Raw genomic sequence first — 57,671 nt, forward strand, 5'->3', positions numbered from 1 at the left:
TGGTGGTCGTGAGACCGGGGACGATCCGGCCGCACCCCAAAGTGGCTGAAACGAAGTGGAAGACGGCGGCGCGAGGCTTTCTTGGACCGTGAGGAATGGACGCAAACCGGGGTCCCCGCCACGCCTGCGTGGTGGGGTGGTACGGCCAGGGGAAGAAAACGAAGCGCCGTCGTTGCGGGAAGACGATCGAGACTGAGCGAAGCGAAGGCGGGTCCTCGGTCACACCCAATCCATTCGAGGACGCCTTGGGCCTAGGATGAACAGACAGGAGTGAACGCGGGGACGGCGATCAGTCACGCGCTTGCCCATCCGTGTCATGAGCGCTTTGCGGGCAATACAGGTAAGCTACACCTCAACCATGACCGCGATGATCGCCCCTGCACGTACCAACGCCCGATGGCCGGTGACCGGAGCTGGGCTGCGTCGTGAAGCTGGTGGACCGGATCCTTCGCGGCCAGCGATTGCCAAAGCGGTTTTCATAGGCGGCTCGGTATGCTTCGTCAGTGATCCGAAATCCGCGTCGTCAACAGCCTCTGGCGGTCAGATCGGCGATCGGCCGGCATTGTGAATGCCTGGAAGGGGCCGGAACCGGACTGTCAGCTTTCAAGATGACTGGACAAGATAGCCGGCCCTTGCGTCCAGCCTCGTCTGACCGCTGTGCGCCAGAAGCGACCTTTCGGACCACCGGGGCTAATGGACGACCTCCTGGCTTTGGCCGGGCGGGCTCGTCAGGGCGCCGCGATAGGTGTACAATTTTAGCCATGTTGGGTCCGGGGCCGGATGATGATCGTCCCTCCATTGAACCGGAAACTGCTGGCGATCCTTGCAGCGGATATGGTCGGCTATTCAACGGCGATCGAAATTGACGAAGCTGGCACCATCGGACGCCTGAGAGCTATCCGGGCCGACGTAACCGATACGGCGATCGCTCTGCATCAGGGTCGAATTGTCAAACTATTAGGAGATGGCGCACTTGTCGTCTTCGACAGCGTGGTCGATGCGGTAATCTGCGCAGCCGAAATTCAAAAAGCTGTGGCCGTTCGCAATGGTGGACTGCCGGAGCATGAGCGGATTGTGTTCCGCATCGGGATAAATCTTGGCGATGTGGCGCTCGTGGATGGCGATGTGTATGGCGACGGCGTCAATATCGCCGCTCGGTTGCAGCAACTCGCTGACCCGGGCGGCGTGATCGTATCGGGCACGGCCTTTGACCATCTGCAGGGCAAGCTTGATTGGCCCCTCGATTTCGCTGGCGAGCAGCAAGTCAAGAATATCAATCGCCCCGTGCGGATGTACCGGCTGAGGCTCGATGGCAAGCCGGTGCGCCGCCCGCTTCTCGGAATGATGCCGCGCTGGGCCAGGACGGCTGCGGCGGCCATCGTGGTGCTGGCTCTGGCGGGTGGAGGGACATGGTGGGTCTTTCAGCCTGCGCCACTGGGGGCCAAGCCGTCGATCGCGGTGCTGCCCTTCAATAATTATGGCGGCGACGAGGCCACCGGGCGTTTGGCCGATGGCCTCACCGAAGACATCATCACCGATCTCGCGCAGTTTCCCGAACTCGACGTCGTGGCACGCAATTCGACGCAAGCGTACAAAGGCAAGTCGCTGGATGTCCGCCAGGTCGCGAGTGCGCTCGACGTCGGCTATGTGCTGGAAGGCTCGATCAAGCGCCTGGGCGGTCGGCTGCGGATCACCGCGCAGCTGATCGATGCAAAAACCGGCAACCATCTGTGGTCGGAGCGATGGGACCGGCCTGCTGAAGACGTATTCGCCGTTCAAACCGAGATCGCCGAGCAGGTCACCAACCGCCTCGGCAACGGCGTGGGGCTGATTCAAGGCGCGGGGCGGGCTGCAGCGAAGCGTAAACGGCCGGACAACTTGACTGTCTATGATTACTATCTGCTCGGAACCGAAAGGATTGAAAAGATTACTGTAGCGGATGAGGAGGAGGCCATCAGGCTGCTCAACCTCGCTGTCGAGCTGGACCCGGGGTTCGCCCGCGCCTGGGTGGAACTTTATCATGCTCATAACATATTGGCTGGCTTCGGTATCAATCCCGAGAGCGAGATCAAGGCGGCTGCCGATGTAGCCGAACGCGCGGTGCGGCTCGATCCGAGCGACGCCGAGGCGCACGCCGTTTTTGGCATGAGCCTCAAAGACAAGGGCGACAACGCCCGCGCCAAGGTCGAGCTGGACACGGCCCTCCGCCTCGCTCCGGGTTCGGCCGAAATCCTGACATTCTATTCCGGCTTTGCGGCAGGCTTCGACGAACCCGAACGCGGCGCTCAGTTGGTCGACCAAGTTATACGGCTCGACCCGAATTACCCGATGTGGGCAACTGCTTTCTACTCCACTGCCTATTTTATGGCTGGTCGCTATGAGGACGCCTTGAAGATGCTGGAGCGCAAGACGCCCGATAACTACGGCAAAGGGGGTTGGGTGGTGCGTAGCAGCTCCTTTGCGGCTCTGGGTCGAATCGATGAGGCGAATGCTTCGGTCCGGGAAACCCTCAAACGGTATCCGGACCTGACCGTCGAGGGCATGGTCAATGAATTCAGCTTGAGCAAGACGGAGCGCGGTCGTTTCATCGAGACAATGCCGCTAGCCGGCTTCCCGGCGTGCGCCAAGACCGGGTCGCTGGCAAAACTCGCCAAACCTGTGCGGCTGCCGGAATGCGAGGCGGGGGAGGCGCAGCCTCTCGGGCAGCCATAGAACAAGCTCGGCGCAAAAGGGAGACGTGAGCCGCGAATCGCCCCGGCACTGGCGGGCGCTGTCGCCGAAGGTTGGAGGCGATGACGCGTATGGTTGTGACGCCGCGCGAGGCTCCCGCTAGCGAACGAAGAACTCAGGGTCAAACGCTCAAGTGAGTATCCCTACGGTGGAAGCCGGCTGAGCAAGTGATTTTCTGAGCAGTGGCGACTATGTCAGGAATTGGGCCGCAAGCGGAATGTCGGCTTCGGGCCTCGGATATTCAATAGCGGACCTTCACGCCGGCGCGAGGATCGTCGTGAGCCGACCCAAACGAGCCATTCCGGCAGGCAAGCTCGAATGTCTCGAATGTAGTGAATACGACATTGACAAAACCTCGCCATATCAGCCGTCGATGAAAGCGCGGAAAGAAGGGATTTGCTGAGCGCCGGTGAGGTCGGTTTCCTTTCAGAACAACTGATACTATGATCCTGCGGGGCCAGGCCAACAATGGACCGCAAGCTTGCCGCGATTCTCGCCGCCGATGTCGTGGGCTATTCGGCTCTGATGGAGCGCGATGAGGCCGGCACGTTCGAGCGCCTTCGCGCCGGACGCAAGGAACTGTTTGAACCCGAAATTGCACGCCACCACGGCCATATCTTCAAGCTGATGGGCGACGGGATGTTGGCCGAATTCGGCAGCGTCATCGATGCCGTCGAATGTGCGGCGTCGCTGCAGCGCGGGCTTGGCGAGCGCAACGCTTCGCTTCCCGAAACCGAGCAGATTCACGTGCGGATCGGCATCAACCTCGGCGAGGTGATCGTCGAGGGCGAGGACCGGTATGGTGACGGGGTCAACATCGCAGCCAGGCTTCAGCAACTGGCGGAGCCCGGCGGCATCTGCCTGTCGGGAAAAGTGGCCAAGGAGGTGGAGAGGAAACTGGCTTTCGCCTTCGAGCCGATGGGCGAGCAGAGGGTCAAAAACATTGCCCGACCAGTTCAGACCTATCGCGTGGTGCTTGATCCAGCGGCAGCGGGCACGACCCTCAAAGCTCGCCGCCGGCCGCGCGCCTGGCGCCTTCCGGTAGCGGCGGCTGTTCTCATCCTGGCCCTCGGCCTTGCCGCGGCATGGTGGCAGCCGTGGGAGAGGCCTGCGCAACCTGCTGCGCCCGCGGCCAGCGAGGCGGTACATGCCCGGCCGTCGCTCGTAGTCCTGCCCTTCGACAATCTCAGCGACGACAAGGAACAGGAATATCTCGCCAACGGCTTCACCGAGGACCTGACGACCGAACTGGCGCGCGTGCCCGGCCTTTTCGTCGTCTCCCGCAACGCGGCCTTTGCCTACAAGCACAAGGACACGAAGCCGGCGGAGATTGCTGCGGCATTGGGCGTCCGCTATCTGCTGGAAGGCTCGATTCGCCGCGTCGGCGACAACATGCGCATCAATGCGCAACTGATCGACAGCTCGACATCCGGACATCTCTGGGCGGAGCGCTTCGACGGCCGGTGGGCGGACGTGTTCGCGCTGCAGGACAAGGTCGTCGGCAGCATTGCCGGCGCGCTCCAGCTCCGCCTGGTGAGCGTCGCGCCGGCCGCCCGCGTGGGAGGCACAAACAATCCCGAGGCCTATGATGTCTATCTCAAAGGGATGGACATCTATAACCGCATCAACACCCCCGAGGAGTTTGCGCAGGCTGTGAAGCATTTCCAGCACGCGGTGCAACTCGACCCCGATTTCGGCGCGGCTCATGCCCAACTCGCCTGGGCCTATTGGGACGCGGACATCACCCGGGCCGTGGTGATGGGGCTCACGCGAGCCGAGGCCTATGACAAAGTCCACGAAACCCTGAAGCTCGCCGCCCGACATCCCTCGCCGGGTTATTATCAACTGGTCGCCGAGTTGATGGTCAGGGAGCACAACTCGGACGAAGCAGTCACCGTTCTTCTGAAATCGGTGGCGCTCGATCCTAGCGATTCCTGGAATTATCTCTCGCTGGCCAATGCCCTGAATTTCAACGGCCGGCCGAAGGAAGCGCTGAGCTATCTCGATGCGGCTGCGCGCGTCGACCCGATCTCGTGGATGGACTACAGGCGCTACCAGGCCGGACTGGCCGAGTTCGGTCAAGGGAAATTCGAGGGCGCGGTTCGCTCCATCGAGAAGATGGACCTTGCTTCGCCCGATCCACCGGCCAACTTCTATGCCCTGCAAGTCCTTGTTTCGGCCTATGGGCATCTTGGGCGCACCGACCAGGCCGCGGCCGCCTTGGAAATGTTTAGGAAGGCTGTTGCGCGCAGAATGGAATACGACACGAGCCAGTTGATCACCCAGGACTACATGGTGTTCAAGAATACGGCCGATATCGAACGCCTTTTGGCCGGCCTGACCAAGGCAGGTGTGCCCGATCTGCCGGCATTGGCAAGGGCAGGCATGAATCCGAAGGACCGGCTCACAGGCGCGGAAATAAGGTCTCTCATGTTCGGCCACGAAACGCGCGGAAAATTGGCGTTTGACAAGTTCCTGCCGATGCAGCGCACGACCTCCGTCGACGGCGCCGTCAGCGAGACCATTGGCCAGAGGACCCACTCAGGAACCTCGTGGGTGCAAGGCAATTTCTTGTGCAATGCCTTTCCGGTAGAGCTGACAAGCTGTGGAGCAATTTATCGCAATGTGTTCAGGACGCCGGGGGCCGACGACGAATACAAGGCCGTTTACCGCTGGGACCAGTTCGAGTTTTCGGTCGTCAAGTGAACTCCCAAATGCCGCAAAGGCCGAAAGTCTGCTTGCAGGATATACATGCGACCTTGTTCGCCATAACGGCAAACGACCGGAATGGGCGCATCCGCGACGTTCCGCGCGGTTGCGGGTAATGTTCGCTTGAGGCAGTAGCACAGCTAACTTCAATGACCGACATGAGGCACAGAGCGGTCTGCCTCCTCGCCCGTGGCAAGGGAGCCCGGTGACGCACCCCGAGTTGGCGGATTATATCTACCAACTGCCGTTCCCACCTCCGTGATCGCGAAAGCGAACCGTTCCTTATGGGGCTTCGTAGAGTTCCAACGGCAATCCATCTGGGTCGCTGAAAAAGGTAAACCGTTGGTCTGTATATGGGTCGATCCGGATTGGCTCAACGGCAACGCCGGCGGCTTCCAGGCGCATAATTACGGGATCAAGATTCGTCACGGCAAATGCCAGATGTCTCAGGCCTGTCGCCTCTGGATGGGACGGCCGCATCGCTGGTGCAGGGAAGGAGAACAATTCCAGCTGGACGGACCCGATCCGCAGATCCGCCTTCCATGACTGCCGCTCTTCCCGATAGACCTCCCGGATCAGATCGAGACCGAGAAGTTCGACGTAGAACCGTCGCGACCGCTCGTAGTCGGTGCAGATGAGCGCGACGTGGTGAATGGCGTTCAGCATGCCACGAACTCTAGCCAAGCTGGGATTTGAGGCCAAGGTCACCATCGGGGACGCGGCATGATATTGCCGCCAGAGCGCGAACAAATCCGTATTTCGGCTGGCCTCGCGATAGGCAGCTATCAACGCCGATCTTGCCAAAAGCTGTCGGGCAGAAATGTCCATGTTAACCGCCGGCCGAAGGTGAACGTACGGCAGCCTCCAGGATTGGCGGACGGCGGCTATGCGGCGCACTGCTCAAACCCAGCCCCATAACTGGGGCGGTAGCTTTTCAAAAATGGTGGCCTCTCGGCGAACAAGAGAGGCCACCCATTCTCAGTTCCCTCGGCTAGCGTGAGCGCGTTCTCGACTTCCACACCGAGATATCGAACCGTATTCTCGATCTTGGTGTGCCCAAGCAGGATCTGGACCGCCCGGAGGTTGCCTGTTGCCTTGTAGATGATTGATGCCTTGGTTCGTCTGAGCGAATGTGTGCCGTATTCTTCACGCCGCAGACCAATCGCCGAAACCCATTCGTCAACCAGTCGGGCGTACTGCCTCGTACTCATTGGGACCGAACGATCGATCCTGCTTGGGAAGGCATAGTCGTCGATAGTTCCACCACGCCGCTCAAGCCATGCGAGCAAGCTAGCACGGGCGTCAGTCATAAGCTCAAACTGAACAGGCCGACCTGTCTTTTGCTGCACAACCATTGCACGCGTGCGGATTTCGGGACCGACGGCCAACGTGCCGATCTTAATCTTCACGAGATCGCAACCACGCAGTTTGCTGTCGATTGCGAGATCGAAGAGGGCGCGATCACGTAGCCGAGCTTCGCGATCCAAGAAAAAGCGGATCGCCCATACCTGTCTCGGTTTCAGTGCTCGTTTCGCTCCGACCTTCCTTCCTGCATTCCAAGCGCATCGCTCATGCGCTCCGGGATCATACTGTGAAAGTCCCATGACGTTTCTCCTTCGGCCACCACGGCCGGAAGGAAAAACAGATTCATTGCGGGTTTGCTGGCGTTTTGTGAGCGCAAAGCGACGGTGGTCTCCATGTCCGATAAGAGGCGCACTGCCGCCCGGCAGCCTGGGGGCCGTTAACGGCCTGGCAGCTTTCAGGATGACTGGCAAGAAAGCCGACCGTTGCGTCCAGCGTAGTGCGGACCGCTTTGCGCCAAAAGCGGTCATTGATGTTGGTTCCGCGCCAAAGGCGGACGAGCTCGTAACCGATTGAAGCAACCGGAGTCAGTTATTTGCACGAGTAAGCGCAGTGACTCCGGAGGGCTTGGGCGCCCGCCACGGATCGCCGTAGTCATCGAACGGGCTACCGCGGTAGCTTTCACTGCGGAGCGACAACTGACGTTCGGCGTCATCAGAAAAAGGCGGACTCTGGCACGGTTCTGGTCTATGCCGACGCTGGTTGCCGGTCCGCCGGCCTTCTGCAACTGGTCCATTAATGAAGCGCCAGCCCACGACGTCGAGCCTGTTACGCCGACTCAATCGTTCGGCCGTGGTGGATTTGATCCGCACCGAAGGAGTGGCATCCCCTTCGAGCCTCGCCGAGCGACTGAACATCAGCATCCCGACGGTGATGCGGGTGATCGAGGATCTGATTGCCGAGGATTTGGTGGCGTATGACGGGTTTGACGAGGCCAATGTCCGGGGCCGTCCCCGGGCACGCATCAAGTTCCGGGGCGCGGCGCATGCCATCATCGGCATCGAGGCCGGCAAGGGCGAGTTCTATGGCGCCGTGGCCAATCTCGAGGGCGTCGTGCAGACCGAAATGCACGAGACCGCCGACGATGATGGCGAGCGAAATTTCGAGAAGCTGGTCGGCCTGATCCGCCGGCTGATGGCGGCCCCCCGTCCGCGCGGCCAGACCATTCGCGGCATCGGCATTGGCCTGCCCTCGATCGTCAGGCAGCCGGAGGGCGAAGTGGTGCTGACGCTCGGGCTCGGCTGGCGCGACATGCCGTTGCGGGCGCGGCTCAGCGAGCATTTTCAGATGCCCATCGTCGTCGAAAACGGGCGCAACCTCGCCGCCGTGGGCGAATGGGGATTCGGGGCCGGGCGTGGTGCCGGCAGCGTCGTGAGCATCTCGATCGGGCCCGGCGCCGGCGCGGGCGTCGTGATCGACGGCAAGCTCTATGGCGGGCACTCGCATGCGGCGGGCGAGATCGGCTGGTATCTCGACGACCCCCTCCTCACCGGGCGGCCGTTCGAACATCTGGGCGACAAGCAATCGCTGCGCTTTTTCGGCATCCCCGAACAGGCCACCAAGATGCTCGAAGAGGCCAACACCCAGTATGCGGCGGGAAAGCTCACCCTGGCCGCCGTCACCGACCGGCAGGCGGACAAAATCGCGCCGGTTGTCACCGAGTTGCTCGACTATGCGACGATGGCGGTGGGCAGTGTTGCTGCCTTCATGAACCCGGAAATCATCGTACTGGCGGGCCGGGTCGTCGGCGGCGGTGATCTGGTGCTCGATGTGCTGCGGCATCGCCTCAAGGGCAATGTGTACGACCCGCCGCGCCTCGTGGTCGGCGCGCTGGGGCACCGCGATATCGTCCTTGGAGCGGTGCGCCTGGTGCTCGATGCGACCACCCTCAACCCTGCCGACAGCCTCGTGATGGCCGACTAAGATCAATCGATCGCGATTGACAGCGACTGAATCTCGGCATTAAGTTTCTAACTGAAAGAAAAACCGCGCCCTGCGTCGTGTGGGAGCGTATCTTTCGTGGGAGGACTTCAATGACGAAGATTTTCAATCCGCTTGGGCGGACGATGCAGCGTCGTGACTTCTTGAAAGTTGCGGGTGCGAGCGTTGCGGTAGCGGCCCTGCCGGCGGCAGCTCGCGGTGCCGATCCCGTCAAGCTGCTCGTGTGGTCGTGGCTGCCGGATTTCCAGACGCAGATCGACATGTTCAACGCCGCGCACCCGGGCATCCAGGTCAAACTCGTGAATGCCGGCCAGGGGGCCCCCGAATATCAGGCGGTCCGTGCGGGCCTGAAGGCGGGCAGCGGCCTGCCCGACGTCGTCCATATCGAATTCCAGTTCCTCGAGAGCTTCCGCCAGATCGACGCGTTCGCCGATATCGGCCAGTGGGCAAACCCGCACAAGGCGGAGTTCCCCGAAGGCACGTGGACCCAGGTCGCCAAGGGTGATGTTGTCGGCGGCATGCCATGGGATTCCGGTCCGATGGCGATGCTCTACCGCAAGGACATCTTCGACAAGCATGGCATCACGCCGCCCGCGACCTGGGCGGAATTTGCCGATGCCGCCAAGAAGCTGCATGCGGCCGACCCCAATGTCTTCCTGACGGACGCGTTGCTCAGCAATGGCGGCTGGGTCAATGGTCTTCTGTGGCCGATGGGTTGGAAGCCGATCAGGCGCGATGGCGACAAGCTCGCGATCAACATCAACGACAAGATTTCCAAGGACTTCGCCGCCTATTGGCAGGACCTTATTACCGCGGGTGTCATCGAGACCAAGCCGGGGTTCAACAATGAGTGGTACACCGGCCTCGACTCGGGCCGCTATGCCACCTGGCTCACCGCCGGCTGGGGTCCGGTGTTCCTGACCTCGGTCGCCAAGACCAGCGTGGGCCAGTGGCGTGCCGCCGATCTGCCGCAGTGGGACGCGAGCAAGTTCGCGACCGGCAATTGGGGTGGCTCAGCGCTGGCCGTGATGAAAGCGACCCAGCATCTGCCCGAGGCCGCCGAACTCGCGATCTGGCTGACTACGAATCCCGAAGCCACAAAGCTCTACACCACCAAGCAGTTCCTGTTCCCATGCACCACCGCTCTGCTGACCAGCGCCGAGTTCGCCGGCCAGAAGATGGACTTCTACGGTGGCCAGGCGGTCAATAAAGTGTTCGCCAAATCGGCGGCCGCAGTCAGTAACTTTGAGTGGAGCCCGTTCCAGGACTTCTTGTACCAGTCGATGGAAGATGAATTCGGCGCCTCGATCGGCGGCAAGGGCACGCTGTCGGATGCGTTCGACCGCATCCAAGACGCCGTCGTCACCTACGCGCGGGAACAAGGCTTCACTGTAGACTGAGTTCTCCCGGGCAACGGCCGGGCGCGCTTGATCGGCGCGCCCGATCTCTTCATCTTGCCGGACGGGGGACCATGGCAATGTCGAATTCGCCAGCCGCAGCGACGCGCCCAGCGCGATCGGGCGGTTTTACGTCACGAAAGCTCGCGCCCTATCTGTTCCTGGCGCCCTTCGTGCTGCTATTTATCGCCTTCATCGTCGCGCCGCTTGTCTATGCGTTCTATATGAGCCTCTACCGCGACACGCTGGTGGGCGGACGGCAATTCGCGGGTGCAGCCAGCTACATCAAGGTTATGGGCGACACCAAATTCTGGGGCGGCGTGTGGAACCTCGTTCTGTTCGGCATCGTGCAGATGCCGATTATGCTGAGCCTGGCGCTGTTGTTCGCCATCGTGCTCGATCGTGGCCAGGTCTATGCCAAGGGCGTCTTCCGGCTCGGCTTCTTCCTCCCCTACGCCGTGCCGAGCGTGATCGCGACGATCATCTGGGGTTATCTCTACGGCCCCACCTTCGGCCCGTTCACGCAGATGGCCAAGGCGTTCAACCTGCCGCCGCCGGACTTCCTGTCGCCGGGCGCGATGATCTTCTCATTGGCCAATATCGTGACGTGGGAATATGTCGGCTACAATATGGTGATCTACTACGCCGCGCTGAAGGCGATCCCGTCGGACCTCGCCGAGGCCGCGCGGGTCGATGGCGCCTCGGCCTGGCAATTTGCGCGGCTGATCCAGCTGCCGCTGCTGTGGCCGGCGATCCTGATCACCATCATCTTTTCGATCAACGGCACCCTGCAGCTGTTCAATGAGCCGTATTTGATGCGCGCGCTCGCCAGAAACACCATCAATTCGAGCTACACGCCGAACCTCTATGCCTATTCGCTGGCGACTTCGAACCAGCAGTATGGCTATGCGGCCGCCGTCTCGTTCGTGCTTGGCATCGTGATCGCCGGCGCCTCCTACATCTTCACCCTGATCACCAACCGCCGTCGGCCGGAGCAATGATGACTGCGACGACCGACATCGCCACTTTCGAAGCTGCCAAGCGCCGGCCCGGCGAACGGCGGCGCTCGCGGATCATCCTCACGCTGCTGCTGTCACTGTTCCTCATCTACAGCTTCGTGCCGCTGGTCTATCTGGTCCTATCGGCAACGAAGACGAATGGCGACCTGTTCACCACGTTCGGCTTCGGCTTCGGCACCGAGTTCAACCTCTGGCAGAATCTGAGCGATCTGCTGGCGCGCGACAACGGCATCTTCATGCGCTGGATGTTCAACAGCGTGCTCTATTCGACCGTCGCCGGGCTCGGTGCCGCGATCTTTGCTACCGCGGCAGGCTATGCGTTCGCCAAGTTCAAATTCGTCGGCCGCAATCTGCTGTTTGCGCTGGTCTTGGGCGCTGTGATGATCCCGCAGACGGCCCTTGTCGTGCCGATCTTCCTGCTGCTGGCGCTTTCGGGTCTCAGCGACAATCCGCTGGGCGTGATCCTGCCCTCGATGATCTCGCCGATCGGCGTCTATCTGATGTGCGTCTATATCGAGCAGGGCGTCGACGACGAACTGCTCGACGCGGCGCGTATTGATGGCGCCGGCGAGTTCGTGATCTTCCGCGCCATCGTGCTGCGGCTGGTGGCGCCGGGCATGGTGACCGTGGCGCTGCTCTCGTTCGTCGGGACCTGGAACAATTACTTCCTGCCGCTCATCGTGCTGCGCTCGCAGGAGTACCAGCCGATCACAGTGGGCCTTGCGACCTGGTATCAGCTCGCGCAGCAGGGCGGTGGCGGCGGAGAGGTGCTGTTCTCGATCATCATCACCGGCGCGCTGGTCGGCATCATCCCGGTCATCGTGGTGTTCCTGCTGCTGCAGCGGTTCTGGCAGGGCGGCCTCACCGCCGGCGCCGTCAAATAGATTATCGCCTGGAGTTTTCCGACTATGACGATTGCCTCGAAATCCGCGCCGCTCTCTGTCTGGCGGCCGATCGCGACCGACACTTTCCTCGTCGGTACCCCGCATTACCCGGAGCATGTCGATGAGAGCTATTGGCAGCGCGACGCCGACCGCATGGCAGCCGCGGGCTTCAACGCGGTGCGACTTGCGGAATTCGCCTGGCATATTATCGAGCCGCATGAGGGGACGTTCGACTTCGATTTGTTCGACCGCGCCATAGATGTGCTGGGCAAGGCTGGCATCAAGACCATCATGTGCACGCCGACGGCGACGCCGCCGCGCTGGCTGACGGCGCGTTATCCCGAAGTGTTGCGCGTCGATGCCAACGGCCGCGCCATGAGCCATGGCTCGCGCCAGCACGCCAATCTTGCGAGCGGAGTGTTCCGCGAGCATTCGAAGCGCATCACTAAAGCGATGGCCCAGCATTATCGCGGCAATTCGCACATCATCGGCTGGCAGACGGACAATGAGCTCAATACTTCTGGATCGCTGTCCTACGGTCCGGTGACTCTGGCCGAGTTCCAGGCCTTCCTCAAGGACAAGTACAAGACCATCGCCGCGCTCAACGATGCGTGGGGCGGGCATTTCTGGGCCACCGCCTACGACGATTTCGATCAAGTGGTGCTGCCCCTCGACTACGCCCCTGCCCCGGTCGGGCCGACCCATGTGGTCGACTATCACCGCTTCCTCGCCTTCGTCACGGCGCGGTTCCAGCACGATCAGGTGCTGATCCTGCGCGCCACCAATCCCGACTGGTTCGTCTTCCACAATCTGGGGCGGATCGACGACATCGACTTCCGCGGCGAGTTCTCGACCGATCTCGATTTTCTCGGCTTCGACATCTACCCGCATCTCTATGACGAGATGCAGCGGGTCGGCGGCGTCGGCGAGGTGCAGGCGCTGCATCTCGACATCTGCCGCGGCTTCACCGGCAACTTCATCGTGCCCGAGCAGCAATCGGGCTTCGGTGCGCAGCCGAACATCTCTACGCTGACGCCCGAACCCGGCGAGATGCGCCGCATGGCCTATACATCAGTGGCGCGCGGCGCCGATGGCGTGATGTTCTTCCGCTGGCGGCCGGCGCATTTCGGTGCCGAGATCTATTGGATGGGCATCATCGATCACGACGACATCCCGCGGCGGCGCTATGACGAGGCCAAGCAGTTTGCGGGTGAGGTCACGGCGCTCAAGGACAAGATCCTCGGCACGCATGTGCGTATGGATTTGGGCATCGCCGGATCAGATTTCGACAATCAGGAGATGCACCGCTCCTACCCCATCGGCATGCCGAGCCCGCAGGACGATGCGACGCTGCTGCACCGCTATTGCTACCGCCACAACATCGCCTGCGGCTTCATCCATCCCGAGGATGATCTCAGCAAGCTCAAGACGCTCTACGTGCCGCATTGGCTGAAATGGACCGATGCGTGGACGGCGCGGATCGAGGCCTTCGCTAAGGCGGGTGGAACGGTAATCCTGGGCGGCCGCACCGGATCACGCGACGTTAACAACCACGTCATCCGCGACACCTCGCCGGGCAAGACGCTCTCGGCGCTGGCCGGGATCACGGTCGAGGAGTTCGGGTTGCTGCCGCCGATCGGCGGCGACGGCCTGTTCGAGCATGGCGGCCGCTTCGGCGCCAACACGGTGCGCAAGAAGCTGCCGGCGACGTCGGCGAGCCGCCAATACGAGCTCAAGATCGGGAATGCCCAGGTGACGGCGGCGCATCTTTATGAGCTGCTTAACGTCGCGCCCGGCACGGAGGTTATCGGCAGCTGGGCCAACCGCTTCGCCGAGGGCCAAGCCGCGATGACTTCGCGCAAAGTCGGCAAGGGCAATGTGATCTACCTCGGCACGTACCTCAGCGATGCTCTGGTCGAGGTGCTGGCCGATCAGGTGCTGGCGCCCGCCGGTATCGTGCCGCTCATCACCGACATGCCGGCCGGCGTCGAAGCGACCATCCGCGAGAGCAAGGACCGCCGCCTGCTATTCATCCTCAACACGCTGGGCGAGCTGGCAAGCATCGGCAATGTCCCCGCGGGCAAGGATTTGCTCGGTGATGGCAAAGTACGCGGCGGTAAGCTGTCGCTCCCGGCCTATGGCTGCAGCATCATCGAACTCGACTAGGGATGGCGTCGCGAGGCTTTGGGAAACGCTCAATATCTTCTGTCCCGGTAATCTTAGATTGGGCAGCAATCTCCACTCTAGGCATCTTTGTGCTGCCACGTGCCACGACTTTAGGTGCGACCGTCACGAACACGCTTTTCGTACGTCCCTCGTTTGCGCAAAGTTCGGCCCCGACTGATCGAAACCTGTCATGGAGGCGATACTGAGATCGCAAAAGGCTGTATTGTCGTGATCCATTATTGCCACGTCGCCTGGCACATGCAGACCCAGCTCCCTGGCAACGCTCAAAACCTCGAAAGCGACGACATCCGACCAACAAAAGACCGCTTCGGGGGCGTGTTGTTTGTCGAAATAGTCGAAGCGCTTGTTTCATGAACACCCTTCTGATCACCATCCCGCCGCTGAACGTCTACCTGTTCTTCAACCGGCAGATCGTCGCTGGACCCGTGTCCGCTTTGGGCCAAACCGGATATCATGTCGTCCAAGCCGAACGGCTGCTTTGAGGAAACGGCGAATTTGATCTCAACAGCCGACATGCGGCGCAAAGCTGCTATTCCCCGAGCGCAGCACCAAGATCTGCCTAGGGTCACGGCCTGCCGCTGGGCGGTCGCGAAGGAAAGTGTGTTGACAGGGGTCAGATCTTCTCTTTGGACAGGGTGAGACGAGGCGACCCCGGCACAGGTCGCCGTTAAGTTCCGCACTGCAATCTTATGCGACTTTCGAAGCACAGAGCGTGGACATCGAACCCGAAGGCGGCTTTGCTACCCGACCCTGCAAGCCAGGGTCGCGTTCCACGGGACAGCGATCAGCAGCGCGGCATTGGAGGGGTCTCGGTTGGGGCCGACAACGGACCGGCAGCTTCGAGCCCGCGGATATCGAAAGCGGACATTCACGTCGATGTGGGCATGATCATGATCTGACCCTGAACAGACTGGGAGCGAGGTGGCAAAAGCTTCAACGCCGAAGAGCGATCTAGGTCAAATCAGACGATCCTCATTACGACATCGATGTTGCCCCGTGTCGCTTTGGAGTAAGGACAAATCTCGTGCGCTTCATCCACCAGAATTTGTACCACATCGCGCTCCAGACTCGGCACGGCAATATCCAGTTGGACGCTAAGAAAGTGGCCGTTTTCTCCGTAGTTCAGATTCACCTCGGCCTCGATGCTCATCCCTGCAGGCAGCGCGATTTTTCGTTCGTGGGCCGCAGATGCGATTGCGCTTGCGAAGCTGGCCGACCAGCCGGCCGCGAGCAACTGCTCCGGATTGGTGCCGATGCGCGCCGATCCAGGCGTCGATAGCCAGATGTCCAGAAGGCCGTCGGAACTGCGCGAGGCGCCATTTTCGCGACTGCCCGTGGTTGCGGTCCTGGCCGTATAGACAACCCTTGCGATGTGGCTCATGGGCATTCTTTGCTGGTAGCGGTAACCGCCGCTTCGGCGGTTGCCGCGAACTCGATCAGGCGTCGACTTCGACAACGGCATCGGCAAAGGCCTGCGGCGCTTCCTGGGGCAGGTTGTGCCCGATGCCGCCGGTGACGACCCGATGCGCGTATCTGCCCGGGAACATCGTGGCGTATACGCTGGCGTCCGGATGCGGCGCGCCATTGGCGTCGCCTTCGAGGGTGATCGTCGGCACGCCGATGACCGGTGCCTGCGCGAGTCGCTCCTCGAACGCGTCGTATTGCTGCTCGCCGGCGGCGAGTCCGAGCCGCCAGCGATAATTGTGGACCACAATGGCCACGTGATCGGGATTGTCGAAGGCTGCGGCGCTGCGCTCGAATGTGGCATCGTCGAAATTCCACTGCGGCGACGCGAGTTGCCAGATCAGCCTGGCGAAATCTCGTGTGTATTTCTCGTAGCCGGCGCGGCCGCGATCGGTGGCGAAGTAATATTGATACCACCATTGCAGCTCGGCCTTGGGTGGCAGCGGCAGCTTGCCGGCTTGCTGGTTGCCGATGAGGTAGCCGCTCACCGAGACCATCGCCTTGCAGCGTTCAGGCCATAGTGCGGCAATGATGTTCGCGGTGCGGGCGCCCCAGTCGCAGCCGCCAATCGTCGCCTTTTCGATGCCCAGTGCGTCCATCAGGGCGACAATGTCCGCGGCAATCGCTGACTGCTGACCGTTGCGCATCGTGTCGTCCGACAGGAATCGGGTCGTGCCGTATCCGCGCAGGTAAGGAACAATCACGCGGTGGCCTTTCGCTGCCAGCTGAGGAGCGACATCGGCATAGGTGTGGATGTCATACGGCCAGCCATGTAGCAGGATGACGGGCGGGCCGTCGGTCCGTCCAAGTTCCGCATAGCCGACGCTCAGCACGCCGGCCTCGATCCGCTTCAAGGGCCCAAAGGACGCCGCAGGCTCTCCAGTCGTCTGTTGCGCTTGTGCCGGGCCGATCAGGCCGAACTGAGTGGCGGCGACAGCCATCGCGGCGGCGCCAAAGAACCGACGGCGATCTTGGTCGATCTCATCCGGGATATTGAGCGAATGCATTTGGGAACCTCTATCCATGCGCGGGCGATCAGCCGAACGTGAATGCAAAGACCTCCACGCCTGAGTCGAGAAACTCGATCTCGAACTGGCGATCGACGATGGGTTTCGATTGTCGGATCAGTTGGTACAGGCGCTGCTCTGTCACTGCGCCTTCGCCCATTTCATTGACGTCGATGCCGTGAGCCGTGCCTGGCGGCTGCCCGTCGATCAGCACGCGAAATCTCACAGACGTTCCCGGCGCTGCCGGACCCATGACCAGATGAAGGTCGCGCGCGTGAAAACGGTACGCGATGCGGGCATCGGACTTGTTCAGTACGGCGGTTTCTTTCCTTACCGTCCAACTGCCAGACAGCCCCCACTCATTCAGGCGTAGTCGCGCCGGCACGTCGTAGATGTGCGGCGCGTCCAAGACCGCTTCACCGCCGGAGGCAAAATTCTGGGTGCGTTCGTAGCCGAGATAATTTTCCGGAGACTTGAGGGTCTCCCAATCGGCCGCGGCTTCGATGCCGCGGGCATCCACCGACACAGGCTCACGGTCGAATCCGCCGGCGCCAGCCTCAGTCAGCAATTCCTGGATGACCATTTCCGACTGTTGGTATGAGCCCTCGCCAAAGTGGTGATACCGGACGCGTCCCCGCGAATCGACGAAATAGAGTGCCGGCCAGTACTGGTTGCTGAAAGCCCGCCATATGAGATGGTCGTTGTCGACGGCGATCGGGTAATCGATCCCCAGGTCTTTCACCGCCCGGTGCACGTTGTTCAGGTCTTTTTCGAACGAGAACTCCGGCGCGTGGATTCCGATCACCACCAAACCATGCTTCCGGTATTTCTCGTCCCAGGCCTGAACGTAGGGAAGCGTGCGCAGCCAGTTGATGCAGGTGTAGGTCCAGAAATCGATGAGGACGACCTTGCCATGCAAAGCCGACGCCGTCAGCGGCGGCGAATTTATCAACTCGTGCGCCACGCCAAGCGAAGCAAGCTCGGATTGACCCTCAAACTGGTCGGAGGAAAGTCCGTGAAGGAACGGAACCCTCATCGGTGCGGAGGCTATCGGCTGAGCCACATTCGTGTCTCCCAGAAAACTGGCAATCGGAGCCCGATTGCCATTGCGAGCGCCACGGCGACGAGCAGCTTGATTGCTTTCATCGACGACGCCTTTTCAGTTTCGATCGATATCGCCGCGCAGACGGTTCAGCGGCGCGCTGCGCGCTGAATCCTTCAGAGCGGAAGCTCTTTGCCGGCCTGCTCAGCCACCATGTATTCCGCGTACCAGTCCGGCCAGTTCTCATCGCGCTGGCCGCCGTTGCGCTTCTCGTGCTCGCCGTGGGCCTCCGACGCGCGTCGCAGCGCGGCAACAAGATCCGCTCCGGAAGCGTAGGTCGTGGTGTTGGAGTCGATCCGGCCGGGAAAGCGGGTGGTGATTTCCTGCAGCAGCCATTCGTTGCCGTCCGGGTCCTTGAACGTCGCGAACGAGGAGTAGCTGCGCCGCTCGGGATCGCGCCCCTTGACCGCCGGCTTGCCGGGACCTGTGCGGTGAAACGCCTCGCTGACCTCGGCGCCGTGGCCAATGAGCTCGGCGCGCGCCGCCTCGATGTCCGACACGACAAGATAAAGTCCGCTTGCCGAGCCGGGCTCCGCCGTCGTGACCCCCGTGCCGAAGTGGATCGAGGCAGGCGAGCCCGGAGGTGTGAACTGCACACCCCGGAACGTGTCGCCGACGACGAAATCGCCGTCGAGCCGCCAGCCCAGGCCGATATAAAAGCTCTTGGCGCGATCGACGTCCGAGACGGGGATGACCACGACCTCGAGCTTCATGTCGAGCGCCTGCTTTTTGAGGGTCCCGGTCGCAGTTTCGTGCTTTTCGTCACGGGGCGTTTTCATGGTTTGAGACATTTGTCGTTCCTTTCGAGTGAGGTGGCTATTTGGTTTGCCGCAGCGGCCTGAACGCGGCGCGCAACTCGGCAGAAAAGAGCTCCGGCCGCTCCCACGCGGCGAAGTGGCCGCCTTTGTCGACCTCATGGAAGTAGATCAGGTTGGGGTAGGCGCGCCGGGCCCACGTCTCGGGGGCCTGATAGCCTTCCCCCGGAAAGACCGTGATGGCCACCGGCAGCGAGACTTCGCTGGTCTTTTCAGGGTCGGCAAAAACGGGACTGCGCCCACCGCCGTACTCCCAGTAAATTCGCCCGGACGAGGTGGCGGTGTCCGTCAGCCAGTACAGCGTGATATCGTCCAGCACCTCGTCAGGCGACTTTTCGGGGTTGCTTTTGTCGTAGGTCCAGCCCGAAAAGCCCGGATGCCCGAGCATCCAAGCGGCGAGCCCTGCGGGGGAGTCATTGATGGCGTAACCGATCGTCTGGGGCCGGGTGCCCATCATCGTGGCGTAGGATCTGTTCCCCATCTTGGCGGCCATGCTGAGCGCATCGAACGCCGCGCGCTCCTTGTCCATGAGCCCCGCCGGCGCCGGTCCGCCGGCGGCGAGCACCGCGGCAATCTCTGGCGGTACGACAGCCGGCAGGTTGACATGAATGCCGAGCAGGCCTGCCGGGGCCAGACGTCCCATTGCATTCGAAATGGGAGAGCCCCAGTCGCCGCCCTGGGCGACGTAATCTGTGTAGCCAAGGCGCTTCATCAGCTCTGCCCAGGCTCGTGCAATGCGGTCTGTACCCCAGCCGGTATCTGTGGGTTTGCCGGAGAAGCCGAAACCCGGCAACGACGGCAGTATGAGGTCGAACGCGTCTTCCGGGCTACCGCCATGCGCCGTGGGATCGGTGAGAGGGCCGACGGTCTTCAGCAGTTCCAGCACCGAGCCGGGCCAGCCATGCGTCATGATCAGCGGCAGGGCATTGGGATGTTTCGAGCGAACGTGAATGAAATGGATGTCCACGCCGTCGATCGTGGTCATGACCTGGGGCAGGGAATTCAGCTTCGCTTCCGCTGTCCGCCAGTCGTAGGCCGTGCCCCAATACTCGACGAGCGGCCTGATCTTCGCGAGCTGTATGCCCTGCGACTGGTCATCGACCGTCTCCCGGTCGGGCCACCTTGTCTGCGCAATGCGACTGCGAAGATCATCGAGCGGCGCTTGCGGCACATAGACTTTGAAGGGCCGGATCGAGCGATCCTCGACCTGGTTGGCGGAGGCGGGCGCGGAGAGGATGCAAAGCCCGAATGCCAGCACGGCCGCCAGTTGGTCGAGCCTCATGGCTGCACCTTCTTGTCCGGAGTGTGGAACGTCACCGTTTGTTTGGTGAAGACTTTGCCTTCGGGATCCACCACCTCGATCAGCACCTTGTGCTGGCCGCTTGGCATGCCAACCAAGATGATGGTGTTGCTCTGACCGTAGTCCGCCCACGCCCAAGGCAGGTCGTCGACGGTGACGTGCAGATGCCCGACCCGCGGAGACACGTTGCGCGCGGGCGCCCCGCCCACAGGCAGGATGCGCAAGTTCTCCACCCGGTACGGGATGAACACGACGCCGCCGGCCAACGGACCCGGAAGCGGCGGCTCCACGATCAGCTTGGGTGCGGCCTCGTTGTCGATGGGAACGACCGTACTCTGGGCAAACGCGCCCGTGGCGAGCACGGTGCAAACCACGAGTGCGGTGAGCGTCTTGATGAGGGGGTTCATTGCAGTCGCTCCCTTCGGAGGTTCGCTACGCAGCTATCGCTGGGCGGAAGATGACGAGCGTCCGGCGCGCCATCCTCCGCCAACACGTCATGTCTGCAACGTCTTGAATGTTGCGCGCACCTCATCGGTGAAACTCTTCGGCTGCTCCCAGGCGGCGAAATGGCAGCCCTTGTCCGTGCGGCCATAGTGCAGAAGCTTCGGGAACGCGCGTTCGGTCCAACTCTTCGGTGCGGTGTAGATTTCACTGGGGTTCGCAGTCGCACCGACGGGAATGGTGATGCCCTTGGCGTCGAAGAAGCCGGCCTTCGCCGTTTGCGTATGTTCCCAATAGAGACGTGCCGACGAGATCGCCGTGTTCGTCAGCCAGTAGAACGTGATGTTGTCGAGGATGTCATCGCGGGTAAGGCCCTCCGGCTCTCCATCGAAGGAGCGGGCGATCAGCGCATAACTGTCCGCATCGTGATCGAGGATCCACGCCGCCAGGCCGGCCGGTGAATCGACGATCCCGTAGAGCGTTTGCGGACGAAGAGCCATCTCGTTGGCGTAGCCCAAGCCGTTTTTGTAGAAGAACGCTACCTGCTCGTAGGCACGCTTCTCGTCGGGGCCAAGATCAGCGGGGGGCGGACCGCCGGAGGCCAGCGCCTTCACGATCTCCGGCGGAATGGTCCCCGGCATATTCGTGTGGATGGCGACCAGCTCGGGAGGTGCGATCAGGGCCATCTGTTCCGTGATGAGTGCTCCCCAATCGCCGCCCTGCGCGACGTAGCGGTCGTAGCCGAGGCGTTTCATCAGCACGATCCACGCCCGCGCGATGCGCCCGGGATCCCAACCCGTTTCGGTGGGCTTGCCGGAAAAGCCGTAGCCCGGCATCGACGGGATCACCACGTCGAACGCCTCCGCCTCCGTGCCTCCGTGCGCAGTGGGATTGGTGAACGGGTCGATGATCTTCAAAAGTTCGATGACCGAACCGGGCCAGCCGTGCGTGATGATGACAGGCAGGGCGCCCTGATGCTTAGACTTCACATGGATGAAGTGGATGTCGAGTCCATCGATCTCAGTGACGAAATTCGGCAGGGCCTTCAACTGCGCCTCGCACTTGCTCCAATCGTATTCCGTTCGCCAGTACTGCATGAGCTTCTGCATTGTGGCGAGTTGCACGCCCTGCGTTGGCCCTACAGTTGCTGGGGTCGACCAGATCCGCCGGGACGCCTCGTCGGAGACGAGTTCGCGCTGGGGCCAGCGCGTGGCGGCGATGCGCCGGCGAAGCTCATTGATCTCCTCCTGCGGGAAACTGACGGTGAAAGGGCGGATGGTATCGCTCGTGGATGCGGCGGCCAATTGCGACGGGAGCAGGCTTGCCGCGCCGGCGGCGGCGATGCCGGCCGCCGCAGTGCCCAAAAGTCGCCGGCGATCCTGGTCGATTGCTTCGGAGGTTCTGGTCGTGTCCATGGGTCTCTCCTGGGTTGATGGGTTTGCGATCTATCTGCGTAGCTTGAACTACGCCCAGGAGGCGGGATTTGCCCGTTATGCGTCGTGAGCTTGTGTTAGCCGCTGCCAGCCTGCCGCTTTTTTGAGCAGATAGGAGGCGCCTAGACTGTGAGACTCCCTATGGTGCAGGTGCGCTCCTTGACTTAAACTGCGACGCTGGGTGCAGGCGGCTCCAAAAGAAGACGCCATGACGAAAACGGGAATACAAGCCAAAGACAGATTGTCGTTTGGCCCTTTCCATTTTGCTGCGGGTGAAAGGCTTCTGACAAGAGAAGGCGCTCCCGTAGAGCTGGGTTCGCGCGCCATCGACATTCTCATAGTCCTGACCTCTGCACCGAATGAAGTCGTCAGCAAGAAAGATATAATGTCGCGGGTTTGGCCGGATGTCGTCGTCGAGGAAGGCAGCCTGCGGTTCCACATGACCGGACTGCGCAAGGCGCTGGGCGATGGAAAGGATGGCGCGCGGTACATCGCGACCCTTCCGGGGCGGGGCTATTGCTTCGTTGCGCCGGTTTTGCGATTAAACAGCCCACGCGACGAAGCCCTATTCATTGCCGCTGAGTTTCCGCACGCGAATCTTCCAAACCGCTTGAGCCGGATGGTCGGACGGGACGAGGATGTTCTTAAGCTGTCGGTGCAGCTGAATGCTTCGCGGTTCGTCACCATCGTTGGCGCCGGTGGCGTCGGCAAAACCACCGTCGCGATCGCAGTCGGGCATCACCTGATCGAAGCATTTTCAGGGGCGGTCTTGTTCGTCGATCTGGGAATGATCGGCGATCCCGGTCTGGTGACGACAGCCGTCGCCTCGATGCTTGGACTAACGGTTCAAACAGAGGATGCGACGCCCAACCTGATCGCTTACTTGCGCAACAAGCGGATTCTCTTGATCCTCGATACCTGTGAGCATCTCGTGGATGCGGTGGCGCCTCTGGCCTCGAGCATCGTCGATGCGGCGTCACAGGTCTACATCCTGGCGACGAGCCGCGAGGCGCTTCGGGTCGAGGGCGAACATATCTGCCGGTTGGATGCGCTTGCGTTTCCGCCCGACGAACCGGGGCTAACGGCGGCCATCGTCCAGACATTCCCGGCCACCCAGCTGTTCGTCGAGCGAGCGGTGGCAGGTGGCGCTCGTTTGGACGTCGGCGACGCCGAGGCCTTGATCATCGCAAGCATCTGCCGAAAGCTTGACGGGGTGGCGCTCTCGATCGAACTGGCGGCCAGACGCGTCGAATCCTATGGGCTGCAGCAGACAGCCGCGCTTCTCGATCAACGCCTGACACTGCTGTGGCTCGGTTCACGGACAGCGCCGCCGCGTCAGCAGACCTTGCAGGCGACACTAGACTGGAGCTTTGGGCTCCTGACCGACGTTGAGCGCGTGGTGCTTCGCAGGCTCGCTGTATTCGTCGGTCATTTCACGCTCGATGCCGCCCTGGAGGTCGTGACGAGCGCGACCCTCGACCGATCGACCGTCCTTGGCGCCATGGACAGTCTTGTCGCCAAATCGATCGTGGCGACGCGTCCGGTCGGAGCAATGATGCGCTACAGGCTCCTCGATACGACGCGCGCCTACGTTCTCGACATCCGGATCGATGACGCCGAGGCTGCCGATCTGGCAGTGCGCCACGCCGCCTACTATCGGAGATGGCTGGAGCAGACCGGGATCGAGTGGCCAAGCCTGGCGACCGGTGAGGAGCGGGCGCCCCACTTCGCCGCCATCAACAATGTCCGGGCTGCCCTGGAATGGTGCTTCGGCGACAGCGGAAACGCCGAGATCGGCGTCGGACTCGCCAGCGCTGTCGCGCCGGTTTTCCTGGCAATGTCCTTGTTGCCGGAGTGTCATCGCTGGTCTGAAAGAGCAATATTCGCTTTCGACGATGCCGCCCTTGGCGGACTTGACGAGATGCATCTTCAGGCAGCCCTCGGCGTGTCCTTCATGTTCATGCGGGGAGGACGCGACAGGGCGCGCGTAGCTCTGGAGAGGAGCCTGGCGATCGCCGAGGAGCGCGGCGATCCGCTGGACCGGGTGCGTCTGTTGGGTTCGCTCAACATGTTCCATCTGCGGACGGGCAATTTCGCAACCGCCCTTGAGTTTGCAAGGCGTTGTTCAGCCACAGCCGCGACCTTGGACGACTCGGTCGTCAACGCGCTGGCACACTCGATCCTGGGCATCTCGCTCCACCTGCGAGGCGACCTCGCGGAGGCCCGCGCAGAGCTGGAGGCGGCGCTCGACCGTGGGCCGCGCTCCCAGCGGACCACGACGATCTATCTGGGCTTCGAAGGCAAAATCCTGGCCAGGGCCATCCTGGCGAGGAACCTTTGGCTACAAGGCCATCCGGATCAAGCCATGGCACACGCCCGACAGGCCGTCGAAGAGGCTGCCGCCATGGATCATTCTCTAACGTTGGCGATCGCGTTGATCTGGGCGATATCGGTCTTCCTGTGGACCGGTGACCTGAAGAGCGCCGAGGCGTACATAGATATGCTCATCGCCCGCGCGGAATCCCATTCCATGACTCCTTACCTGCTGGTCGGTCGGGGCTTCAAAAGCGAAGTCGCGATCCGTCACGGCGATGCAAAAAGCGGCGTCGAGGGCCTGCAGACATCTCTTCAGAAGCTCCACGCGGCGCCTTATGAATTGCTCACGACGCCGCTCAAGCTCTCGCTAGTTAGGGGACTGTCCGCGATCGGTCAGGTTGATGAAGCCATTGCGTTGATCGATGAGTCGCTTGGTCAAGTCGAAAAGAACGGCGACCAGTTGTACCTCCCGGAGTTGCTACGGATGAAGGGAAGCCTCCTGCTCCAGTCGGAGCGCAACCGTGATGAAGCTGCCGCCTACCTCATGCAGGCACTGGAGTTGAGCCGAAGTCAGCGCGCACGGGCATGGGAGTTGCGAACCGCAATCGACATGGCGACGCTGATGGCCGGGCGCGGGGAGATCAACAGCGCTCGCGAGCTCTTGCAGTCGGTTGCGGCGTATTTTGTGGAGAGCCTGAATACGGCGGATGTCGGGGCTGCCGAACACCTGCTGGCGACGCTGAGGTAGAGCCTCAATGCCACTTCTCCTAATGGTGTCGTCCGCTCCCGGCGCAATTTCGACGGTGGTGTGGGCACTATTAATGTCGGCTTCGGGAGGACAGGAGTGGCTGGCTGAATGACCGACATGAGGCGAATTCCGGTCCGACAGCTTTTTGGGCCGGAAGCGGCCGGTCCGGTCTGCGGACAAATCGGTAAAAAAGCAGACATCTCTATGCTAAACATCGCAAGAGACATATGGACCCGCTGAATACGTCAGGCTCACGCAGCCATCGAATCGACGAACAATGCTAACCGAACGTCGCCGTTGCAGTCGAGGCTCCTATCTGCACCATCGCCGATCGACCGAGGGTGACGCAAGTCCGAGCCCATCGGTTGTTCAAGATGGCGTCAATGGCTTCCAGATGTGGGTGGAAATGATGTCCCGCAGCTCCGTGCGCACCGCACGGAAGAGTGGGCGAAAGTTCGAGGACATCGGTCGGTGCGAGGAGGTCGCGAGGATCAGCTGTCGGGTAATCGGCGGGTCGAATGGCCAGACCTCGAGGCGGCCAGCCTCAACGAGGAGATGGACCGACGCATAGGGCAGAACCGTGTAGCCGGCTCCCTCCTCCACCAGGAGCAGGGTCGAAGGCATGGCCTCAAGCTCCATCTCGACGCGCGGATAGATGCCATGCTCAGCCAATGTGTTGTCGATAAGCCGCCGCAGCCCGTGCGGGCGGCTGGGCAGGATCATCGGCAGTTCGGCGAAGATGTTGAGGCCAACCGGACAGCGCGGCAGCACGCGCTCGTGCAAGGCCGGTCCGATCAGGTACAGTTCGTCATCGGCCAGCGGTTCGGTCAGCACGGAAGGATGGTTCGGCGAATTGTAAAGCACGGCGGCATCGATGCGGCCGGCAATCAGCCATTCCAGGATATGACCACTGAAGCCTTCGATCACCTGCAGCGCGACATTGGGAAACTCGTTCTTGATCTTCTTGACCAGCGGCACCGTCAGCACGGTACCGACCGAGGGCGGCACGGCAAGCACCAACTTCCCCTTCGGCGAGGATTTGAGGTTGGACACCGCATTCTGCGCCAGCCGCATCCGCTCGACGATCTCGTCGGCATGGGCCTTCAGAAGCCCGCCCGCCTCGGTCAGCACCACACCGCGGCCGTTGCGATAGAACAGCTCGACGCCGAGCTCCTCCTCAAGCCCACGAATATGGCGCGTGACCATCGGCTGGGTGACGTTGAGGTCGAGCGCGGCCTTCGAGAAGCTGCCCGCCGCACCAACGGCGATGAATACCTGTAGCTGCTTCGTGTCCAACTCTCACCCATCTGGCCATCCGCTGCGGCAAAGCTTTCAGGAATTTTCCGTGGTGTCTTCTTACTTCCCGAATGGAAATCTCAGGCCTCGGACATTCAGGAAGACTGCATAGACCGAAGTCGTCGCCGTGATGAACAGCCGATTGTTGCGCGGCCCGCCGAACGCCACATTCGCAACCATTTCAGGCACTTGAATCTTTCCGATCAGCTCGCCATCCGCTGTATGGCACTGGACGCCGTCCCAGGCGCTGATCCAGAGATTGCCCACGACATCGATGCGGAAGCCATCCGGTATGCCCGGAGAAATCTCGGCGAACACGCGGGAATTTATCAGTTTTTCGCCCTCCACGTCAAACAACCTGACGTGGTGAGGCGCATTGCCGTCAGTGAGAAATCCGGAGTCCGAAATATAGAGCTGTTTTTCGTCTGCCGAGAACGCAAGCCCGTTCGGCATGAAGAAATCGTCGGCGACGACGGTGACCTTTCCCGATAGCGGCTCGATCCGATAGACGCGGCAGCCCGGCTGTTCCTGAAGGCTCCTGCGACCAACATAGTCGGAGATGATCCCGTAATTCGGATCGGTGAACCAGATGCTGCCGTCCGACTTCACCACCACGTCGTTCGGCGAGTTCAGCCGCTTGCCGTCGAACGCATCGGCCAGCACCGTGACCGAGCCATCCCATTCGGTGCGCACAACCTGGCGCTCGCCCTGCATGCAGGTGACGAGCCGCCCTTCCCGGTCGCGCGTATTGCCGTTCGGATTGGCGATGTTGCCGCGAAAGAGAGACACTGCGCCAGTTTATTCATCCCAGCGCAGCATGCGGTCATTGGGAATGTCGCTCCACACCAGCGACCGGTGGTCGGCGAAATAGACCGGCCCCTCCGTCCAGCGATTCCCCGTATGGATGGTTTCGAGGAAAGCGACAGGATCGATCAGATCGCCGAACCTCGCATCGATGATCTCATAACAGGACATCGACGGTCTCGCTTACGGCAGGCGGATGGCGACGGTCTTGGTCTCGGTGTAGAGTTGGAGCGCCTGCTCGCCGAGTTCGCGCCCCCAGCCGGATTGCTTGAAACCGCCGAAAGGCATGGTGACGTCGTTGAAGTTGTGGCAGTTGATCCAGACCGTGCCCGACTTGATCTTCGCGGCCAACCGGTGCGCGGCACCGAGATTGTTGGTCCAGATCGAGGCGGCCAAGCCATATTCCGTGTCGTTGGCGTCCCTGGCGAGTTGATCTAGGTCCTCATCGTCGAAGGGCATCGCACAGGCCACGGGCCCGAATATTTCTTCGCGGATGACCGACATGTCAGGCCGCGTGTTGGCAATTAGGGTTGGCTTGACGAAATAGCCCACCTCGCCGGCGCGTGCACCGCCGGTGACGATCTCGGCGCCGTCGGATCTGCCTTCCCAGATCAGCCGCGTGATGCGTTCCATCTGCTGCTGCGAGACGACGGGGCCAAGTTCGGTCGAGGGGTCAAGCCCGGCGCCGAGCTTCAGCCTCTCGGCACGCTCGGCGACGCCGGACATCACCTTGTCGTAAATCTTCTTGTGAACGAAGAAGCGCGTTCCCGCACCGCAACTCTGGCCGGCATTGAAGAACGCGGCGCTGGAAGCGCCTGCCACCGCCATTTCGATATCGGCATCGGCAAGCACGATGGTCGGCGCCTTGCCGCCGAGTTCGAGACTGACCTTCTTGAGATTGCCTGTCGCCGCGCGCGCGATCAGCCGGCCGACTTCGGTCGAACCGGTGAAAGCGATCTTGTCGATATCCGGATGGGCCGACATCGGAGCGCCAACGGCCTCGCCAAAACCTGTCAAAATGTTGACCACGCCTTCCGGGAATCCGGCTTCCTGGACCAGCCTGCCGAAATAGAGCGCGCCGAGCGGCGTCTGCTCTGCCGGTTTCAGGATGATCGTGCAGCCGGCCGCCAATGCCGGCGCCACCTTCCAGGCCAGCATGGCGAGCGGAAAGTTCCATGGAATGATCTGGCCGACCACGCCGGCCGGTTCGCGGCGCGTGTAGGCATGCCAGTCGCCCGGCGCATTGATGGTCATGGCCTCGCCGTTGATCTTGGTCGCCCAACCGGCGTAGTAGCGGAAGGTCTCGGCGGTAAACGGCACCTCGCCATTCCTGGAATCGCCGATCGGCTTGCCGCTTTCGTAGGAGTTGAGTGTCGCCAGCATGTCGAGATTGGCGTCGATGAGATCGGCCAGCTTCCAGATCAGCTTGGCGCGCTGGGCCGGCACCATTTTCGACCATGGACCGTCGAGCGCCTTGCGCGCCGCCTTGACCGCGAGATCGACGTCGGCCCTGTCGCCCGCCGGCACCGCAGCGATGACCTGGCCGTTCGACGGATCGACCACGTCGAGCGTCTTTCCAGAATTTGCCGGCAGCCATTCATTGCCGACCAACATCGCGTGCCTACCGCCCACGAACTTGGCCACCTCGGGATCGAGTTGCGGCACGGCGTCGAAACGTATGGCCATGGCTTTCTCCTCGAAGGTCGTGTCCGATCAGCGCTGAACGAACGGCGCCGGAATGGAATTCCCGCCGTCGATCCAGACACTTTTTTCCTGGAGATATTCGTAGATGGCGGTCTGGCCGTTCTCCCGCCCGAAGCCCGACTGCTTGTAGCCGCCGAAGGGCGAGAGATAGCTGGTCGCACGATACATGTTGACCCATATGCTGCCGGCTTCGAGCCGTTCAGGCAGGCGGATCGCGCGGCCGAGATCCTGCGTCCACAGACCGGCCGCGAGGCCGTAAATGCTGTCATTGGCGATCGCCACCGCCTCGTCCTCATCCTCGAACGGAATGATCGAGAGCACCGGTCCGAAGACTTCTTCCTGCGCGATGCGCATGGACTGCTTGACGTTGCCGAAGATCGTCGGCTCGACGAACCAGCCGTCGGCGATCGACTCGTCCTCGGGCACCTTGCCGCCCAGCAATTGCGTTGCACCCTCGCCATTGGCGATGCCGATATAGTCGAGCACCTTCTTACGCTGCGGCAGCGTCGTGATCGGACCGACCTGCGTTTCGGGATCGAGCGGATCGCCAATCTTCGCGGTCCTTGCGAACTCGACCAGTTTTTCCGTCACCTGGTCATAGACGGAGCGCTGCACGAGCGCGCGCGAGCCGGCGATGCAGGTCTGCCCCGTCGCTGCGAAGATGCCGGAAACGAGGCCGGGTATGGCCGCTTCCATCTTGGCGTCGGCGAAGACGATGTTGGCGGATTTACCGCCGAGCTCCAGCGTCACCTTCTTCAGCCCACCTGCGGCCGATTGATAGACGCGGCGGCCGGTGGCGTCGCCGCCGGTGAAGGCCACTTTCGCGACATCGGGATGCGTGACCAGCCGGTCGCCGATCTCGTTGCCGAAGCCGGTTATGATGTTGACGACGCCCTTGGGAAAGCCGGCTTTTTCGAAGAGCTGGCCGAAGAACAGCGCCGAGACAGAGGAGAATTCCGATGGCTTCCAGACGATCGTGTTGCCGGCGGCAAGTGCTGGAGCCAGCTTCCAGGTCGCCAACATCAGCGGCGAATTCCACGGCGTGATCGCGGCTACGACCCCGAGCGGTTCCTGGCGCGTGTAGTTGAACACGCCCGGCTTGTCGATCGGGATAACACGCCCCTCGATCTTGTCGGCAAGGCCGCCAAAGAAGCGGAACCATTGCGGAATATATTTGCACTGCATCCGCATTTCATTGATCAGCTTGCCATTGTCGCGGGTTTCGAGAATGGCCAGATTTTCGGCTTCCTCGGCGACCAGATCGGCAAAGCGCGCCATGATCTGTCCGCGCGCGCTCGGGCTCATTTTGCGCCATTCGCCGCGGAAGGCGTCGACGGCGGCCTGAACGGCCGCGTCGACATCGGCAACCCCGGCGCGCGGAACCAGCGCCCAGGCCTTGCCGGTGAAGGGATCGAAGGATTCGAAACGATCACCCGATGCCGAGGCGACCAAGCGCCCGCCGACCAGCATCGAAAGTTTTTCCGCGGCGAGCGGCGGGCGCGTCGTCATGCCTGGGCTTCCTGCATGGCCTCGCGGGCGAGCCGGAAGGCATCGACCCCTGCCGGCACGCCGGCATAGATCGCTACCTGCAGCAGCACCTCGCGGATCTCATCCTTGGTGACGCCGTTGCGAAGCGCGCCCTTCACATGCATTTTCAGCTCGTGTGGCCGGTTGAGCGCAGCCAGCATGGCAAGATTCAGCATGCTGCGCGTCTTCTTGTCGAGCGTATCGCGGCCCCATACGGCGCCCCAGCAATACTCCGTCACCAGTTCCTGCATCGGTCGATTGAAATCATCGGCGCTGGCAAAGGATTTCTCGACGAACTCCGCGCCCAGAACCGATTTGCGGATCTCAAAACCCTTGTCGAATACGTCCTTGCCCATTTGGGTAGTCCTTTCCTGTTTGGTGGAGGTCAGAGGCCGGGGGTCGGCCGATATTTGCGGCCACGCGCAATCACATGACCGAGCGAACCATTGGTCAGATAGATCTGCGTTGCCTTGGAATCATACTGGACATTTTCCTGCCCGGGATAGCCGATCAGTTCACGCACGCGGGGGTTCATGTAATAGGTGGCGATGGCAATGGTGGTGATCGCGGAGAAGGCTTCGCCGTCTTGCCTGTTGATTTTTTCCAGATGTGCCTCCGCGCCGGTGGACGGATCTATGGCGATGGCACGGGCAAAGGCCTCCTTGAGATCGATGCGGAAATCGAGGGATTTCTCGACGTCCGCGTACGTGCAGACATCGCTGAATTTCGGCATCTTGCCATGCGCCGGGATCAGAAAATCGGCGAGCGCGAAAAAGACTTGTTCCTTCGCCATTTCAGGCCACCTTCTGATTGCGGCGCTCGGCAATCATGCGCTGCGTATTGCGCAACGCAACGGCCATGATGGTCGCCGTCGGATTGGTGGCGCCCGAGGTCGGGAAGGTCGAGGCGTCCATGACATAGAGGTTCGGCACGTCATGGCAGGCGCCCCATTGATCGACGACGGAGCGCTTGGGGTCGTCGCCCATGACGGTTGTGCCGATCAGGTGCCAGCCGGATTCGCGCACCGGTGTCGAAACCAGCGTCTCGATGGCCCCGGCGGCACGCACTGATTCCAGGCAACGGTCGATATTGAACTGCAACAGCCGGTTGGAATTCTCGTTGACCTTGTAGACGATCTGCGGTGCCGGCAGGCCATCGGAATCCACCAGATCCTTCGACAGCACCACTTGGTTGCTCTCCTCCGGCAGGTCTTCGCCGACGATTCCCCAGATCAGCGAATGGCCGAAGCGGCGGGCAACGTTCTCATGCAGTTTGGCGCCCCAGAAATCCTGGAAGCGGCCTTCCTCGGCGACATAGACCTTCGAGCCGGTCGCACCGGACACGCCGACCGGTCCGCCCGACGGCATGCAGTTCCATTTTGAGCCGCGCACGAAGCCGCGGCTTTCGTCCGTCTCGTAGAATTCCAGCGAATAGACCTGCTGACCGAAGGGGCCACGCCAGGAATCAAGCGGATCCTCGTAGGAGGCGAGCACGCTTGCGAAGGGATGCATCATCAACCGCTTGCCGACCATGCCCGAGGAATTGGCGAGCCCGTCCGGATTCCTGGAGCCACCCGACATCAGCAGCAGCCGCGGCGTGCCGACGCCATTGGCGCACAGGATGACGACCTTGGCGCGCTGGCGCCGCTCGCGCCCATTGGCGTCGATATAGACGACGCCGGTGGCGAGCCCCTGGTCGTTGGTCTCGACCTCCTTCACCCGTGCACGGGTGATCAGCCGCGCGCCGGCCTTCAACGCCAAGGGCCAATGCGAGCGGTCGGTCGTCGACTTCGCCCCCTCGGGGCAGCCGGTAAGGCAGGTGCCACGGCGCACGCATGGATTGAGCTCACCGAACTTCTCCGACGGGATTGCATTGCTTCCCGGCCACCAGTGCCAGCCCATCTTCTCCATGCCGAGCGCGCCGCGCAGGCCGACGGACCCCATCGGCAGCGCCGGAAAGGGATAGGCGCCGCGCGGCGGAAAGGCCGGATCGCCGGATAGGCCTGAGACCCCCACTTCGCGCTCAATCTCGAGCTGATAGGGCAAGAGGTCCTCATAGCTGAAGGGCCAGTCCTCGGCCACGCCGTCCATCGAGCGTACCCGGAAATCGGACGGCAGGAAATGCATCCACTGCGCGCCATAGAGCGTGGCGCTGCCGCCGACGCCGGCGAACATCAGCGGATTTATATCCGTCGTGGACGTATCGACGGGGTAGTCGTTCGGGTTGTCGCGAACATTCGGATTGGGATGCCAGAGCTTGGTGCTGACCAGCTCGTGTTCCGGGCGGGCGCCGGTGTAGTCGTCATAGTTCGGCCACTCGCCCTGTTCCAGCACGACCACGGAAATGCCGGCGCGCGCCAGATGAAGTGCTGCGACCGAGCCGGACGGGCCGGCGCCGACGATCACCACATCCACTTCTTCGTCGCGTCCCGGCCGTGCATTGCGTTGCGCCAGAATTTCAACCGTCATTCTCTTCCTCCCTCGAGGTCCATCAACCGCATGACGCTCAGGCGAGCCGTGTCCGGTAAAAGGCCGCGGCGCCGATGATGATGATGCCTTTGATGATGAGCTGCATCTCGATCGGAAAACCGAGCAGCAGCACCAGGTTGTTGATCACGACCAGCACGGCCACACCGAGCAGCGCGGCAAAGACATTGCCGCGGCCGCCGGAAAGCGCGACCCCGCCCATCACCGCCGCGACGATCGAATCCAGTTCGTAGCCTTGCCCGACCCAGTTCGACACGGTGCCGACATAGCCGAGCAGGAAGAGCCCGCCTATGCCGGCGCAGACTGAGCATATGACGTAGCAGAGGATCACGACGCGGTCGGGCGCGACTCCATTGAGGAACGCGGCTTTCGGATTGCTGCCCACCATGAATATTTCCCGGCCGAGGCGCGACCGGTGCAGCACGATGCCGAAGGCAGTCGCCAGGAATGCCAGCGTGATCAGATTGACGGGAATGCCAAGGATGCGTCCGGAGGCCAGAAAGCCCATGCCGGGCGGCAGCGTGCTGATCGGCGCGCCGCCAGTGTAGGCGAAGCGTGCGCCTTGTAGGATGATCATCATTGCCAGCGTCGCGAGAAACGGGCTGACATTGCGCTTGGCCACCAGCCAGCCATTGATCAGGCCGACCACGGCCGACAGGGCAATCGCAGCGATGAAGATCAACGGGATCGCCTCGTTGGTCGTGGCTTTGAAGGCGGTCGCCAGCACGGCCACCGTCGCCATCAATGAGGCCACGGAAAGATCCAGTCCGCGCACCAGGATGACAAAGGTCTGGCCGACGACGACCATGCCAAGCGGTGCGGCGATCGTCAGCACATTGACCATGTTGGCCGGCCGCAGAAAGGTCGGTGAAGCGACAGCCGCAACGACCATCAGCGCGACCAGGAAGATCACCAGTCCGTAGCGCTCGAAGACGGACGACATGGAAATGCTTTGCGATCGCTGCATCGGGGTATCGAGAGGCGTCATCGCTATTTCCGCCTCGCGCTGTGAATGCCTACCGCGATGATGATGATGAGACCCTGAATGACCCACTGGTAGTAGGACGAGACATTCACGAAATTCAGCAGGCTGTTCAGCATGGTGACGAGCAGCACGCCAAGGAACGTGCCAAGCACGCCACCCCTGCCCCCGGCCAGGATGGTGCCCCCGACTACGACCGGCGTCACCGACTGCAGCGTCAGCGCGACGCCGATGCGTGGGTCGCCGACACCGGTTCGCGCGGTCAGGAAAATCGCCGCTATCCCGGCGCACAGGCCCGACAGCGCATAGGCGAGCACCACGATGCGATCGACGGGCAGGCCGTTCAGCCGCGCCGCTTCCCGATCGCCGCCGACGAAGTAGATGCTGCGGCCCGTGCGCGTCCGCTGCAGCGAAAGCCCGGCGAGCGCGAAGATCACGACCAGCACGAGGGCGCTGAACGGAATGCCGCCGACCTTTGCATAGGCAATATCCGCGAAGGCGCGCGGTACGGAGCCGCCGGGCTCCTTGCGGTACATCAGCGTTGCGCCGAAGATGATCGAGGACATGCCGAGCGTGACGATCAGGGGATGGACGCGCAGCACGATCGTCAGCAACCCGTTGAGCGCGCCGACAGCGGTGGCGGCGACCAATGCGAGCGGCAGTGCAAGCCAGACCAGATCAGGGCGCCATTCCAGGAAGTTCGCCAGAAAGACGGTGAGCGCACCGACCAGCGAACCGATCGCCAGATCGATGCCGCCCATCAGCACGACGAAAGTCTGGCCAAGGCTGACCGTGCCGAGCACAATGAGCTGCTGGAGCAGATTGCCGATGTTGCGCCAGGTCAGGAACCGGTCCGACAGCAAGCCGCCAGCGACGGCAAGCAGCACCAGCAGCACAGCCACGATCAGATAGGAAAGCATCAGCCGGTTGCGGCGAAGATCCATGACGATCGCGCTCATCCAACCGGCTCCGCATGCTGATCCATGTCCGCCTTGCGGTCCCCGACGGATCGCACGGCGAGATCCATGATCGGCTCCTCGCCAAGCGCATCGCCCTTGATTTCGCCGACGATATGGCCCTGCGCCATCACGAAGACCCTGTCGGAGAGCCCGACGATTTCGGGCAGTTCCGAGCTGATCATCAACACGCCGACGCCCGAATCCGCCAGCCGGCGCACGATTCGGTAGATCTCCACCTTGGCCCCGATATCGACGCCGCGCGTCGGTTCGTCGAGGATGAGCAGCCTGCTGGCGATCCGCGACCAGCGGCTGAACAGCACCTTCTGCTGATTGCCGCCCGAGAGATTGCCGATCTTCACGTCAGGCGACGGTGTCGCGACCGAAAAATCCTGGATCTGCCGCGTGGCCACCGCACGTTCTTGCTTACGGTCGATCAGCCCGCGTTTCGTTATGGCATCGAGATCGGGTGCCACGATGTTGGCGGAGATCGGCAGGCCGAGAAACAGGCCGTCGTCCTTGCGGCTCTCGGTCAGAAAACCGAGCCCATGGCCGATCGAACCCTTCGGAAGCTTTCTCTCGAATGGCTTGCCATCGAATTCGATCACGCCGCTCTCGACGGCGCGCGTGCCGAAGATGGCCTCGGCGACCTCCGTGCGTCCCGAGCCGACCATGCCGGCCACGCCGACGATTTCGCCAACCTTGACGTTAAGGCTGACGTCGCGGACGCGCGGACCAGCCCTTAAATTGCGAACGGTGAGTACATCCGGTCCGTCCGCCGGTGCGGTACGCCGCGACGGATAGATCTGGCTGAGCCGGCGACCGACCATTCTGGTGATCATCTCTTCACGCGTCAGCGCGCTTACCGGGCTCGTGCCGACGAGCTGGCCGTCCTTGAGGATCGTCACCCTGTCGGCGATCTCGAAGATCTCTTCGAGCCGATGGGAGACATAGACGATGCCGACGCCTTCGTTGCGCAGTCTGCGCATATTCTCGAACAAAAGATCGACCTCGCGGCCAGCGATGACCGCCGTCGGCTCGTCCAGAATGAGCAGCCGCACCTCGCCGACCAGGGCTTTCGCGATCTCGACCATTTGCTGATCGGCAAGCGGCAATTCGTCGATCTTGGCGTGGGTTGGAATATCGACGCCGAGCTGTGCGAGGATTTCAGCCGCACGGGCATGGCGGGCGCGGTTCGAAATGAGCCCCAGCAGCCCACGGGGCTGAGCATCGACCAGAATGTTTTCGGCAACCGAAAGCTCGGGAAAAAGCGCGAGCTCCTGGTGGATCACGTGGATGCCCGCCGCGCGCGCTTCCTTCGGCGACTGCCAGGAAACCGGCTTGCCGAGATAGGTGATGGTGCCGGAATTGGGTTTGGTCACGCCGCCCATGACGCGGATCAGCGTCGACTTGCCCGCGCCGTTCTCGCCCAGAAGCGCGTGGATCTCGCCTGGCTGGACGGCGAAATCAACCTTGTCCAGGGGTTTGACTCCAGGATAGTCCTTCTCGATCTGGTTGAGCTCAATTACAGACGCTGACATATCCGGCGCTCGAACTGTTCAATTCACGTCCGGTGCGCGCCAAGCTTGGCGCGCACCGGGTCGCTTGGGAGGCTACTTCGGATAGTCGGGATTGAATGTGCTCGGATTATAGCCGGCGGGCAGCCCGTTGCTTGGCGACAGATCGCCCGGATCGTCCATGCTGACGTGATCGAGCAGATGCCTATCGCCCTTGACCGAGACCGTATCGGCGCCCGGCGACGTGACGACCTGGAAGCTGACCTCGACCTTGTCCGGGACCGAAATACCCTTGAGCACGTCGAGCGCCGTCTCGATGCCGGTGATGCCCATCGATGTCGGATAGTCAATGCCGACCATCTTGATGTTGTGCTGGTTGGCCAGCTGATACATCCGGGCGACGTCGCCGCCGGTCATCGGCGGAAATTCGCCGTCCTTGTAGCCGGCATCAAGAAACGCCTCGATCGCGCCATAGCCCTGAAGCGCGCTGTCGGCCAGGACCCCGTTGATGTTCTTGCCGTGCTTCTGGATCAGCGCCGCCATCACCGACTTGCCGGTGGCCGGGTTCCAGTCGCAATACTGCTTCTCGAGCACCTTGATATTAGGGAATTTCGAGAACACTTCCTCGTTCGCCTTGATGCGGATTTCCGCCACGCTGGAACCGGCAATGCCTGGCAGCATGACAATATTGCCCTTGCCGCCGAGCGTCTCGCACAGCCACTGAGCCTCGAGACGGCCAAGCGCCCAATCGGACGCGGTGACGTAGGTGATGTAATTTGCGGCCGTCTTGACCTTGCGGTCGACCATGACGACGGGAATGCCCTGCTCCGTGGCGCGGCCGACCACGGAATCGAGCGCGTCTTCGGTCGAAGCCGCGATAAGCAGGATGTCAACGCCCTGGCTGATCAGATCCTGGATGTCGGCGATCTGCTTGGAAGGATCGTCATTGGCATCGGTGACCAGGAGATGAGCGATCTCGTCGCGGTGCTGGCCGGCGGACCAGAGGACGCCGTGCTGGAAGGCGACGCGCCAGGCATTCGAAATTGAGGCATTGGAGAAGCCGATCGTATAGGGACCGTCCTTCTTCCACTTCGATGTGTCGACCATGGTATTGGCATTAGGATTCCACATCCAGGTGCGCGGCGCGCCATAGTAGCCGGGTTTCGTTTCCGGCTCCGAAGCGACGGCTGCGCTGGTCTGGGCGAGCTGGATGGCCGGCGCGGCGGCCATGGCTGCCGCCACGGCCGGCATGCCTCGGATAAAGCTCTTACGCGAGATCCTGTGGTCTAATATGCTCTTTATTGACATTGGTTCCTCCTCCTGAACGCTCGACAGAGCGCTTAAAATTCTCCTCGTATTCGTGCACACGAGACAGTATAAACACACAATAGATGTTTATATCCCGGGCAAATCGCCCGACTATTTCCTGACAACCTCCAATTCAGGAAAATTCGATTGAAAGCGATTTGACGCAAATTAGCCGTCGATTACCCACGATCGTCAATCTGCCGTCTTGTAATAACTGCTATTACCTTTTTGCCCATTGGGAGCAGCGAAGAATGCGACTTATGTAGCAGCCGGTGCCGGGCGCTTGAGGTGCGTTCCGTCGGAGGAGAGGCCGTGAATATTCTTGTTGTCTTGCGCATGATCCCGGATTCCGCGGGCGAACTTCAGCTTGGCGAAGACGGGCGCAGCATCGATCGGGAATGGCTGGATTTCCAACTCAACGATTTCGACGATCACGCCCTCGAGGAAGCAATCCTGATCAAGGAGGCCGTCGGCGCGAAGGTGACTGCGGTCGCCGTCGGCGAAGGCGCCAGCCGGGTGCTGCAAATGGCTGCGGCGCGCGGCGCCGACGAGGTCGTCGCCCTTCAATCCGAAGAGGATGCCATGATCTCCTCGCGCGATATCGCGGCGTCCATTGCGTCGATGGCGCGGGTAAAATCCGCCGACCTTGTCCTGTGCGGCGTTCAATCGACGGAGGACATTTTCGGCCAGCTCGCACCCTATGTCGGCGCGCTGCTCGACTGGCCGCATGTTTCTGGCACCAACCGTATCGTTGCGAACGGCACCGTGCTTCGGGTCACGCAAGAGCGCGGCGCTGGTGTCGCCGTGACCTACGAGCTGGCCATGCCGGCGGTTCTGGGCGTCCAAACGGCGTCCAAGGCACCGCGCTACGTCTCCGGCAGCAAGCTCCGCGAGGCATCTAAGACGCCCATCGGCCGCGCCACGCCCGAATCGTCAGGCTTCGAGCGTTCCGCCGAGATCATCACATTGCGTCTGCCAGTCCAGGGCGGCTCCGGCGAGAACCTCGGCGGCAATGCGGAGACCGTCGCCGATCGCCTCGTCACCATCCTGACAGCCAAAGGCCTGGCAAGGAACTAAGCCATGAAATTGATTGCCTGCACGGAAGGCCGCTCCAGCAAGATCGAAGCCTTCTCACTTGAAATGATCGCCGCGGCGCGATCGCTCGGTCAGGCCGGGGACGAGGTCGTCGCCTTTTTCGCCGGCCGTGACGCGGAAGGCGCTTCCGCTTCCTTCGGTGCCGCCGATCGCCTAATAGTGGCCCGCGCCACAAAATCGGATGTTATTCCCGCCGAGACTTATGCTCGACTTCTACGCGACGTCATCACTGCCGAGAGCCCTGGTCTGGTCCTGGTTCCCTATTCGGCAAATGGACTGGACGTGGCAGCCGACATCGCGGCGCGAACCGGCTGGCCGCTCATCTCCTATGTCAATGAAATCAAGCGGCATGGTGAAAGCCTGACGATCGTCGCGCAGATGTATGGCGGCAAGATACTCGCCGAATGCGAAGTGCAGCTGCCCGCCATTCTGATGATCAACCCGGGGGCCTTCGCGGAGGCAGCGCCAGGCCCGATCGCCGCCGTGAGCGTGCAGACGATCGATGCCGACCCCGCGCTCACCAGCGGCAAGGTGAAGATGGTGGCCATCGACGTGCCGGATTATGCCGACGTCGATCTGACGACAGCCGAGAGGATCGTGTGCGTGGGCCGCGGCATCGGCGACGAGGCAAGCATCGACCTTGCCCGCAATCTGGCGACGATGCTGGGGGCGGAGATCGCCGGCAGCCGTCCTGTCGTCGACAATGGCTGGCTGCCTAAGCTGCGCCAGGTCGGCAAATCGGGCCAGAAGGTGAAGCCGAAACTCTATCTGGCGCTCGGCGTGTCCGGTGCGCCCGAACATCTCGAGGGCATGTCGCAGGCCGACCTCATCATTGCCGTCAACACCGATCCGAAGGCCCCCATCTTCAATGTCGCGCATTACGGCGCGACCTGTGACCTGTTCGATCTCGTCGCCAATCTGAGCGACAGGCTGCGGGCCGGCTCTGGCCGTTGAGATGGCGTCGACCCTGCCACTCTGGATCCTGGTCATCACAGCACTCGCGTTGACGGCCTGGCGCTCGCGCCGTTACGCGGTTGCTCTTGCCAATGCACCGGCAGCGGCCCGCTTCGACCGCCCGATGCTGCGTCTCCAGGGCGTGATGGTCGCCATCGGCATGCACCGGAAAATGCTCCGCAAGCCGCTTTCCGGCGTGCTTCACGCAATCATCTTCATTTCGTTCTTCGTGCTGTTCACCGCCACGATCGATGCCTTCGGCTCGCGGCTGTTTCCCGGGTTCTCACTTGCGCCTATCGGTGGCGAAACCTGGATTGCCGCTCTGCAGGATATCTTTTCGGTGCTGATGCTGGTCGGCGTCGGACTTGCACTCTATCAGCGTTACGTGCTGCGGCCTGCCCGTTTCGACGGCTCGAGCGGCAGTGATGCGGCAATCATCTATGTGTTGATCGTCCTGATCGTGGCGTCCCTGTTGCTTGAGGCGGCGGCACGCATAGTCGGTGGCGCCGACGGCTCGTGGCGGCCGGTCGCGTCGGCGCTGGCAGGACTGCTCGATCGTGCCGGCATGTCGGCACATGCGGGCGAAGAGCTGTTCTACTGGATTCACATAGGCGCCATTCTGGCGTTCCTTGTCTATATCCCCGGTTCGAAGCACCGGCACATGTTTCTTGCCGCGCCCAACATCTACTTCCGCAGCCTGGAACCGCGCGGCCTGGCGCCCGCGGTCCCGGAAGCGCGTGAGGCTCCAGGCATCGACAGCCTGGGACAGTTCGACTGGAAACAGCAGCTCGACCTTCTGTCCTGCACCGAATGCGGCCGTTGCCAATCGGTCTGTCCAGCCTATGCGGCCGGTCTGCCGCTCAGCCCGAAGTTGCTGATCACAGACATGCGCGATGCGCTTGCCGCGGGACCATCGGCGGCCCCGCTGGTCGGCGGCGTGATTTCCGAGGAGACGCTGTGGGCCTGCACCACCTGCCGGGCCTGCATGGAAGCATGCCCGGTCGAGATCGAGCATCTGCCCAAGATCATCGACATGCGCCGTCATCTGGTCGACGAAGGCCGTGTCGGCCCCGGTCTGCAGGAGGCGCTATCGAACCTGACCCGTCTCGGCAATTCCATGGGCAAGCCTTCCAAGATGCGGGCCCGCTGGACCAGGGAGCTCGGCTTTCCGGTCAAGGACGCGCGCAAGGAACCCGTCGACGTTCTGTGGTTCGTCGGAGACTACGCGTCCTACGATCCGCGCGTTCAGGAAATCACCCGCAAAGTTGCCGAACTACTGACCGCGGCTGGCGTCGATTTCGGCATTCTCTTCGATGCCGAGCGCAACAGCGGCAACGATGTGCGGCGTGCCGGCGAAGAAGGTCTGTTCGAGACGCTCGCTCAGTCCAACATCGATGAGATCAAGGCGTGCAGCTTCAACCGGATCATGACCACCGATCCGCATAGCCTGAATGCGCTGAAGAACGACTATCAGCATTTCGGCGCGGCGTTCGAGGTGCTGCACTATACGGCGCTGCTGACGGAACTCATCGCGGCTGGAAAACTCGACCTGCATGTCGCCGACGGCGCCAGGGTCACCTATCACGATCCCTGCTATCTTGGACGCTACAATGGCGGCTTCGATGCGCCGCGCGAGCTGATCCGCGCCGCCGGCTACACGCTTCACGACATGCCGCGCTGCCGCGAGAATTCCTTTTGTTGCGGCGCCGGCGGCGGCCGCATCTGGCAAGGCGACGACGGCGTGACCGAGCGGCCGAGCGAGAACCGCATCCGTGAAGCGCTGCGCCTGGGCGACGTCGCCTATTTCGTCGTCGCCTGCCCGAAGGACAAGGTGATGTACACCGCCGCGATCGATGCGCTCGGCGTGGCCGACAGATTGAAGGTCGTGGACATAGCGGAACTTCTGGTGCCGCGCACAAGCCAGGCGCTCGAAATGCCCATGGTGGAAACGACCTGACGGAATGCAATCCAAGAGATCGAGACCAAGCACCATGGGCAATAGGCCCCGACGAAGGAGAGAGCGATCATGTCGACCCTGAAAATCGGCTTTGTTGGCATCGGAAAAATGGGCACGCCGATGGCGACCCGTCTCATCAAGGCCGGCTACGAAGTGACTGTCTACGACGTCGACAGCAAAGCCGTTGCGGAGTTGACCAATGCGGGCGCGAAAGCCGCCGCCGGTGCGCGAGATGTTGCCGATGTTGCGGAGATCGTCTTTGCCAGCCTGCCCAGCCCGCAGATCCTGGAAAAGGTCGTGCTCGGCGAAAGCGGTATCGCCGAGGGCAAGGCGGTTCGCATCTTCATCGACATCTCGACGACGGGTCCGCGGACGGCCGCCAAGGTTGCCGAAGGCCTTTCAGCCAAGAACATCGCCATGATCGACGCGCCCGTCAGCGGAGGATTAAAAGGCGCGCGCAATGGCACACTCGCCGTCATGGTGTCGGGGCCGAAGGCTGCCTTCGATACGGTGAGGCCGGTGATCGAAAATTTCGGCCGGATATTCTTCATGGGCGAAGTTCAGGGCTCCGCCCAGACCATGAAGCTTGCCAATAACCTGCTTGCGGCGGCGGCACTTGCTGTCTCCTCCGAGGCAGTGGTGATGGGCGTCAAGGCGGGCCTCGATCCGAAGGTCATGATCGACGTCATCAATGCCTCCAGCGGCCGCAACAGTGCCACCGAGGACAAGTTCCCGAAATCCGTGCTGCCGCGCACCTTCGATTTCGGCTTCGCGACCGGCCTGTCGTTCAAGGATGTGCGCCTGTGTGTGGACGAGGCGGAGGCAATGGGCGTGCCGATGGTGGTAGGCAGCGCCGTGCGCCAGTTGCTGAGCGTGACGAACCAAATCTACGGACCCGACTCCGATTTCACTTGCATGGTCAAGACCGTCGAGACATGGGCGCATGTGGAGGTCGGCTCGGCCGAGCCCACCGATGTCGCCAAGGCAAGCTGAGCATGGTTGACGCCGCACGCTATGAAATCCATGCCGTTCGCTACGGCCATTTCGAGCGCCGGTCGGGCGAGAATTTCCTGGGCGGGGACACGCATGATGTTCCAATGCCGCTCGACTACTTCGTCTGGGCGATTGTCGGGGAAAAGCGCACCTTCATCGTCGACACCGGCTTCGACATGCCGACCGGCGACAAACGGGGACGCAGTGTCGTCAGGCCCGTTGATGAAGGTCTTGCGGCAATCGGCATCGACCATGCCGATGTCAGTGACGTTATTATCTCCCACATGCATTACGATCATTGCGGGAACCATCATTTGTTCCCGAAAGCGACCTTCCACCTGCAGGATGCTGAGATGGAGTTCGCGACCGGCCGCTGCATGTGCCACCATGCCATGCGCCATCCCTTCGAGGCCGAAGATGTCACCACTATGGTGCGGCGCGTCTTTGCCGGAAAGGTTTGCTTCCACGATCCGGAATCGCAGATCGCGCCCGGCATCACGCTCCATAAGGTTGGCGGCCACTCGCGCGGATTGCAGGTGGTGCGGGTGGAAACCGACAACGGGGCGGTCGTGATCGCATCCGACGCAGCCCATTTTTACGCCAACATGGAACGCCAGAAGCCGTTTCCCGTCTTCGATCGGCTGAGCGATGTGATCTTCGGGGTCGAGCGTATGAAACAGCTCGCCAGTTCGCCTGCTCACATCGTTCCGGGACACGACCCGCTTGTGCTCAAGCGCTTCGCGCGCACCCGCCGCGACGTCGAGGACATTGTTGCGTTGAACCGACCCCAAGGCTGATCGCATTAATGCCGTGGCAAGCGGTCTCCGCGGCACGTCCGACAGATTTTGCACAACCAAGAGATCTCGTACGAACAAGTTTCACTTGTCCGCGCATTGAAACAATCCACGTCTGCTTTTGGAGGATTGTGCGGATCAGCGGAACGGCTGCAATCGGGCGCGAAGCGGTCATCCAAGGTTCGGCCTACGGAAGTCGTCTTGGTAGCAGGGGCATCAACTCATGCCACGCGACAGCAGGCAACTATGCGAGCTCGTGGATCGTTACGCCGGGAACAACAGCCTTCGCGATCTCGCATAGATGCTGGTGATGCGTCAGATAAATCACCTGGCCAGCGCTTGCCATCTCGCCAAACAACCTGAAAACCTCCTCGGATCGGAAATGGTCGAAGGTCTCCATGATGTCGTCGGCAATGAATGGCACCGAGGGTCGAAACTGGGCGAACTCGTAGTATCCGGCAAGTCGCAGCGCCAGGTAGAGCTGAAAACGCGCACCTTTTGAGAGCGCGTCGGCGACCTTGGACTGACCGTCTCGCTGCAAAGCGATGAGGACTTCCCCGCCCTTCACAGGTTGGGTGGCAAGCCCCGAATACTGACCGCGCGTGATGAGTGCGAATGCGTCAGATGCCCGCTTCATCATCCCGGAGCGATGGCGCTCGCGGTACACGCGCAGAGCGTTCCCGGCGGCCATGACGCCCAGTTTCAGCTCGATGTAGCGGACAGCCTTTTCTTCGATTTCCAGCAAGACGGTGCGGCGCTCGGCATCTATCCGCGCAACCGCGCTGTCGCCACCGATTGCGTCCAGCTTGTCGGCCGCCCGGGTCTGGCGAATAAGCTGCTGTTGTATCGCTTCATCGAGATCCCGAAGCCGCTGCTCATTTTCAGCCTTCTCGACCAGGAGGCTATCGACCTCGACACAATCCAGCGTGGAACGCGCCTGGTCGAAGCGTTCCGCCGCCAGCTCAGCCGACAACTGCTCCTCAAGCTCGGCAACGGCAGCGCGCAGACGATCCCTTTCCCGTAGCAACTCGTCGCGTTCCACGACTTCCGACAAGATGGTGACGCCGAAAGCGACCAAGACCTCACTTTTGCGTCGCTCATGCGCCGCTATCTCCAGATTGAGACTGTCACGAGCGTCCTGCAGGCGCTGCAGGTCATTGATGAGGTTTGCCTTCATCTCTCTGGCGCGATCGGCGCGTTCCAGACGCTCAGCCAGCCGAATGGCCAACTGCTCCGGTTCGTCGCCGTTCGCGGGCTCACCCGCTTCAGCCGCGGCAGCGGTGACCTCGACAAAGAAATTTTCTCTGTCTGCCTCCATTTTCTCGATGCGGAGCTGCATGGCATCCCGCTCCTGGATGCTTTTCGACAGCTCAGCCAATTGATCGAGCACGTTGCCGACGCCGGGCGCCGATATGCCGCTCTCAAGCCAGGTGCCGGCAAGCGCCTCGACAATGCCGGCTAACCATTCTTCCTCGCGCCTTTCCGCCACGTCTAAAGCCCGCCGTCTGGCGGCCAGGTCCTCCTCTTTCGCGCTCACGGTCTTAAGCGCCTCGGCACGCTCCGCATCGACCTTGAGCTGCCTGTCGAGGAACAGTTCTGCCATGGCCATGGCTGTCTCCACGCTGTCGCCGGGTTCCGAGTCTACCCCGACGCTCGCCAGCGCCCGGATCAACTCCAACTGTACCCTCTCTCCCACGTCGGCCGCGCGGCGCGCTTTCTTGCGTGCCAGCTCGATGTCCTCCCAGGCCGCGAGCGCATCACTGCGGGCAGAGGCACGATCTTCGATGATTTCGATCAGACGCTCGGGCGAGAATTCCAGGCACTCTGCCAGCAGCTCGCTGGCCGCCGCACGAAGTTCGGAGAGTACAGCCTGATCGTCGAGGTCGATCTGTGCAAGCTGGTGGCGGATACGTGTGATGGCGGCTGTTGTTTCAGCGAGGCTGCGGATTGTTGTGCGGATCTCGGCGAGCTCCCGCGCGTTGGCCAGCCGAACCGCTCCAACACTGTCGTCGCGAGCCAAAAGAGCCTCGAAATCGTCCGCCGTTTCGCCGCTGAGCTCACCTCGATGCTTGGCCCACACCTCATCCCGGGCGCGGCGAATGGCAGAAGCCGCTTCATCGTCGGTTACATCGACCGAGGCACGAAGCGCATCCAGGCGAGCCGAGAGCAGGTCGTGACTCTCCTGGTGTTCGGCGAGACGTTCGCAAAGGACAGCCCTGCTCTTTCCCAACCCGGCTGCCCGCACCTTCCATGCACCAACCTGCCCAGCACTCGGGACCGGCACCCTGGCCAGTGCCCCGGCATCTCCAGACCAGGGATGCAGGCGAGCGATTGCCGCCTCCCATCGAACCGTGCTCGCGTCCTCCGCCTCGCGAGCCATTTTCATGTCCGTTAGGTGCCCGCTGCCTCGCGCCTTCGACAAGGCCGAGGCCAGCCTTGCCCTGGCAGGTTCGGGTACAGCCCTCTCTTGCCCAACCCGCTCGCGTGCCGCCTGAAGTGCATCGAGCGCCGCCGCGGCTTCGTTGCGGTCAACGCGCACGGTGGTGGCGATTCCCGATCGCTCCTCGAGCATGGCGCGGACAGCGCCAACGGTGGCAGCAGGCAAAAGCAGCGCAGCCGGATTTGCCTCGGACGACCTTCCAAGCGCGGCAAGGCAAGTCCCCACGGCTTTGTCGAGTATTTGCAGCTCGGTCCTGCGACTTGGCAGGTCCAGCCCTGCGGAGACATAGCGCACCTTACGGTCCGCGAGCGCCCGAATCCGCTCGGAGATTGCCAGGATCGCCTCGTCCACATCGACTGAGGCGATTCTCGTTGTCACGCGCTCGGCGTCGTCGATGTTCCCGGACAGCCGCGTTCTCAGGCTGGCGTCGTCATCGATCAGTTCGGTGACGCCGCCTGTCCAGGTTCGCAGTGGTGACGCGATGTCAGGCAACTCGGCAAGCTGGGCCGCCTTGCGCCGGATGTCGGCGAGGATCGGGATCGCGCGAAGATACGTGGCAATCGTGTCGAGCCGAGCCGACAGCAACGACCGTTCGGCGATACTGCGGCCATACTTTTCCGCCGCGTCGAGACATTCGGCCTCAAGGCTCTCATAGGTCGAGGCCAAGGTGTCGATCGCGTCCCTGCGTGACTTGAGCAAGGCGCTTCTTGAGCAGCGCAAGTTCGGTCCCGTGCGCCTGCTTGCGATAGAGCCCGTCTGCTTCTGCCTCGAGCGCGCTTAATGTGTCGCTCGCATGCCCAAGACCGGCGCTGGCCGTGAACAGGAGCTTGCCCAGGTCGCCACGAGACTCCAGGATCGATTTTCCGCCTGCTTCCAGTGTCTCGTCGTCCAGCGAGAACATGGTCTCGTATGCGTCACGCGACAGACCTGCGAGATGCGCCGTTATCGCCACCTCGCTCACCGGTTGGTCCATCGCGTTCAGCAGCGAGTTGGTGCGCTGTTTCGTGCGCGTGAATGTGTGCTCCGTGCCGGCGAGTTCGAGAACCCCGCCGATACGCATCGCGCTGTACTCGTGCAGGAAATTGTAGCGGCTGCGTTCCTCGATACCGAACAGCAGGTCCAGGTAACCGGAAAGTGCAGTCGACTTGCCCGCCTCGTTCAGCCCGAACACAATATGGAAGTCGGGACCGGCCTGCGGCCTTCGGCCGAAGTCGATCGTCCCATCGGTGAACTTTCCATAGCGAATGAGGTCAAGGCGCCGGAGCCTCATTGCGCCCCACCTGCCTTGAGGCGGGCCGTGACCAGGTCGGCACCGCTGGCAAGCACCCTGTCGAGGAACAGTTCCAGCCCAGCTTCGTCCCGTCCGGCGAAGTCGCGCCCGTCCGGCGGCAGATCGGCAATCATCTTCTGGACAAGCGCCCTCGCCTCGGCGCGGAAGGCCTCTGACTTGGCATCGGCATGCATGGATTGCGCGAGTTCGAATATTGGATCAGCGATGCCATCGGCTGTGTCCGTCGTCGGTGGTGCGAGGTCAAGCTCAAGCTTTTCGACCCATGTGTCGCCCGTCTGCTCCGCCGCCTGCTCGGCTTCGGCCAGCAGCAGGTCCCTGTCGCGGATCAGCGCCCAGGACAAGGGCGTCGCCCCCGTCAGCCCAAGACGGACCACAGCGTGGCGGGACCTGACGGAAGCCCGAATGTCTTCGAGCGCGGATCGGACGCGGCCCACGACCTCGGGCCATTCCACCGTGCCGGTCAGGTCGACGCTCGCCCGTTCGAACTGCGCGATGCTGGTCAGCTTTTCCTCGATCTCGACGGACCGGTCGTCCCGTATCGTGACCAGAGTGACGGATTTCTCTCCGGCCTCGTTGATGTCCCTGCCCTGCGGCATTCCCGGCATCACCACCGTGCTCGCTCCAGGATGGACTTGGCGCGCGTGGATGTGCCCAAGCGCCCAATAGTCAAAACCATGGTCGTGCAAATCAGCAACGCTGCAGGGGGCGTAGACGTCGTGGCCGGGTGATCCAGCAAGGCTGGTATGCATGATGCCCACATTGACCGCCCCTTCCCGGGCGGCCGGATACTTGGGGAGCAGGCTTTCAGGCGCCTTGGGGTTCGCGAAGCTCAATCCGTGGAACATGACGTCCAGCCCGCCAGCTGTTTGCAGCAGAGACTGGGGACGGCCGCCGAAGATCGTCACAGTGTCGGGAAAGACGAGCTGTTTCGAAATCCTCGACATGGCGTCGTGATTTCCGCGGATCTTGAAAACCCTGATGCCGGCCTGGTGGAGGCGTGTCATCTGCGAGGCGAGGAACCGCGCCGTTTTCATCGACGTCTGTTCGCCATCGTAAAGATCGCCGGCAATGACGAGCGCATCGACACGCTCGGCAAGGCAGAGATCCACGATTCCGACAAACGCCTGGCGACTGGCGTCTCCGACGAGTTCGGCAAGATCAGGGTTTCGCAGCGCCAGCGAACGCAGCGGCGAATCGAGGTGAATATCGGCCGTGTGTAGGAATCGAAATGCCATTCGGGTCTCCGCCCACAGAGCATAGAGGGTTCGGCCGCGGCTCGATGCAAAAATTCCAGGATACGCGTTGTTGGTTGTCCAAAAGGTGCGCAATCGCTTACGCTTTACGCTTCCGTTTCAAATCCATCTGCGTCGCCGCTATCGGCGCCATGCCGATCAGTAGTCGTTTGATCGTTTGTCATCCGCATTGGTCGGTTTTTTGGAGATAGCGCGCCGCAAGGTGTCGTTGATCCGATCCTGCCAGCCCGGCCCATCTTCCTGGAAATGGTCCAGCACGGCCCTATCGATCCTAATCGAGACAAGCTCTCTGACATTTGGAGCAGCCGCCGTTTCGCGAACCGGCACCGCCGGCTTCTTGATCGGCTTGAAGGCGGCTTCGGCGGCTGCCATCGGATTTGTGGGTCGGCGTGGAGGATTTGCCATTTTATGATCCTGACTGGTCATAATGCTTGTCGAGCGGGACTGTGCGAATGCGCAACCATAACCCATGTGCCGCAGGCCACCGAACGATGGGACAAAAAAGAAAAAGGCCGGACGACAGGCCGGCAGGATAGGCAAAGGTGACTTTAGGGGCCGGTCAAAAGCCCGCAGTCCTTTGGGCCTATTCTCGGCCAACCATCTCAGAGAGGGAATCAAGCATGTCGGCAGCACCCTCCAACATTCCATCCATCTGGTCGGAAGCGCATGGTTCAATGCTTCGACTATCAGTCGCAGACTACACTCACAAGGAAACGGATATTCGACTCACTTGCGGATTACCCATTGATCACGCAGCGTCCAATATGTCCGACTCCGCCTCAAGAATTCCCACAGGTAGGGACAGCGATCTCGCGATCCGATCCCGATAGCCCTTATTGTACCTCAGACCCGACTCGATGTTTTGAATTTCCTCAGCGGCTAGCCCGCACGCCACCGCCAGGTCCTCGATCGAATATCCAAGGTGCTCACGATAAGCGCGGATGATGTGGGTCCCCTCTGACATAGCCGTTAAGACTGTCTCGGGAATGCGCGAATCCTTCATAGACACCTCCAAAAAGAACAGGATGCCCGCTACAATCGGGAGATTTCCTCCCGACCTGGCGCTCCCAGCAAATCAAATAAATGAGCGTCGATTCGGCCGGATCGGCCTCGTCATGGAATGGGCCACCTGAAATTGGCAGCCGGATCGGAATATGGCGGCTTGCCTGGTTCTGATCAAGTCCAAGATCCTGCCTGCCCAAATCACTCCCTGCGCGATCCTTCGCGGCTCATCATCGCCAATGGGTCCTTGAACAGGAACTCGAACTCGCCCATGCCGCCGCGACCAGTGGCTTTATGCGGCACAATCCACCGAGCCCGACCACTGCAGCGCTGTTAACCAAATTTTTTAACCCGCCAATGCTATTCGCGAGACTGAAGGGATGAGGTGACCGATGGGTGATTCAAACATAAGCGCGTTTCCGCTGCATCGGCGGCGGAAATTGGTCGAAGGATCGCCCGGGTCCTGGAATCCAAGAACGGGGAGGACGCGAATGCCTTCTGGCGCAGCACCGCCAAGACAATTCTCGTTCAACTGTCCGAATCAGGAATCGCACCCGAGGTCGCCGAACAGGAAGTTGGAACGCTTCTTCATGTTGTCTTAGCCGACATAGCCACCCGCAGCGCTGCGAAACTTGCACGATAGCATCGGCTCACCAGGAAGGATCGCCGCGTGGAGACACCCTGGGACTCCGCAAGCGTGCCACCACTGCATCCCGTCAAATGCAAGGCTTCTACGCCGAAACAGCACAATGCGCCCAATTGCCGACGCTCAGCGCCAAGACAATGAACGACCTATTTGGGCCGACAGCGGACTAGCAGCTTCAGGCTGCGGTTCTTCAGGAGCGGACATTCAGGAGCGGACATTCAGGTCGGCTCGGGCATAGTCGTGACCTGACCCAATCCTGACCTTCCGGGACCCATTTTCCTTCCAGAAACCGGACATTGGGCCCAACCAGCGCTCGTGACCCGAAGGCGACCTTCATTTCCTAGAAGCGCGTATGACTGCTCTTAGACGGAAAGCCGGCATTTGATGGATGCTGTGCTTGGAGGCGGGTAATGAAGCGTCATAGCACTGTCGGCATGATAGGCGCCGTCGGCTTGCTTCTCGCCGCTGTGTTTGATTGCCTGTTGCCTTCCACTGATGAACGAGTCGACTAGGACCTTTTTTTTTGCTGTGACGGCACCGAATTGGTCATTAGATAAGTTGTCATGTCCGACCCACGCATCGACAGGGGCGATGACGGGCGCAATTCCAAAGATGTGGAACTGGTCCGCCGCGCGTTGGCGCGCGACGCGGACGCATTACGAACCATCATGCAGATGCACAACCAGCGCCTCTACCGTATCGCGCGTGGATTGGCCGACGACGACAGCGAAGCCGAGGACATCGTTCAGGAAGCCTATGTCAACGCCTTCGCCCACTTTGCCGAGTTTCGAGGAGAATCGGCATTGTCGACATGGCTCTGCAGGATCGTCGTCAACGAGGCATTAGGACGCTTGCGAAGGAGTCGGCGCGCGACAGCTTTTGCAAAATCCGCGGCACGGGCCAATGCCGAAGTCATACAGTTTGCTCTCGACAAGCATTCCGGGGACGCAGAGCGAACGGTGGCGCAACGACAAATCCTGAGCTTGGTCGAACAGGCAACCGATAGGCTGCCCCCCGCCTACCGCGTTGTTCTTATTGCCCGAGCAATCGAAGGACTCTCTAATGACGAGACAGCGGAACTGCTCGGCGTGCGTCCCGAGACAGTGCGGACGCGGCTCCATCGCGCTCGCCGTCTCCTTCGCCAAGAGCTAGACGAGCAGATTGGCCCCGTGCTGCTCAATGCCTTCCCCTTCAAGGGCCGACGCTGCGAGCGACTAATCGACACCGTTATAGATCGCCTTCGTTTTCCAGCCTGACTGCGTGACGGAAGGTCTTTCTGCGCCTCTCTCTCCCATGCCGGCAGAAGGTCCATGCTCTATCGATCGATCGGTTTTCGCGCCGGACGCGGGAACGTTTTGACGGTTCGGTCATCCAATATTGTCAGCCAGATTCGGTAGCCACGCAATCGGGACGTCGCCGAACGGGTAGACCAACTGGAAAACAATATTCGGGAGGACAAGGCAGTGTCAGCACGGTTCAATCGTATTGGTGTCTCCTTGGTCATTCTGGTCTCCGCGGCTTTGATTCCGGCCGCTGCCCAGACGGGCGCAAAAGGATCGGTCAGCGGAAAGGATTTTGACGCCGCCGCGGCCGAGCAGGCCAAGCGATATCTCAAGGAAGGTCGCGAGACTTTCCGTTTCGATACCTTTGGTAGCGAGGAGTTTTGGGGCGGCAAGCTCAAGCTCCATGAGGCGATCGCCGGGGAGAAACTGGGCGGGGTCGGACCTGGCCTCAGTCCGGAAATGGCTCTCGAACTTGGCCTCAAGGTCGATGTCAATGCAATTCCGAAGGATGTGGCTGCAGCTCTCGACAAAGGTGAGGTCGACCTTACCGATCCTGCAAGCACGCTTCTCCTGCTCAAAGCCAATGCCGTTGTCGGGGTGACCGGGTTCTTCGCCGAGGACGGAAAGACGCTGACTTCGGTCGGCATACAATGTGCCGTGTGCCATTCGACCGTTGACGACGCATATGCGCCAGGCATCGGGCATAGGCTGGACGGCTGGCCGAACCGCGACCTCAATATAGGCGCTGTCGTTGCATTGGCGCCTGACCTCACGGCGTTCACCGAAATGCTGCAGATATCCGAAGCGGAGGTGAAGAAGGCGGTGGAAGCATGGGGCCCTGGCAAATTCGATGCTGAACTGAACCTCGACGGCAAGGCATTCCGGCCGGACGGCAAGACGGCCGCCACGCTCAATCCACCCGCCTTCGGATTGGCCGGCGTGAACAACCATACATGGACCGGAGCCTGGGGCACGGTGAGCTACTGGAACGCCTATGTCGGCAATCTCGAAATGCACGGCAAAGGCGTTTTCTACGATCCGCGCCTGGACGATGCAGAGAAGTATCCGGTCGCAGCGAGAACGAAACAGGGCCACAAGCAGGACGAGGAAGACCGGATCACGGCGAAGCTGCCGGCGCTTCACTTCTATCAGCTTTCGCTGCCGACCCCGAAGCCGCCCGAGGGCGCCTTCGACAGTGCGGCGGCGGAGAAAGGCGAGGCACTTTTCAACGACAAGGCCAAATGCGGCACTTGCCACGTGCCGCCACTATTCACCGAGCCGGGATGGAACCTGCATACGGCCGATGAGATCGGGATCGACGATTTCCAGGCAATGCGATCCCCGGACGAGCGTTACAGGACGGCATCGTTGCGTGCACTTTGGAACACGGAAAAAATCCACAAGGGCGGTTTCTACCACGACGGGCGGTTCGCCACCCTCAATGAAGTCATCAAGCATTATGACGACCATCTGGGCCTTGATCTGACCGATCAGGAAAAGAGTGATCTGATCGAGTACCTCAAGTCGATTTGACCCAGCACTTGACGGCGTCGGCGTTGCGCTCGGCGTATTTGTATTTGCTCTTGAAGGACTCTTCCCTATCGCCATCACCGAGGCCAAGACGGTTACAGAGGGCAGGCACATCATTCGCGCTGAAATCGGCAGTGGCCGATGCGGCCTCATGACGGAGCTGCTTGATCAGCGCCGACCAATACTGCGGCTTGCTCTCTCGACTCACTCCCTGCCCCCTCGAGAGGATAGTACCCTCTAGCGCTCGTCGCATCCGACGATCTAAATTATTGCTAACCTTAGATCGTCCGCAGTGATTAATGCGAGCGCTTCTTCGAAGACAGTGGTCAATGTTCCAACACGGTTAAACACCCCGACACCGTGTTGCTTTCGCTCGACGAGGCCTTCGCGTTGGGAAAGCTCGTTAACGAGCATCTCTCGGAGCGGAACTGGCCCGCAAGCAGACAGGAGGGCAGTGATTCCAAACGATATGACAACTGTGGACGAACTGTGGGACGTGGGGTTTTCGACAGCGACTGTCGATTGCCATACGGCGTCAGTGTCTGGCAGGAGCCTGCGGCTGCTCAACGGCCGGCATCGTACCTAATCATAATCTTCGAGTATGGTGGATCAGCCGATGCGGGAGGCGAGCACGGGAGGTCGAGTCATGGGTGTCACCTTCAAGGGCGAGAGCGCCGACTATCGCGCCGCGCGCGACAGGCTCTTGCAATCCGAAATCGCGCTGCGCCGGCAGATGGAGGCAGTAGCCGCCGAGCGACGTGCTCAGCCGCCTGGGCCGTTGGTCGAGATGGATTATCAGTTCGAGCGAATCGGCGCGGACGGCAAGCCGCAGAAGGTGAGGCTGTCGGACCTGTTTGCACCAGGCACGACATCGCTGTTGATTTACAACATGATGTTCCCACGCCACGCGCTGGACGATCGGCCGCAGCCCTCGACCGGCCTTTTTGCCGACCTGCCTCGTGAGGAAACGCCATGCCCTTCCTGCACGGGTTTGCTCGACCAGTTGAACGGCGCGGCGCACCATTTCTGTGCCGCCGGCTTCAATTTTGCGGTGGTCACGCAAGCGCCCGTGGAGCGCGCACAGGCTTTTGCAAACCAGCGCGGCTGGAGGAACCTCGACATGCTTTCGGCTGTCGGCACAACGTTCAAGCAGGATTTCAACGCACTGTTTGAGGACGGGCAACTCGCCCCGATGACCCATGTCTTCCAGAAGACGCCAGATGGTATCCGCCATTTCTGGTCGTCCGAAATGATGTACGCCGAGTCCGATCCTGGCCAGGATCCGCGCCAGCAGGGCACGATCGAGCCGCTGTGGAACATGATGGACCTGATGCCCGAGGGCCGGCCGGACTTCGATGAACAGGTGGAATATGCGGGACAGGATGTTGCGAATGAGAGCTGACCCCTCTGCGACTTGCTGATCCGGGACATTTCGTCGGCTCTGTCGCAAACCCGGTGGTAGGGTCATGAACAGCCATGTTCCCGCCGGACACATGGTTCGTCTCCATGCCGCCCTCCGCAGCCGTAGCGCTCGACGCGAGCCTGCGAATTGTAGCGTCTCACCAGAAAGCGCTACTAAGGATTCGGTTTGAGAATTGCTGGTTGGCGGTGCCCGATGAAGTGCACCTTGGCAAAGGGCACACTGGGCGCCATTTCCCGACATTGCATTGATGCTTCGGCTGCAACCAATTCATGAAGCCTCTCCCTACGAGGCGAAGGCGGCCGGGGCAGGACCGCCTGCAAGGGGCTTCTCCGCTGACTTGCAGGATTGGCAGCATAGGTTCGCCTCATTGCGATTCCTTGGCCGCGAAATGCCTGCGCAGCTCTTCGACGAGGACGCGGGCATTCTCCGAATAGTCGATCGGGACGTCCACCAGATGGACGCCGCCTCCCTTGAAGGCTTCCTCCAGCGTTGGAACCAGCTCCTCCGCTGCGCCGACGCGGGAACCGCTGGCCCCGTACGACTCGGCGTAGCGGACGAAGTCGGGATTGCCGAATGTGAGCCCGAAGTCCGGAAATCCGTCGACCGCCTGCTTCCAGCGGATCATGCCGTAGGCGGAATCGTTGAGGATCATCACGACAAGGTTAAGCCTCAAGCGAACGGCTGTCTCGAGTTCCTGGGAGTTCATCATGAAGCCGCCGTCACCGCATACCGCCATCACGCGGCGCTCGGGATAGAGGAGCGACGCCATGATCGCCGACGGCAATCCCGCCCCCATGGTCGCGAGCGCGTTGTCGAGCAGCAGCGTGTTCGCATGATGGGTGCGGTAGTTGCGGGCGAACCAGATCTTGTACATGCCGTTGTCCAGGCAAACGATGCCGTCCTCGGGCATGACCGTTCTGACGTCGTGTACGATGCGCTGCGGCTTGATCGGGAAACGATCCTCCAGGCTGCGCTCGTTGATCCGCGACAGAATCGTCTGACGAAGCTCGATGATCTTCGTGTCGGGGCTGAGCCGACCCTCGAGCCGATCGGCGAGCACGGCCGCGGTCGTGCCGATGTCGCCAACCACTTCGGCGTCGGGGTGGAACACCTGTTCGACTGTCGCGGACGTAAACCCGATATGGATAACTTTCGGGCCGCCCTCGTCGCGCATCAGAAATGGCGGCTTTTCAACCGTGTCGTGTCCGATGGCGATGATCAGGTCCGAAATTTCGATCGCATCATGGACATAATCGCGCTCGGAAAGTGCTGCCGTTCCGACATAGAGGTTTGAACCGCCGTCGACCGCCCCCTTGCCCATCTGCGTATTGAAGAACGGGATGCGCATCCGCCGCACGAAGTCCGACAGCGAACCAACCAGCCGGGGGCGATTTCCGGCCGCGCCGATCATGATCAGCGGACGCTTGGCCGCCAGTATCATCTGCGCCGCACGATCAATCGCGTCGGGATGAGCGATGGGACGTTCAAGCGGATGCACCGGAATGAGTGAAACCAACGGGATCTGCTCGGCCGCGACATCCTCGGGGAGCTCCAGGTGAACTGGCCCTGGACGCTCTTGCGCAGCAACCCTGAAAGCATCGCGCACCACGGTCGGAATGCTGTGCGGGCTGACAATTTGCCGCGTCATCTTGGTCAGCGGCCGCATTGATCCGATCACGTCGACGATCTGAAAACGGGCCTGCTTGGCTGTAAGTATTGGCTTCTGCCCGGTGATCATGATCATCGGCATTGCGCCCAGATGGGCATAGGCCGCGGCGGTCGAGAAATTGAGCGCGCCGGGTCCAAGCGTCGAAATGCAAACGCCGGGCCGCCCGGTCAGCCGTCCATGCGTGGCCGCCATGAAGCCGGCCGCCTGCTCATGCCGCGTTGTGATCAATTCGATCCGCGAGGTGCGCAACGACTCCAGGACGTCGAGATTTTCCTCGCCGGGGACACCGAAGATCCGATCCACTCCCTCATTCTCGAGGGCGGCAACGAGGAGGTCAGAGCCCTTTTTCAAATTTCGGCATCCTTGTGGTTGAAGCGGGACCCAAATGAACGGATCGATCCTAAGCGAAACTGACAATGCTTTGGACCTACTCTATCTCAACGGGGCGGGTATTGTGACCGGAGCGAAGGGGCACTCGCGGATTGTTGTTCAACTTTGTCGAAGGTAGGTTAGCCCGATGAACGACCGCATCCATGATCGGTGGCCGGACATACCGTATGGTCCTTGGCGCGGTACCTGCTCCGCGCTGCATCTTTGTTCCCAGATCATAGGGAAATATCGGCTTGCGCGCACGCCCTGGGTGAACCATTCGTGGCACGCGACCCTCTATCCTAATGCTCGCGGCTTCACGACCGGGCTCGTGCCTGATGGAGCTGGCGGGATCGAGCTCAGCCTCGACCTGGTTGACCATCAGGTGGTCGGAGCGGCCACCGACGGACGCACTGCCCGATTTCCGCTCGAGCCGATGTCGGTCGCTTCCTTCCATGCTCACGCATTAGACCTCGTTCGCAGCCTCGGCGGGACGGCGGAGCTGAACGGCATGCCGAATGAAATCCCGAACGCGATTCCGTTCGCAGAGGACCGGGCCGAGCGGCCCTACGATGCCGATGCCGTCGCGCGCTTTTTCAAGGCAAGCATAGCGGTGACAGCCGTACTCCAGACCTTCCGCACCGCTTATCTCGGCAAGGTCAGCCCGGTGCACCTGTTCTGGGGGAGCTTCGATCTCGCAGTGACGCGCTTTTCCGGGCGGCGAGCGCCCCTGCACCCGGGTGGCATTCCCGCCCTGCCCGACGAGGTCACCCGCGAAGCCTACAGTCATGAGGTTTCGTCGGCTGGCTTTTGGCCGGGCGGTGGAGCGGTCGACTTTCCCGCCTTCTATTCCTATGCCTATCCGGCACCGGCTGGCTTCGCCGCGGCAAAGATCCTTCCCGACGCCGCATACTACGAAGCGAGCCTTGGAGAATTCCTGCTGCCTTATGACGCGGTGCGCGGAGCAGCCGATCCGGAAGCGATCCTCATGGGTTTTCTCGAGAGCACCTATCGCGCCGCTGCCGACCTCGCGGAATGGGATGCCGCCGCTCTCGAATGCGCAATCGGACAACCTCGCCGACCACGGCGCCTGTAAGTGCCTTCTCGCCCAACGTTCGTAACGGATTGACCTCGAAAGCGACACTGGCTGAGAGCTGTACGTGCACTTACAGCCGCAGAACTAAACAGCTGGCGATCGTAAAACGAGCGAATTGCGCGGATATCGTTGAAGAAGTCGGCTCGTAGTCGCGATTCACATCAATGCGTTCGAAGGTTTGGCGCGCCAGAGAAGATGAGGAAACTGGATAGTCAGGGTCCGAGCTATGAAGTGGGAAGCCTGTTCCCGCTGCCAAGACGAAGCGACTCGCAATCGCACGGTGGTGGCGGTCGCACGCCGGCGTGCCAGGCGACTTTCCGCGCGCACGCGAGCTGTCAGAGGATCCCCCACGCCCGGTAACGTCCCCTGCCCGTGATCTCGCGCAGGCCGAGTTCGGCGACGAGATTAAGCGCGCCGCGTGTACTTAACTTCAGCTCCTTT

At 61.6% G+C, this 57,671-nt stretch carries 45 protein-coding genes and 2 pseudogenes (1 of these 47 running past the window's edge); 19 read left to right on the forward strand and 28 right to left on the reverse strand.

The window, feature by feature from the left end; all coding sequences use genetic code 11:
- Positions 1-783: 783 nt before the first annotated feature.
- Together NKI95_RS29630 and NKI95_RS29635 are read left to right on the forward strand one after the other, a co-directional pair.
- The gene (locus NKI95_RS29630) at positions 784-2,712 is read left to right on the forward strand and encodes an adenylate/guanylate cyclase domain-containing protein (protein WP_352721333.1); all 1,929 of its coding nucleotides are present in this window, start codon (positions 784-786) and stop codon (positions 2,710-2,712) included.
- Between the two features lie 486 nt (positions 2,713-3,198).
- A complete protein-coding gene (locus NKI95_RS29635; protein WP_352721266.1) occupies positions 3,199-5,436 on the forward strand; it encodes an adenylate/guanylate cyclase domain-containing protein in 2,238 nt (745 codons plus the stop codon).
- A 285-nt stretch (positions 5,437-5,721) separates the two neighbouring features.
- Here the strand turns inward: NKI95_RS29635 and gloA2 are convergent, their stop codons facing one another.
- Positions 5,722-6,267, reverse strand: a complete 546-nt coding sequence (gloA2, locus tag NKI95_RS29640) for an SMU1112c/YaeR family gloxylase I-like metalloprotein (protein WP_502909277.1) — start codon at positions 6,265-6,267, stop codon at positions 5,722-5,724.
- 56 nt (positions 6,268-6,323) lie between these two features.
- On the reverse strand, positions 6,324-7,043 hold the full coding sequence (locus tag NKI95_RS29645) for a tyrosine-type recombinase/integrase (RefSeq protein WP_352721268.1): 720 nt from the start codon (positions 7,041-7,043) through the stop codon (positions 6,324-6,326).
- A 496-nt stretch (positions 7,044-7,539) separates the two neighbouring features.
- On the opposite strand from NKI95_RS29645, the gene NKI95_RS29650 reads away from it, so the two are divergent.
- From NKI95_RS29650 to NKI95_RS29670, 5 genes are all read left to right on the forward strand, one after another.
- A complete protein-coding gene (locus tag NKI95_RS29650; protein ID WP_352721269.1) occupies positions 7,540-8,724 on the forward strand; it encodes an ROK family transcriptional regulator in 1,185 nt (394 codons plus the stop codon).
- A 110-nt stretch (positions 8,725-8,834) separates the two neighbouring features.
- A complete protein-coding gene (locus NKI95_RS29655; protein ID WP_352721271.1) occupies positions 8,835-10,142 on the forward strand; it encodes an extracellular solute-binding protein in 1,308 nt (435 codons plus the stop codon).
- 77 nt (positions 10,143-10,219) lie between these two features.
- Positions 10,220-11,140 (forward strand): carbohydrate ABC transporter permease, encoded by a 921-nt coding sequence (locus NKI95_RS29660; protein ID WP_292663288.1) that lies wholly within the window; start codon positions 10,220-10,222, stop codon positions 11,138-11,140.
- On the forward strand, positions 11,140-12,042 hold the full coding sequence (locus NKI95_RS29665; protein WP_292663290.1) for a carbohydrate ABC transporter permease: 903 nt from the start codon (positions 11,140-11,142) through the stop codon (positions 12,040-12,042). The genes NKI95_RS29660 and NKI95_RS29665 overlap by 1 nt, the downstream gene beginning before the upstream one ends.
- A 24-nt stretch (positions 12,043-12,066) precedes the next feature.
- The gene (locus tag NKI95_RS29670; protein ID WP_352721274.1) at positions 12,067-14,208 is read left to right on the forward strand and encodes a beta-galactosidase; all 2,142 of its coding nucleotides are present in this window, start codon (positions 12,067-12,069) and stop codon (positions 14,206-14,208) included.
- A gap of 123 nt (positions 14,209-14,331) precedes the next feature.
- On the opposite strand, the pseudogene NKI95_RS29675 reads toward NKI95_RS29670, so the two are convergent.
- Positions 14,332-14,538 (reverse strand): annotated as a pseudogene (locus tag NKI95_RS29675) (substrate-binding domain-containing protein); the annotation flags it as partial.
- Positions 14,539-14,579: 41 nt separating this feature from the next.
- On the opposite strand from NKI95_RS29675, the gene NKI95_RS29680 reads away from it, so the two are divergent.
- Positions 14,580-14,711: a hypothetical protein gene (locus NKI95_RS29680; protein ID WP_352721342.1), complete on the forward strand. Its 132-nt coding sequence runs from the start codon at positions 14,580-14,582 to the stop codon at positions 14,709-14,711.
- Positions 14,712-15,190: 479 nt separating this feature from the next.
- Here NKI95_RS29680 and NKI95_RS29685 read toward each other — a convergent pair whose 3' ends face one another.
- From NKI95_RS29685 to NKI95_RS29715, 7 genes are all read right to left on the reverse strand, one after another.
- Positions 15,191-15,610, reverse strand: a complete 420-nt coding sequence (locus NKI95_RS29685; protein ID WP_352721276.1) for an Ohr family peroxiredoxin — start codon at positions 15,608-15,610, stop codon at positions 15,191-15,193.
- A gap of 55 nt (positions 15,611-15,665) precedes the next feature.
- Positions 15,666-16,700 (reverse strand): alpha/beta fold hydrolase, encoded by a 1,035-nt coding sequence (locus tag NKI95_RS29690; RefSeq protein WP_502909278.1) that lies wholly within the window; start codon positions 16,698-16,700, stop codon positions 15,666-15,668.
- A gap of 28 nt (positions 16,701-16,728) precedes the next feature.
- On the reverse strand, positions 16,729-17,763 hold the full coding sequence (locus tag NKI95_RS29695) for a redoxin domain-containing protein (RefSeq protein ID WP_352721278.1): 1,035 nt from the start codon (positions 17,761-17,763) through the stop codon (positions 16,729-16,731).
- A gap of 155 nt (positions 17,764-17,918) precedes the next feature.
- Positions 17,919-18,515, reverse strand: coding sequence for a VOC family protein (locus NKI95_RS29700; RefSeq protein WP_352721280.1), 597 nt, complete (start codon positions 18,513-18,515; stop codon positions 17,919-17,921).
- Positions 18,516-18,618: 103 nt separating this feature from the next.
- A complete protein-coding gene (locus tag NKI95_RS29705; protein WP_352721282.1) occupies positions 18,619-19,899 on the reverse strand; it encodes an epoxide hydrolase family protein in 1,281 nt (426 codons plus the stop codon).
- Positions 19,896-20,324 (reverse strand): DUF6130 family protein, encoded by a 429-nt coding sequence (locus tag NKI95_RS29710; RefSeq protein ID WP_352721284.1) that lies wholly within the window; start codon positions 20,322-20,324, stop codon positions 19,896-19,898. The genes NKI95_RS29705 and NKI95_RS29710 overlap by 4 nt, the downstream gene beginning before the upstream one ends.
- 87 nt (positions 20,325-20,411) lie before the next feature.
- Positions 20,412-21,773, reverse strand: coding sequence for an epoxide hydrolase family protein (locus NKI95_RS29715; RefSeq protein WP_352721285.1), 1,362 nt, complete (start codon positions 21,771-21,773; stop codon positions 20,412-20,414).
- A gap of 226 nt (positions 21,774-21,999) precedes the next feature.
- Here NKI95_RS29715 and NKI95_RS29720 point away from each other — a divergent pair, with 226 nt between their 5' ends.
- Positions 22,000-24,855, forward strand: coding sequence for an ATP-binding protein (locus tag NKI95_RS29720; protein ID WP_352721286.1), 2,856 nt, complete (start codon positions 22,000-22,002; stop codon positions 24,853-24,855).
- A 369-nt stretch (positions 24,856-25,224) separates the two neighbouring features.
- On the opposite strand, the gene NKI95_RS29725 is transcribed toward NKI95_RS29720, so the two are convergent.
- The 11 genes and pseudogenes from NKI95_RS29725 to NKI95_RS29775 all read right to left on the reverse strand — a co-directional run bounded on the left by NKI95_RS29725 (position 25,225) and on the right by NKI95_RS29775 (position 37,435).
- Positions 25,225-26,151 (reverse strand): LysR family transcriptional regulator, encoded by a 927-nt coding sequence (locus NKI95_RS29725; RefSeq protein ID WP_352721287.1) that lies wholly within the window; start codon positions 26,149-26,151, stop codon positions 25,225-25,227.
- 60 nt (positions 26,152-26,211) lie between these two features.
- Positions 26,212-27,126, reverse strand: a pseudogene (locus NKI95_RS29730) (SMP-30/gluconolactonase/LRE family protein).
- 12 nt (positions 27,127-27,138) lie between these two features.
- The gene (locus NKI95_RS29735) at positions 27,139-28,641 is read right to left on the reverse strand and encodes an aldehyde dehydrogenase family protein (protein WP_352721289.1); all 1,503 of its coding nucleotides are present in this window, start codon (positions 28,639-28,641) and stop codon (positions 27,139-27,141) included.
- Positions 28,642-28,668: 27 nt separating this feature from the next.
- Positions 28,669-30,168 (reverse strand): aldehyde dehydrogenase, encoded by a 1,500-nt coding sequence (locus tag NKI95_RS29740; protein ID WP_502909280.1) that lies wholly within the window; start codon positions 30,166-30,168, stop codon positions 28,669-28,671.
- The gene (gene pcaC, locus NKI95_RS29745; protein ID WP_352721290.1) at positions 30,165-30,542 is read right to left on the reverse strand and encodes a 4-carboxymuconolactone decarboxylase; all 378 of its coding nucleotides are present in this window, start codon (positions 30,540-30,542) and stop codon (positions 30,165-30,167) included. Before pcaC ends, NKI95_RS29740 begins: the two co-directional genes overlap by 4 nt.
- Before the next feature lie 29 nt (positions 30,543-30,571).
- On the reverse strand, positions 30,572-30,979 hold the full coding sequence (locus NKI95_RS29750) for a hypothetical protein (protein WP_352721291.1): 408 nt from the start codon (positions 30,977-30,979) through the stop codon (positions 30,572-30,574).
- Between the two features lies 1 nt (position 30,980).
- A complete protein-coding gene (locus NKI95_RS29755) occupies positions 30,981-32,654 on the reverse strand; it encodes a GMC family oxidoreductase (RefSeq protein WP_352721292.1) in 1,674 nt (557 codons plus the stop codon).
- 37 nt (positions 32,655-32,691) lie between these two features.
- Positions 32,692-33,660 (reverse strand): ABC transporter permease, encoded by a 969-nt coding sequence (locus NKI95_RS29760; RefSeq protein WP_352721294.1) that lies wholly within the window; start codon positions 33,658-33,660, stop codon positions 32,692-32,694.
- A gap of 2 nt (positions 33,661-33,662) precedes the next feature.
- Positions 33,663-34,613, reverse strand: coding sequence for an ABC transporter permease (locus NKI95_RS29765; protein WP_352721296.1), 951 nt, complete (start codon positions 34,611-34,613; stop codon positions 33,663-33,665).
- On the reverse strand, positions 34,610-36,151 hold the full coding sequence (locus tag NKI95_RS29770) for a sugar ABC transporter ATP-binding protein (protein WP_352721298.1): 1,542 nt from the start codon (positions 36,149-36,151) through the stop codon (positions 34,610-34,612). The genes NKI95_RS29765 and NKI95_RS29770 overlap by 4 nt, the downstream gene beginning before the upstream one ends.
- Before the next feature lie 72 nt (positions 36,152-36,223).
- On the reverse strand, positions 36,224-37,435 hold the full coding sequence (locus NKI95_RS29775; RefSeq protein ID WP_352721300.1) for a substrate-binding domain-containing protein: 1,212 nt from the start codon (positions 37,433-37,435) through the stop codon (positions 36,224-36,226).
- Between the two features lie 312 nt (positions 37,436-37,747).
- Here NKI95_RS29775 and NKI95_RS29780 point away from each other — a divergent pair, with 312 nt between their 5' ends.
- The 5 genes from NKI95_RS29780 to NKI95_RS29800 all read left to right on the forward strand — a co-directional run bounded on the left by NKI95_RS29780 (position 37,748) and on the right by NKI95_RS29800 (position 43,231).
- The gene (locus NKI95_RS29780) at positions 37,748-38,512 is read left to right on the forward strand and encodes an electron transfer flavoprotein subunit beta/FixA family protein (RefSeq protein ID WP_352721302.1); all 765 of its coding nucleotides are present in this window, start codon (positions 37,748-37,750) and stop codon (positions 38,510-38,512) included.
- 3 nt (positions 38,513-38,515) lie between these two features.
- A complete protein-coding gene (locus tag NKI95_RS29785) occupies positions 38,516-39,484 on the forward strand; it encodes an electron transfer flavoprotein subunit alpha/FixB family protein (RefSeq protein ID WP_352721304.1) in 969 nt (322 codons plus the stop codon).
- Between the two features lies 1 nt (position 39,485).
- The gene (locus tag NKI95_RS29790; RefSeq protein ID WP_352721306.1) at positions 39,486-41,441 is read left to right on the forward strand and encodes a heterodisulfide reductase-related iron-sulfur binding cluster; all 1,956 of its coding nucleotides are present in this window, start codon (positions 39,486-39,488) and stop codon (positions 41,439-41,441) included.
- Between the two features lie 69 nt (positions 41,442-41,510).
- Positions 41,511-42,434 (forward strand): NAD(P)-dependent oxidoreductase, encoded by a 924-nt coding sequence (locus NKI95_RS29795; protein WP_352721307.1) that lies wholly within the window; start codon positions 41,511-41,513, stop codon positions 42,432-42,434.
- Between the two features lie 2 nt (positions 42,435-42,436).
- Positions 42,437-43,231 carry an N-acyl homoserine lactonase family protein gene (locus NKI95_RS29800; RefSeq protein ID WP_352721309.1) on the forward strand — a complete coding sequence of 265 codons (795 nt, stop codon included), beginning with the start codon at positions 42,437-42,439 and terminating at the stop codon, positions 43,229-43,231.
- 241 nt (positions 43,232-43,472) lie between these two features.
- Here the strand turns inward: NKI95_RS29800 and NKI95_RS29805 are convergent, their stop codons facing one another.
- The 5 genes from NKI95_RS29805 to NKI95_RS29825 form a co-directional block, all read right to left on the reverse strand.
- A complete protein-coding gene (locus tag NKI95_RS29805) occupies positions 43,473-46,334 on the reverse strand; it encodes an ATP-binding protein (RefSeq protein ID WP_352721311.1) in 2,862 nt (953 codons plus the stop codon).
- Positions 46,318-46,938 carry an ATP-binding protein gene (locus NKI95_RS29810; protein ID WP_352721313.1) on the reverse strand — a complete coding sequence of 207 codons (621 nt, stop codon included), beginning with the start codon at positions 46,936-46,938 and terminating at the stop codon, positions 46,318-46,320. The genes NKI95_RS29805 and NKI95_RS29810 overlap by 17 nt, the downstream gene beginning before the upstream one ends.
- A complete protein-coding gene (locus tag NKI95_RS29815) occupies positions 46,935-48,194 on the reverse strand; it encodes a metallophosphoesterase family protein (RefSeq protein ID WP_352721315.1) in 1,260 nt (419 codons plus the stop codon). The genes NKI95_RS29810 and NKI95_RS29815 overlap by 4 nt, the downstream gene beginning before the upstream one ends.
- 156 nt (positions 48,195-48,350) lie before the next feature.
- The gene (locus tag NKI95_RS29820; RefSeq protein ID WP_352721340.1) at positions 48,351-48,617 is read right to left on the reverse strand and encodes a BrnA antitoxin family protein; all 267 of its coding nucleotides are present in this window, start codon (positions 48,615-48,617) and stop codon (positions 48,351-48,353) included.
- A gap of 343 nt (positions 48,618-48,960) precedes the next feature.
- On the reverse strand, positions 48,961-49,215 hold the full coding sequence (locus NKI95_RS29825) for a helix-turn-helix domain-containing protein (protein WP_352721317.1): 255 nt from the start codon (positions 49,213-49,215) through the stop codon (positions 48,961-48,963).
- 462 nt (positions 49,216-49,677) lie between these two features.
- On the opposite strand from NKI95_RS29825, the gene NKI95_RS29830 reads away from it, so the two are divergent.
- The 4 genes from NKI95_RS29830 (at position 49,678) to NKI95_RS29845 (ending at position 54,075) form a co-directional block, all read left to right on the forward strand.
- Positions 49,678-49,857, forward strand: a complete 180-nt coding sequence (locus NKI95_RS29830; protein WP_352721341.1) for a DUF6074 family protein — start codon at positions 49,678-49,680, stop codon at positions 49,855-49,857.
- 566 nt (positions 49,858-50,423) lie between these two features.
- The gene (locus tag NKI95_RS29835; protein ID WP_352721319.1) at positions 50,424-51,116 is read left to right on the forward strand and encodes an RNA polymerase sigma factor; all 693 of its coding nucleotides are present in this window, start codon (positions 50,424-50,426) and stop codon (positions 51,114-51,116) included.
- Positions 51,117-51,323: 207 nt separating this feature from the next.
- Positions 51,324-52,676 (forward strand): hypothetical protein, encoded by a 1,353-nt coding sequence (locus tag NKI95_RS29840; protein WP_352721321.1) that lies wholly within the window; start codon positions 51,324-51,326, stop codon positions 52,674-52,676.
- 643 nt (positions 52,677-53,319) lie between these two features.
- Positions 53,320-54,075 carry a DUF899 family protein gene (locus NKI95_RS29845; protein ID WP_352721323.1) on the forward strand — a complete coding sequence of 252 codons (756 nt, stop codon included), beginning with the start codon at positions 53,320-53,322 and terminating at the stop codon, positions 54,073-54,075.
- Positions 54,076-54,460: 385 nt separating this feature from the next.
- On the opposite strand, the gene NKI95_RS29850 is transcribed toward NKI95_RS29845, so the two are convergent.
- Positions 54,461-56,116: an acetolactate synthase large subunit gene (locus NKI95_RS29850; RefSeq protein WP_352721324.1), complete on the reverse strand. Its 1,656-nt coding sequence runs from the start codon at positions 56,114-56,116 to the stop codon at positions 54,461-54,463.
- A 166-nt stretch (positions 56,117-56,282) separates the two neighbouring features.
- Here NKI95_RS29850 and NKI95_RS29855 point away from each other — a divergent pair, with 166 nt between their 5' ends.
- Positions 56,283-57,230: a DUF5996 family protein gene (locus NKI95_RS29855; RefSeq protein WP_352721325.1), complete on the forward strand. Its 948-nt coding sequence runs from the start codon at positions 56,283-56,285 to the stop codon at positions 57,228-57,230.
- A 335-nt stretch (positions 57,231-57,565) separates the two neighbouring features.
- On the opposite strand, the gene NKI95_RS29860 is transcribed toward NKI95_RS29855, so the two are convergent.
- Positions 57,566-57,671: the 3' end of an RHE_PE00001 family protein gene (locus tag NKI95_RS29860; protein ID WP_352721327.1), read on the reverse strand. The gene runs 1,043 nt beyond the window's last position; the window shows 106 of its 1,149 coding nt (coding positions 1,044-1,149); the start codon falls outside the window, past its right edge; it ends in the stop codon at positions 57,566-57,568.

Source organism: Mesorhizobium sp. M0306 (assembly GCF_040321655.1).
In the GTDB taxonomy this organism is placed as follows: Bacteria; Pseudomonadota; Alphaproteobacteria; order Rhizobiales; family Rhizobiaceae; genus Mesorhizobium.

Coding starts and splice junctions, on each gene's coding strand:
- NKI95_RS29630 (WP_352721333.1), top strand. CDS start 784: ATGATCGTCCCTCCATTGAACCGGAAACTGCTGGCGATCCTTGCAGCG.
- NKI95_RS29635 (WP_352721266.1), top strand. CDS start 3,199: ATGGACCGCAAGCTTGCCGCGATTCTCGCCGCCGATGTCGTGGGCTAT.
- gloA2 (WP_502909277.1), bottom strand. CDS start 6,267: ATGGACATTTCTGCCCGACAGCTTTTGGCAAGATCGGCGTTGATAGCT.
- NKI95_RS29645 (WP_352721268.1), bottom strand. CDS start 7,043: ATGGGACTTTCACAGTATGATCCCGGAGCGCATGAGCGATGCGCTTGG.
- NKI95_RS29650 (WP_352721269.1), top strand. CDS start 7,540: ATGAAGCGCCAGCCCACGACGTCGAGCCTGTTACGCCGACTCAATCGT.
- NKI95_RS29655 (WP_352721271.1), top strand. CDS start 8,835: ATGACGAAGATTTTCAATCCGCTTGGGCGGACGATGCAGCGTCGTGAC.
- NKI95_RS29660 (WP_292663288.1), top strand. CDS start 10,220: ATGTCGAATTCGCCAGCCGCAGCGACGCGCCCAGCGCGATCGGGCGGT.
- NKI95_RS29665 (WP_292663290.1), top strand. CDS start 11,140: ATGACTGCGACGACCGACATCGCCACTTTCGAAGCTGCCAAGCGCCGG.
- NKI95_RS29670 (WP_352721274.1), top strand. CDS start 12,067: ATGACGATTGCCTCGAAATCCGCGCCGCTCTCTGTCTGGCGGCCGATC.
- NKI95_RS29680 (WP_352721342.1), top strand. CDS start 14,580: ATGAACACCCTTCTGATCACCATCCCGCCGCTGAACGTCTACCTGTTC.
- NKI95_RS29685 (WP_352721276.1), bottom strand. CDS start 15,610: ATGAGCCACATCGCAAGGGTTGTCTATACGGCCAGGACCGCAACCACG.
- NKI95_RS29690 (WP_502909278.1), bottom strand. CDS start 16,700: ATGCATTCGCTCAATATCCCGGATGAGATCGACCAAGATCGCCGTCGG.
- NKI95_RS29700 (WP_352721280.1), bottom strand. CDS start 18,515: ATGAAGCTCGAGGTCGTGGTCATCCCCGTCTCGGACGTCGATCGCGCC.
- NKI95_RS29705 (WP_352721282.1), bottom strand. CDS start 19,899: ATGAGGCTCGACCAACTGGCGGCCGTGCTGGCATTCGGGCTTTGCATC.
- NKI95_RS29710 (WP_352721284.1), bottom strand. CDS start 20,324: ATGAACCCCCTCATCAAGACGCTCACCGCACTCGTGGTTTGCACCGTG.
- NKI95_RS29715 (WP_352721285.1), bottom strand. CDS start 21,773: ATGGACACGACCAGAACCTCCGAAGCAATCGACCAGGATCGCCGGCGA.
- NKI95_RS29720 (WP_352721286.1), top strand. CDS start 22,000: ATGACGAAAACGGGAATACAAGCCAAAGACAGATTGTCGTTTGGCCCT.
- NKI95_RS29735 (WP_352721289.1), bottom strand. CDS start 28,641: ATGGCCATACGTTTCGACGCCGTGCCGCAACTCGATCCCGAGGTGGCC.
- NKI95_RS29740 (WP_502909280.1), bottom strand. CDS start 30,168: ATGACGACGCGCCCGCCGCTCGCCGCGGAAAAACTTTCGATGCTGGTC.
- pcaC (WP_352721290.1), bottom strand. CDS start 30,542: ATGGGCAAGGACGTATTCGACAAGGGTTTTGAGATCCGCAAATCGGTT.
- NKI95_RS29750 (WP_352721291.1), bottom strand. CDS start 30,979: ATGGCGAAGGAACAAGTCTTTTTCGCGCTCGCCGATTTTCTGATCCCG.
- NKI95_RS29755 (WP_352721292.1), bottom strand. CDS start 32,654: ATGACGGTTGAAATTCTGGCGCAACGCAATGCACGGCCGGGACGCGAC.
- NKI95_RS29760 (WP_352721294.1), bottom strand. CDS start 33,660: ATGACGCCTCTCGATACCCCGATGCAGCGATCGCAAAGCATTTCCATG.
- NKI95_RS29765 (WP_352721296.1), bottom strand. CDS start 34,613: ATGAGCGCGATCGTCATGGATCTTCGCCGCAACCGGCTGATGCTTTCC.
- NKI95_RS29770 (WP_352721298.1), bottom strand. CDS start 36,151: ATGTCAGCGTCTGTAATTGAGCTCAACCAGATCGAGAAGGACTATCCT.
- NKI95_RS29775 (WP_352721300.1), bottom strand. CDS start 37,435: ATGTCAATAAAGAGCATATTAGACCACAGGATCTCGCGTAAGAGCTTT.
- NKI95_RS29785 (WP_352721304.1), top strand. CDS start 38,516: ATGAAATTGATTGCCTGCACGGAAGGCCGCTCCAGCAAGATCGAAGCC.
- NKI95_RS29790 (WP_352721306.1), top strand. CDS start 39,486: ATGGCGTCGACCCTGCCACTCTGGATCCTGGTCATCACAGCACTCGCG.
- NKI95_RS29795 (WP_352721307.1), top strand. CDS start 41,511: ATGTCGACCCTGAAAATCGGCTTTGTTGGCATCGGAAAAATGGGCACG.
- NKI95_RS29800 (WP_352721309.1), top strand. CDS start 42,437: ATGGTTGACGCCGCACGCTATGAAATCCATGCCGTTCGCTACGGCCAT.
- NKI95_RS29810 (WP_352721313.1), bottom strand. CDS start 46,938: ATGAGGCTCCGGCGCCTTGACCTCATTCGCTATGGAAAGTTCACCGAT.
- NKI95_RS29815 (WP_352721315.1), bottom strand. CDS start 48,194: ATGGCATTTCGATTCCTACACACGGCCGATATTCACCTCGATTCGCCG.
- NKI95_RS29820 (WP_352721340.1), bottom strand. CDS start 48,617: ATGGCAAATCCTCCACGCCGACCCACAAATCCGATGGCAGCCGCCGAA.
- NKI95_RS29825 (WP_352721317.1), bottom strand. CDS start 49,215: ATGAAGGATTCGCGCATTCCCGAGACAGTCTTAACGGCTATGTCAGAG.
- NKI95_RS29835 (WP_352721319.1), top strand. CDS start 50,424: ATGTCCGACCCACGCATCGACAGGGGCGATGACGGGCGCAATTCCAAA.
- NKI95_RS29845 (WP_352721323.1), top strand. CDS start 53,320: ATGGGTGTCACCTTCAAGGGCGAGAGCGCCGACTATCGCGCCGCGCGC.
- NKI95_RS29855 (WP_352721325.1), top strand. CDS start 56,283: ATGAACGACCGCATCCATGATCGGTGGCCGGACATACCGTATGGTCCT.